The organism is Streptosporangium amethystogenes (assembly GCF_000721075.1).
In the GTDB taxonomy this organism is placed as follows: Bacteria; Actinomycetota; Actinomycetes; order Streptosporangiales; family Streptosporangiaceae; genus Streptosporangium; species Streptosporangium amethystogenes.
The window spans coordinates 57,136-112,685 of the sequence record NZ_JOEQ01000015.1; the positions used below are offsets into that span (position 1 = coordinate 57,136).

The 55,550-nt window shown below is 70.2% G+C and carries 52 protein-coding genes and 1 pseudogene (2 of these 53 only partly in view); 30 read left to right on the plus strand and 23 right to left on the minus strand.

Annotated features, from left to right (window positions below; translation table 11 throughout):
- A protein-coding gene (locus tag IG98_RS0121975; protein WP_030915100.1) for a sulfotransferase family protein crosses the window boundary here: on the minus strand, window positions 1–602 show its 5' portion. 385 nt of this gene lie to the left of the window's left edge; the window shows 602 of its 987 coding nt (coding positions 1–602); the start codon lies at window positions 600–602; the stop codon falls past the left edge of the window.
- Between the two features lie 247 nt (window positions 603–849).
- On the opposite strand from IG98_RS0121975, the gene IG98_RS0121980 reads away from it, so the two are divergent.
- Window positions 850–1,479, plus strand: coding sequence for a YigZ family protein (locus tag IG98_RS0121980; protein ID WP_030915104.1), 630 nt, complete (start codon window positions 850–852; stop codon window positions 1,477–1,479).
- 348 nt (window positions 1,480–1,827) lie between these two features.
- Window positions 1,828–2,463 (plus strand): DedA family protein, encoded by a 636-nt coding sequence (locus tag IG98_RS0121985; RefSeq protein ID WP_030915108.1) that lies wholly within the window; start codon window positions 1,828–1,830, stop codon window positions 2,461–2,463.
- Window positions 2,464–2,662: 199 nt separating this feature from the next.
- Here the strand turns inward: IG98_RS0121985 and IG98_RS0121995 are convergent, their stop codons facing one another.
- Together IG98_RS0121995 and IG98_RS0122000 are read right to left on the minus strand one after the other, a co-directional pair.
- Window positions 2,663–3,217 carry a GNAT family N-acetyltransferase gene (locus tag IG98_RS0121995; RefSeq protein WP_030915111.1) on the minus strand — a complete coding sequence of 185 codons (555 nt, stop codon included), beginning with the start codon at window positions 3,215–3,217 and terminating at the stop codon, window positions 2,663–2,665.
- A gap of 177 nt (window positions 3,218–3,394) precedes the next feature.
- A complete protein-coding gene (locus tag IG98_RS0122000) occupies window positions 3,395–4,624 on the minus strand; it encodes an isochorismate synthase (RefSeq protein ID WP_030915114.1) in 1,230 nt (409 codons plus the stop codon).
- Window positions 4,625–4,803: 179 nt separating this feature from the next.
- Between IG98_RS0122000 and IG98_RS0122005 the strand changes: the two genes are divergently transcribed.
- Complete coding sequence (locus tag IG98_RS0122005; RefSeq protein ID WP_245651660.1) at window positions 4,804–5,658, plus strand: SGNH/GDSL hydrolase family protein; 855 nt, start codon at window positions 4,804–4,806, stop codon at window positions 5,656–5,658.
- Window positions 5,659–5,678: 20 nt separating this feature from the next.
- Here IG98_RS0122005 and IG98_RS0122010 read toward each other — a convergent pair whose 3' ends face one another.
- From IG98_RS0122010 to IG98_RS0122030, 5 genes are all read right to left on the minus strand, one after another.
- Window positions 5,679–6,284 carry a response regulator transcription factor gene (locus IG98_RS0122010; RefSeq protein WP_030915119.1) on the minus strand — a complete coding sequence of 202 codons (606 nt, stop codon included), beginning with the start codon at window positions 6,282–6,284 and terminating at the stop codon, window positions 5,679–5,681.
- 90 nt (window positions 6,285–6,374) lie between these two features.
- Entirely contained in the window at window positions 6,375–7,424 is a 1,050-nt protein-coding gene (locus tag IG98_RS0122015) for a sensor histidine kinase (protein ID WP_051752602.1), read from the minus strand.
- Between the two features lie 118 nt (window positions 7,425–7,542).
- On the minus strand, window positions 7,543–8,268 hold the full coding sequence (locus IG98_RS0122020) for an ABC transporter permease (RefSeq protein ID WP_030915123.1): 726 nt from the start codon (window positions 8,266–8,268) through the stop codon (window positions 7,543–7,545).
- Window positions 8,268–9,155, minus strand: a complete 888-nt coding sequence (locus IG98_RS0122025; RefSeq protein WP_051752604.1) for an ABC transporter ATP-binding protein — start codon at window positions 9,153–9,155, stop codon at window positions 8,268–8,270. Before IG98_RS0122025 ends, IG98_RS0122020 begins: the two co-directional genes overlap by 1 nt.
- Before the next feature lie 255 nt (window positions 9,156–9,410).
- Window positions 9,411–10,157, minus strand: a complete 747-nt coding sequence (locus IG98_RS0122030; protein WP_030915127.1) for an alpha/beta hydrolase — start codon at window positions 10,155–10,157, stop codon at window positions 9,411–9,413.
- Window positions 10,158–10,240: 83 nt separating this feature from the next.
- Here IG98_RS0122030 and IG98_RS0122035 point away from each other — a divergent pair, with 83 nt between their 5' ends.
- The 9 genes from IG98_RS0122035 to IG98_RS0122075 all read left to right on the plus strand — a co-directional run bounded on the left by IG98_RS0122035 (window position 10,241) and on the right by IG98_RS0122075 (window position 18,594).
- Window positions 10,241–11,197 carry a helix-turn-helix transcriptional regulator gene (locus IG98_RS0122035; protein WP_030915129.1) on the plus strand — a complete coding sequence of 319 codons (957 nt, stop codon included), beginning with the start codon at window positions 10,241–10,243 and terminating at the stop codon, window positions 11,195–11,197.
- Between the two features lie 418 nt (window positions 11,198–11,615).
- Window positions 11,616–12,824 carry a low temperature requirement protein A gene (locus tag IG98_RS0122040; RefSeq protein WP_030915131.1) on the plus strand — a complete coding sequence of 403 codons (1,209 nt, stop codon included), beginning with the start codon at window positions 11,616–11,618 and terminating at the stop codon, window positions 12,822–12,824.
- Window positions 12,825–13,022: 198 nt separating this feature from the next.
- Window positions 13,023–13,787: an SDR family oxidoreductase gene (locus IG98_RS0122045; protein WP_030915133.1), complete on the plus strand. Its 765-nt coding sequence runs from the start codon at window positions 13,023–13,025 to the stop codon at window positions 13,785–13,787.
- Window positions 13,788–13,991: 204 nt separating this feature from the next.
- Entirely contained in the window at window positions 13,992–14,228 is a 237-nt protein-coding gene (locus IG98_RS0122050; RefSeq protein WP_030915135.1) for a hypothetical protein, read from the plus strand.
- Entirely contained in the window at window positions 14,218–15,945 is a 1,728-nt protein-coding gene (locus IG98_RS48925) for a ferritin-like domain-containing protein (RefSeq protein ID WP_084195553.1), read from the plus strand. Before IG98_RS0122050 ends, IG98_RS48925 begins: the two co-directional genes overlap by 11 nt.
- Window positions 15,942–16,373, plus strand: coding sequence for an alpha/beta hydrolase (locus tag IG98_RS0122060; RefSeq protein ID WP_051752609.1), 432 nt, complete (start codon window positions 15,942–15,944; stop codon window positions 16,371–16,373). The genes IG98_RS48925 and IG98_RS0122060 overlap by 4 nt, the downstream gene beginning before the upstream one ends.
- A 14-nt stretch (window positions 16,374–16,387) precedes the next feature.
- Window positions 16,388–17,278, plus strand: a complete 891-nt coding sequence (locus tag IG98_RS0122065) for an RNA polymerase sigma-70 factor (RefSeq protein ID WP_030915145.1) — start codon at window positions 16,388–16,390, stop codon at window positions 17,276–17,278.
- Complete coding sequence (locus IG98_RS50705) at window positions 17,275–17,931, plus strand: sigma-70 family RNA polymerase sigma factor family protein (protein WP_157594451.1); 657 nt, start codon at window positions 17,275–17,277, stop codon at window positions 17,929–17,931. The genes IG98_RS0122065 and IG98_RS50705 overlap by 4 nt, the downstream gene beginning before the upstream one ends.
- 267 nt (window positions 17,932–18,198) lie before the next feature.
- The gene (locus IG98_RS0122075; RefSeq protein WP_030915150.1) at window positions 18,199–18,594 is read left to right on the plus strand and encodes a VOC family protein; all 396 of its coding nucleotides are present in this window, start codon (window positions 18,199–18,201) and stop codon (window positions 18,592–18,594) included.
- A 61-nt stretch (window positions 18,595–18,655) separates the two neighbouring features.
- Here the strand turns inward: IG98_RS0122075 and IG98_RS0122080 are convergent, their stop codons facing one another.
- Both IG98_RS0122080 and IG98_RS50710 read right to left on the minus strand, forming a co-directional pair.
- Complete coding sequence (locus IG98_RS0122080; protein WP_030915153.1) at window positions 18,656–21,874, minus strand: S41 family peptidase; 3,219 nt, start codon at window positions 21,872–21,874, stop codon at window positions 18,656–18,658.
- A gap of 69 nt (window positions 21,875–21,943) precedes the next feature.
- Window positions 21,944–22,123 carry a hypothetical protein gene (locus tag IG98_RS50710; RefSeq protein ID WP_157594452.1) on the minus strand — a complete coding sequence of 60 codons (180 nt, stop codon included), beginning with the start codon at window positions 22,121–22,123 and terminating at the stop codon, window positions 21,944–21,946.
- Between the two features lie 587 nt (window positions 22,124–22,710).
- On the opposite strand from IG98_RS50710, the gene IG98_RS0122090 reads away from it, so the two are divergent.
- Complete coding sequence (locus IG98_RS0122090) at window positions 22,711–23,001, plus strand: DUF3040 domain-containing protein (RefSeq protein ID WP_030915156.1); 291 nt, start codon at window positions 22,711–22,713, stop codon at window positions 22,999–23,001.
- 31 nt (window positions 23,002–23,032) lie between these two features.
- Here the strand turns inward: IG98_RS0122090 and IG98_RS0122095 are convergent, their stop codons facing one another.
- The 4 genes from IG98_RS0122095 to IG98_RS0122110 all read right to left on the minus strand — a co-directional run bounded on the left by IG98_RS0122095 (window position 23,033) and on the right by IG98_RS0122110 (window position 28,353).
- Window positions 23,033–24,664: a penicillin-binding transpeptidase domain-containing protein gene (locus IG98_RS0122095; RefSeq protein ID WP_030915158.1), complete on the minus strand. Its 1,632-nt coding sequence runs from the start codon at window positions 24,662–24,664 to the stop codon at window positions 23,033–23,035.
- 72 nt (window positions 24,665–24,736) lie between these two features.
- Window positions 24,737–25,387 (minus strand): lysophospholipid acyltransferase family protein, encoded by a 651-nt coding sequence (locus IG98_RS0122100; protein WP_030915161.1) that lies wholly within the window; start codon window positions 25,385–25,387, stop codon window positions 24,737–24,739.
- 489 nt (window positions 25,388–25,876) lie between these two features.
- Window positions 25,877–27,295: a rhamnulokinase gene (locus IG98_RS0122105; RefSeq protein WP_030915164.1), complete on the minus strand. Its 1,419-nt coding sequence runs from the start codon at window positions 27,293–27,295 to the stop codon at window positions 25,877–25,879.
- A 50-nt stretch (window positions 27,296–27,345) separates the two neighbouring features.
- On the minus strand, window positions 27,346–28,353 hold the full coding sequence (locus IG98_RS0122110) for a LacI family DNA-binding transcriptional regulator (RefSeq protein WP_157594453.1): 1,008 nt from the start codon (window positions 28,351–28,353) through the stop codon (window positions 27,346–27,348).
- A gap of 220 nt (window positions 28,354–28,573) precedes the next feature.
- Between IG98_RS0122110 and IG98_RS0122115 the strand changes: the two genes are divergently transcribed.
- The 6 genes from IG98_RS0122115 to IG98_RS0122140 all read left to right on the plus strand — a co-directional run bounded on the left by IG98_RS0122115 (window position 28,574) and on the right by IG98_RS0122140 (window position 36,760).
- The gene (locus tag IG98_RS0122115; RefSeq protein WP_037970996.1) at window positions 28,574–30,115 is read left to right on the plus strand and encodes a sugar ABC transporter ATP-binding protein; all 1,542 of its coding nucleotides are present in this window, start codon (window positions 28,574–28,576) and stop codon (window positions 30,113–30,115) included.
- A 64-nt stretch (window positions 30,116–30,179) separates the two neighbouring features.
- Complete coding sequence (locus IG98_RS0122120; protein ID WP_030915171.1) at window positions 30,180–31,202, plus strand: ABC transporter permease; 1,023 nt, start codon at window positions 30,180–30,182, stop codon at window positions 31,200–31,202.
- Window positions 31,192–32,259 carry an ABC transporter permease gene (locus IG98_RS0122125; protein ID WP_084195554.1) on the plus strand — a complete coding sequence of 356 codons (1,068 nt, stop codon included), beginning with the start codon at window positions 31,192–31,194 and terminating at the stop codon, window positions 32,257–32,259. The genes IG98_RS0122120 and IG98_RS0122125 overlap by 11 nt, the downstream gene beginning before the upstream one ends.
- Window positions 32,260–32,269: 10 nt before the next feature.
- On the plus strand, window positions 32,270–33,358 hold the full coding sequence (gene rhaS / locus IG98_RS0122130; protein WP_030915177.1) for a rhamnose ABC transporter substrate-binding protein: 1,089 nt from the start codon (window positions 32,270–32,272) through the stop codon (window positions 33,356–33,358).
- A gap of 156 nt (window positions 33,359–33,514) precedes the next feature.
- On the plus strand, window positions 33,515–34,666 hold the full coding sequence (rhaI, locus tag IG98_RS0122135) for an L-rhamnose isomerase (RefSeq protein ID WP_030915180.1): 1,152 nt from the start codon (window positions 33,515–33,517) through the stop codon (window positions 34,664–34,666).
- A 51-nt stretch (window positions 34,667–34,717) separates the two neighbouring features.
- Window positions 34,718–36,760: a bifunctional rhamnulose-1-phosphate aldolase/short-chain dehydrogenase gene (locus IG98_RS0122140; RefSeq protein WP_030915183.1), complete on the plus strand. Its 2,043-nt coding sequence runs from the start codon at window positions 34,718–34,720 to the stop codon at window positions 36,758–36,760.
- Window positions 36,761–36,840: 80 nt separating this feature from the next.
- On the opposite strand, the gene IG98_RS0122145 is transcribed toward IG98_RS0122140, so the two are convergent.
- Complete coding sequence (locus IG98_RS0122145; RefSeq protein ID WP_063766258.1) at window positions 36,841–37,389, minus strand: hypothetical protein; 549 nt, start codon at window positions 37,387–37,389, stop codon at window positions 36,841–36,843.
- Window positions 37,390–37,521: 132 nt separating this feature from the next.
- Window positions 37,522–38,520 (minus strand): tyrosine-type recombinase/integrase, encoded by a 999-nt coding sequence (locus IG98_RS0122150; RefSeq protein ID WP_063766259.1) that lies wholly within the window; start codon window positions 38,518–38,520, stop codon window positions 37,522–37,524.
- A gap of 66 nt (window positions 38,521–38,586) precedes the next feature.
- Between IG98_RS0122150 and IG98_RS0122155 the strand changes: the two genes are divergently transcribed.
- The 4 genes from IG98_RS0122155 to IG98_RS0122170 all read left to right on the plus strand — a co-directional run bounded on the left by IG98_RS0122155 (window position 38,587) and on the right by IG98_RS0122170 (window position 42,214).
- On the plus strand, window positions 38,587–39,201 hold the full coding sequence (locus tag IG98_RS0122155; RefSeq protein WP_245651663.1) for an MOSC domain-containing protein: 615 nt from the start codon (window positions 38,587–38,589) through the stop codon (window positions 39,199–39,201).
- A 49-nt stretch (window positions 39,202–39,250) separates the two neighbouring features.
- Entirely contained in the window at window positions 39,251–40,048 is a 798-nt protein-coding gene (locus IG98_RS0122160) for a GNAT family N-acetyltransferase (RefSeq protein WP_030915194.1), read from the plus strand.
- 126 nt (window positions 40,049–40,174) lie between these two features.
- Window positions 40,175–41,278: a winged helix DNA-binding domain-containing protein gene (locus IG98_RS0122165; protein WP_030915196.1), complete on the plus strand. Its 1,104-nt coding sequence runs from the start codon at window positions 40,175–40,177 to the stop codon at window positions 41,276–41,278.
- A gap of 291 nt (window positions 41,279–41,569) precedes the next feature.
- Entirely contained in the window at window positions 41,570–42,214 is a 645-nt protein-coding gene (locus IG98_RS0122170; RefSeq protein ID WP_030915200.1) for a LysE family translocator, read from the plus strand.
- 208 nt (window positions 42,215–42,422) lie between these two features.
- Here the strand turns inward: IG98_RS0122170 and IG98_RS0122175 are convergent, their stop codons facing one another.
- Window positions 42,423–42,794: a VOC family protein gene (locus IG98_RS0122175; RefSeq protein WP_030915203.1), complete on the minus strand. Its 372-nt coding sequence runs from the start codon at window positions 42,792–42,794 to the stop codon at window positions 42,423–42,425.
- A gap of 323 nt (window positions 42,795–43,117) precedes the next feature.
- Between IG98_RS0122175 and IG98_RS0122180 the strand changes: the two genes are divergently transcribed.
- From IG98_RS0122180 to IG98_RS0122190, 3 genes are all read left to right on the plus strand, one after another.
- Window positions 43,118–44,674 carry an FAD-dependent monooxygenase gene (locus tag IG98_RS0122180; protein ID WP_030915205.1) on the plus strand — a complete coding sequence of 519 codons (1,557 nt, stop codon included), beginning with the start codon at window positions 43,118–43,120 and terminating at the stop codon, window positions 44,672–44,674.
- A 413-nt stretch (window positions 44,675–45,087) separates the two neighbouring features.
- Entirely contained in the window at window positions 45,088–45,564 is a 477-nt protein-coding gene (locus IG98_RS0122185) for a hypothetical protein (protein ID WP_030915208.1), read from the plus strand.
- Window positions 45,565–45,611: 47 nt separating this feature from the next.
- Entirely contained in the window at window positions 45,612–45,890 is a 279-nt protein-coding gene (locus tag IG98_RS0122190; RefSeq protein ID WP_030915211.1) for a hypothetical protein, read from the plus strand.
- A 56-nt stretch (window positions 45,891–45,946) separates the two neighbouring features.
- On the opposite strand, the gene IG98_RS0122195 is transcribed toward IG98_RS0122190, so the two are convergent.
- Window positions 45,947–47,158 (minus strand): leucine-rich repeat domain-containing protein, encoded by a 1,212-nt coding sequence (locus tag IG98_RS0122195; RefSeq protein WP_030915214.1) that lies wholly within the window; start codon window positions 47,156–47,158, stop codon window positions 45,947–45,949.
- 214 nt (window positions 47,159–47,372) lie between these two features.
- On the opposite strand from IG98_RS0122195, the gene IG98_RS0122200 reads away from it, so the two are divergent.
- The 4 genes from IG98_RS0122200 to IG98_RS0122215 all read left to right on the plus strand — a co-directional run bounded on the left by IG98_RS0122200 (window position 47,373) and on the right by IG98_RS0122215 (window position 52,135).
- Complete coding sequence (locus IG98_RS0122200; protein WP_030915218.1) at window positions 47,373–48,545, plus strand: UDP-N-acetylglucosamine--N-acetylmuramyl-(pentapeptide) pyrophosphoryl-undecaprenol N-acetylglucosamine transferase; 1,173 nt, start codon at window positions 47,373–47,375, stop codon at window positions 48,543–48,545.
- Window positions 48,546–48,962: 417 nt separating this feature from the next.
- On the plus strand, window positions 48,963–49,994 hold the full coding sequence (locus IG98_RS0122205; protein ID WP_030915221.1) for a LacI family DNA-binding transcriptional regulator: 1,032 nt from the start codon (window positions 48,963–48,965) through the stop codon (window positions 49,992–49,994).
- Between the two features lie 12 nt (window positions 49,995–50,006).
- Window positions 50,007–51,002 carry an ABC transporter substrate-binding protein gene (locus IG98_RS0122210; RefSeq protein ID WP_030915224.1) on the plus strand — a complete coding sequence of 332 codons (996 nt, stop codon included), beginning with the start codon at window positions 50,007–50,009 and terminating at the stop codon, window positions 51,000–51,002.
- 293 nt (window positions 51,003–51,295) lie between these two features.
- Window positions 51,296–52,135 (plus strand): NAD(P)H-binding protein, encoded by an 840-nt coding sequence (locus IG98_RS0122215; RefSeq protein WP_030915227.1) that lies wholly within the window; start codon window positions 51,296–51,298, stop codon window positions 52,133–52,135.
- A 14-nt stretch (window positions 52,136–52,149) separates the two neighbouring features.
- Here the strand turns inward: IG98_RS0122215 and IG98_RS0122220 are convergent.
- The 5 genes and pseudogenes from IG98_RS0122220 to IG98_RS0122240 all read right to left on the minus strand — a co-directional run.
- Window positions 52,150–53,103: pseudogene (locus tag IG98_RS0122220) on the minus strand (RNA polymerase sigma factor); the annotation flags it as partial.
- Window positions 53,104–53,438: 335 nt separating this feature from the next.
- The gene (locus tag IG98_RS47130; RefSeq protein WP_157594454.1) at window positions 53,439–53,951 is read right to left on the minus strand and encodes a hypothetical protein; all 513 of its coding nucleotides are present in this window, start codon (window positions 53,949–53,951) and stop codon (window positions 53,439–53,441) included.
- Window positions 53,930–54,601 (minus strand): serine/threonine-protein kinase, encoded by a 672-nt coding sequence (locus IG98_RS0122230; RefSeq protein ID WP_157594455.1) that lies wholly within the window; start codon window positions 54,599–54,601, stop codon window positions 53,930–53,932. Before IG98_RS0122230 ends, IG98_RS47130 begins: the two co-directional genes overlap by 22 nt.
- A 155-nt stretch (window positions 54,602–54,756) precedes the next feature.
- Window positions 54,757–55,386, minus strand: a complete 630-nt coding sequence (locus tag IG98_RS0122235; protein ID WP_051752610.1) for a TetR/AcrR family transcriptional regulator — start codon at window positions 55,384–55,386, stop codon at window positions 54,757–54,759.
- A 45-nt stretch (window positions 55,387–55,431) separates the two neighbouring features.
- Window positions 55,432–55,550, minus strand: partial view of a zinc-binding alcohol dehydrogenase family protein gene (locus IG98_RS0122240; protein ID WP_030915242.1) — the 3' end only. Its footprint extends 889 nt past the window's final position; the window shows 119 of its 1,008 coding nt (coding positions 890–1,008); its start codon lies off the right edge, out of view; its stop codon occupies window positions 55,432–55,434.

Consider the following 55,550-nt stretch of genomic DNA (forward strand, 5'->3'; position numbering starts at 1 on the left):
AAGCGGCAGATCCGGTCCAGGGTGTCGGCGGGCCGGTCGACCAGGTCGCGGTAGCGGTAGACGAGCACCTGCTCGCGGGGGAACAGGGTGAACAGGTGTTCCAGCTGTCTGCCGTACTTGCCGAGCCCCAGGTAGTGCCAGAACGGCGCCCAGCCGGCCGTGATCCTTCGCTCCTCCTCGGCGCAGGCCTCCAGCACGTCGCCGATCGGCTCCAGTCCGGCCGACCACAGATGTGTCCAGTTGGAGTGGGCGCGCTCCACCGGGTCGCGCAGCACCACGATGAGCCTGGCGTCGGGGATGGTCTTCCTGATGCGCCGCTGGGCCGCCAGGTCGTAGAGGTAGAACGGAGTGGACTCGCCGGTGAGCGTTCCCGGCGGTGCCGCGTCGAACAGGGCTTCGTAGTCCTCGCGCCGCCAGACGTGTTCGCGGTAGGTCTGGGCGTCGCCCGGGCCTCCCCTGGTGGGAGGAGGACCGTCACTGAGGAAGAACTTCGGCTCCTTCACCGGGGACATGAACAGCTCCGGGTGCCGGGCCAGTGCGGCGTGCAGGGCGGTGGTCCCGGTTTTAGGGGCACCGATCGTGAGGAACTTCGGCAGGGGCATCGTTATTACCCTCAATTCCTACTATTATTATTGGTAATAATAACCCCTTTCCCGGCGAAGGCAAGCGTCCCAGTGCGGGGTTGTCGCGCCCCAAAGGCCTGCCCCGCGGCGGGAGTTCCAGTCGCCGACGTTTATCCCCAGCTCATGGGGACGAGTCACGCTGTTTCGTTCGATGAACGTCAGGTGCCTCTCACCTGTTTCCACGCGCGGAGGCGCGAGTCGGGAACCCCGCCGATACCCTTGCCGAATGCCCGACCCGTACCTGACTCCGCGGAACACGACAGAGCACGAGATCGACATAAAGCGCTCCCGTTTCCTGTGCGCCATCGGTCAGGTCACCTCGGAGGAAGAGGCCAGGGAGTTCATCGCCGGCCGCAAACGGCTGTACGGTGACGCCACGCACAACTGCTCGGCCTACGTGATCGGTGGCGACCGCCACATCCAGCGGGCCGACGACGACGGCGAGCCCGGTGGCACCGCGGGTACCCCGATGCTGGAGACCCTGCTGCGCAGGGGCGTCGCCGACGTGGTGGCGGTGGTCACCCGGTACTTCGGCGGGGTGAAGCTCGGCGCGGGAGGTCTGGTCCGCGCGTACGGCTCGTCGGTCGGCAAGACGCTGGATCTCACGCCGCTGGTCGAGATGGTGCCCGCCAGGGTCGTGACCGTGACCGTGGACCACGTCCAGGCCGGGCGGCTGGAGAACGACCTGCGCATCTCGCCGTACGAGGTCAGGGAGGTCCGCTACGGCGCGGAGGTCGGTTTCCGCGTCGCGGTGCGCGAGCGTGACCTGGCCGGCTTCCCCGGGTGGGTCGCCACACTGACCTCGGGCCGCGCCGGGATCGAGCAGGGCGAGACGGTCCATCTCAGAAACAGCTGAAACGGTGTCGGGTCGTATGAGAGTAAAGATATCTGGACGTCCTCCGGGCGGGCCCAAACCGTTTTTTGGCGGCGGTCAATGTGGGATAGGTCACAGTTGGGTGTGGAGGGCCCGGCCGCAGGGCGGGTGCGCCCGCCCTTTCCCGGGCCGCGACGGCCTCTGTCCGCCGCACTCGCCTGACCGGCCGATACCCACCCTGACGTGCGAGAACCCCGGAGATTTCGTGATCGTCGCGATGGGCTTCCAGGCACCTGTGGTTTTCCACAGCCGAACCCTGTGGCGTATACGAGGCAGGAGCGGGTGCATTCCTCATCCACGCCCTACCCAACTCTCCGTAGCCTTGTCCCCATGAGTTCACCGAATCTCGACGGAGTCGCCGGATGGGCGATCAACCTTATGGAAACCCTGGGTGCGCCAGGGGCGGGGCTGGCGATCGCACTTGAGAACCTGTTCCCGCCGCTGCCCAGCGAGGTGATCCTGCCGCTGGCCGGGTTCACCGCGAGCAAGGGGAACATGGGGTTGTTCGACGCCGTGCTCTGGACGACCCTGGGATCGGTGATCGGCGCGCTGGCGCTGTACGCGGTCGGGGCCCTGCTGGGCCGTGAACGTGTGGTGTTCATCGCCTCCAAGCTGCCGCTGGTCAGCGTCTCCGACATTGAGAAGACCGAGGCGTGGTTCGCCAAGCACGGAAGGAAGACCGTCTTCTTCGGCCGGATGATCCCCATCTTCCGGAGCCTCATCTCGATCCCGGCGGGGGTCGAGCGCATGCCGATCCTCGTCTTCACCCTCCTCACCACCCTGGGCAGCCTCATCTGGAACACGGCGTTCGTGATGGCGGGGTTCCTGCTGGGAGAGAACTGGTCGCTGGTCGAGGACTACATGGGGATCGTCTCGAAGGTCGTGCTGGGCATCGTGATCCTCGCCGTGGTGCTCTTCGTGGTCGTCAGGCTGTCCGACAGGCGCAAGGGTAAGCACCACGCCTGACCGTCAAACCGCTGAACAGGGCCTGCCGGGTGCCGGCCGGTCTCGCGCTCGGGGCTCTCTCGGCCCCGGCCGGTCTGGTCTTCCTCCTCCTGGCGGGCCCGCTCCTGTCCTGGCCGTGATGCGCTGTCTCGGCTCCTGAGGTCGGATCCCGGCCGGTTGGAGATCGCGGACACGGCGGCCGCCCCGGTGCACCCGCCGGTCAGAGCCGGAGCTCGTCCTCCCGGGCCGTGGTGAGGTCGCTGGGCCAGAGCCGGTAGACGTTGAGGCGCGTCTCGTAGTACTTGTCCGTCTCGCCGACCCACTGCATGCCGATGCGCTTGGCCGTGCCGGCACCGCGCTTGTTGTTCACCCGCACGACCGCGACGAGCTCGTGGGCACCGATGGAGAAGGCCCATCCGGCCAGGGCTCGGCCGGCCTCGGTGGCGTAGCCGTGACCCCAGAAGTCGGGGGCGAGCTGCCAGCCGATCTCGATGTCCTCCTCGTCGGGCGGCAGGTACCTCAGGGAGAGGCCACCGATGATCCGCTGGTCGGAGTTGCGGACGATCGCCCAGCGGCCGAGCGGGGGCGTCAGGGTCGCACGGTTGCGTTCCCACGCCTCCAGTGTGGCCCGCATGGCCCCCTCACCGTCGAGCTGGTTCATCGCCGGGGACAGCCATCGGGTGACCTCCGGTGTGCCATAGATGGCCAGAGCATCGCGGGCGTCCTCGGGACTCCAGTCGCGTACCGTGAGGCGGTCGGTGGTCAGTAACGCCATGGTCTTCCTCTCCCCGGCGGGCGAGCCGGCCGTGCGGCGACGAGAGAACAGCGAGCAGAAGAAAGGTGTTGTTTTCTTGCCGGAAATGTCCGATGTGTTGCCCTTGTGAGGGTACGCCCATCTGGCTGCCGTCGACCAGCCGGGTGGGAATTACCTGTTCAGGGGTGATCGCCCGCCTCAGCCCTCCAGGGCGTACTGCATCACCCGGAGCTTGGCCTGGGCCTCGGCGAGTTCGGAGGCGGGATCGGAGTCGCCCATGATGCCGCACCCGGCGAACAGCCGGGCCCGGGGGCCCTCGATCTGGGCGCAGCGCAGCGCGATCCCCCACTCGCCGTCCCCCCGCGCGTCGATCCAGCCGACAGGACCGGCGTATCCGGCGCGGTCCATGCCCTCAAGCTCGCGGATGACACCGAGCGCGACCCCGGTCGGGGTGCCGCCGACGGCGGCGGTCGGGTGCATGGCCGCCACCACGTCCAGGACCGAGATCCCCGCCGACAGCCGACCGGTCACCGGGCTGGCCAGGTGCTGGACGTTGGGGAGCACCAGGAGTTCGGGCTCCTCGGGGATCTTCAGCTCGGCGCAGAGCGGGTCGAGCGCCTCCCGTACCGACGCGACCGCGCAGGCATGCTCGTAGCGGTCCTTCTCCGAGGAGAACAGGGCGGCGCCGCGTGCCATGTCGTCCGCCCGGTCGCCGCCTCGTGCGATCGTGCCGGCCAGCACCAGGGACTCGACGGTCTCCCCGGTACGCCGGACCAGCAGTTCGGGGGTGGCGCCGACCAGCCCCGCGCAGGAGAAGGTGTAGCACTCCGGGTAGCGGTCGGCCAGGCGGGCCAGCAGCAGGCGGACGTCGATCGCCCGCTCCGCGACGGCGGTCAGGTCGCGGGCGAGCACCGTCTTCTCCAACCGGCCCGACCTGATCCGCCGGACGGCGCGGGCCACGGCGTGCTCCCACTCCGGCGCGCTCAGGCTGCCGTCGCCGTACCGGATCCTGCCCGGGTCGCGGAGCGGGGTGACGGCGTTGAGCCGCTGCTCACCGACGGTGGTCAGCCAGGCGCGGCCGTCGCGGCGGGCGAGGATGGTCCGGGGGACGAGGAGAACCGACCCGGATGACTCCGGGTCGAAGGTGAACGAGCCGAAGGCGACGGGGCCCGAACCGGGGGTTGTCACGTCGTCGTCGACATCCGCCTCACCGAAGAGGTCCGACAGCCGGTCGCGAGCCCAGTCGAAACGCCGGGGGCCGGGCGGCACCTCCAGGCGCAGGGCCTCGCCCCAGGCCACGAGGCCCTCCCCGCGCCTGACCCAGGCATAGGGTGCGGTCTCCGGCAGTCGTGCGAACAGGTCACCGGGGTCGTCGACAGAGGTGGTTCTCACCACGAGAGGACGGGTTGATCCGAGCGCTACACTCACCCCCGCCACTCTATGCCGGAAACTGAACATGTTCGACGGGGGTGCTCCCGCCAGCACGGCCGCCACGCGGTGTCAAGAAAAGCAAGGCACTCGGTCAATGGAACCTGCGGCCCTGGCCTGCGGTGATACATCCGAAGCAGACGCGATCTCTTAGCGGAGGTGTCATGCTTCGCAGGACTGTGACAGCACTCACAGGGCTGGCCGCCCTGACGGCCGCCCAGGCGGCTCCGGCCGGGGCGACACCGGTGGAGCGATCCTGGCGGCCGGTGGTCATGGCCGCGCTCGGAGACTCCATCAGCGCGGGGTTCAACGCCTGCGGGTGGTACGTCACCTGCGCCTCACGTTCCTGGTCGACCGGCGAGCACCGCGATGTCAGGAGCCACTACCTGAGGCTACGCGCCCTGGACGTGGCGCTCGCCGGGCACAATGTGAACCTCGCCGTCCCGGGTTCCACCAGTGCCGACCTGGCCGGGCAGGTGACGCAGGCGATCGACCACCGCGCCGACTACGTGACGCTCCTGATCGGTGCCCAGGACGTCTGCGTGTCCGAGGAGCGGCTGATGACCCCCGTGGCCGTCTACGAGAGCCGGGTGGCCGGGGCGCTGGGCCTGTTGCGGGCGGGCAGGCCCGATGCCCGGGTGTTCGTGGCGAGCATCCCCGACCTCAGGCGACTCTGGCAGACCGGCAGGGACAACCTGGTGGCACGCGGGTTCTGGGAGGTGGGCCGGATCTGTCCCACCATGCTGGCGCGCCCCACCTCGACGTCGGCGGCCGACCAGGCCCGCCGCGACCGGGTGCGCGACCGGGTGATCGGTTTCAACGCCGCACTCGCCAGGGTCTGCGCGGCGTACGGCCCGAACTGCCGGTTCGACGGCAACGAGGTGTTCAGGCAGGCGTTCACGCTGAGCCACATCAGCAAGTGGGACTTCTTCCACCCCAACGCCGCGGGCCAGCGGCTGATCGCGGAGAAGACCTACGGTGCGATGCGCGACTGGCTCGCGGAAGAGGAACCGGTGCCCGTCCTCGCCCCCTGAGCCGGCGAGCCCGGGGGCCTTCAAAGCCAGCCGTGGTGCCGGGCGGTGCGGGCGGCCTCGATGCGGTTGCGGGTGCCGGTCTTACCGATCGCGGCGGACAGGTAGTTGCGGACGGTGCTCTCCGACAGGTGCAGCAGTCGCGAGATGTCGGTGATCGTCGCGCCGTCCGCCCCGGCGGCCAGTACGTCCCGCTCACGATCGGTCAGCGGGCTGGCACCGCTGCTCAGCGCGGCGGCGGCCAGCGCGGGGTCGATCACCTTCTCGCCCGCCAGGACCCGGCGGATCGCCGCGGCGAGATCCTCGACGGGACCGTCCTTGACGAGGAATCCGGCGGCGCCCGCCTCCATCGCCCGGCGCAGGTAGCCGGGCCTGCCGAAGGTGGTCAGGATCAGCACCCGGCAGCCGGGCAGGCGGTCCCGGAGGCCTGCCGCGGCCTCCAGACCGCTGATCCCCGGCATCTCGACGTCCAGCAGGGCGATGTCGGGACGTGTGTCCAGCGCGGCGGCCACGACCTCGTCGCCCCCGGCGACCGTGGCGACGACCTCGATGTCGTCCTCCAGACCGAGAAGCAGGGCCAGCGCGCTGCGCATCATGCCCTGGTCCTCGGCCAGCAGCACCCTGATCATGAAAGCGTTCCTCCTCGGCGGAAAACCAGCGATCTTGCGGGTGGAGAGCAAACGATCATGAAAGGCTCCTCCCTGGTGGAAGAGCGCCGATCATGGGAGCGTCACCCTCAGCACGAAGCCGTCGCCTCCGCCGGCCTCCAGTGTTCCGCCGAGCGCGACGACCCGCTCGGTCAGGCCGCGCAGGCCATTGCCCAGGGTGCCCGATCCGGCTCCCCGGCCGTCGTCGCGGATCTCCAGCACCGTGCCCTCCAGGGTGATCTCGCAGGTGCGGGCGGCGCTGTGGCGGACGACATTGGTCACGCCCTCCCGTACGGCCCAGCCCAGCAGGGCGTCTGCCTCCGGTGCGGGGCGGTCCTCGGAGACGGTGACCGTGGCGGCGATGCCCGCGTCGGCCAGTACCGTGCGCGCCGAGGCCAGCTCGGAGGCCAGCCCGCGCCCCCGGTAGCCGCTGACCGCGGCCCGCACCTCGGTCAGCGCCGTCCGGCCGACCGCCTCGATGTCGGCCGCCTGCCGAGCCGCCGCCTCCGCGTCGCGAGGGGCGAGCCGCCGTACCGCCTCCGCCTTGACCACCATCACCGACAGGGTGTGCCCGAGCAGGTCGTGCAGGTCGCGGGAGAACCGCAGCCGCTCCTCGGCCACCGCGACCCGGGCCAGCTCCTGGCGGGTCTGCTGGAGCTCAGTGATCACGGAGAAGAGCTTCAGGACGACGCTGACCACCAGGCCGCCGGTGGCCGTTCCCCAGGTGGCCTGGGAGATGCTCGCCCAGCCGGCGCCCGCGCGCCACATCACCGCGGTCAGCGCGAGCGTCAGCACGGTCAGGAAGAGGTAGACGGACCTGCCGCGCAGCACGACCCCGCAGGCGATCGTCATCAGCGGTGCGAGGTAGAACCAGTTGTGCGCGAACACCGCCAGCAGCAGGAAGATCACCGCCAGCAGCCCGGCCAGGGCCACGATCGCCGCCCGTCGCCGGCCGTGGAAGGCCAGCCGGATGCAGAGCACGTAAAGGATGGCGAAGGCGAGGATGCCCAGCGCGGCCGGCGCCGCCGGCCGCACGTGCCCTCCCGCGAGGTCGCTGACCGGGGGATAGGCGATCAGCAGCCACGGATAGAAGGCGAGCTCCCCGGGCCCCTGCCTTCTCACCCTCCCCGACCATCTCGGTCTCGCCTTCTCCGGACCTTGCGGCCTCTCCGGCTCCGTCACCCCCGCTCCCTCCGGCTCTCGGTTCATCCGGCCACTCCTATCACGCGACCCGTGCGATTCACGCCAGACGCCCGGCCCGGCGATAGCCGTACAACGCCAGGAGCCCGAAGACGACCAGCCAGCAGGTCAGGATCAGTGCCACACCCGTTCCGGGTGTCTGGCCGAAGGCGATCTTCCGCGCCAGGTCGGCGTAGGCGAAGCTCGGCGTCCACTCCGCGAGCGCCTTCAGCCAGGAGGGGAAGACCTCGGCGGGCAGCCACAGCCCTCCGACGATCGCCAGCACCAAATTGGCCGCGATGTTGAGCACGGCGGCGGTCTGGCCGCTGAACCGGTAGCCGATGGCCAGGCCCAGCAGGGTGAAGGGCAGGGAACCCGCCCAGAGCAGGAGCACGATCGAGGCCCACTGCCAGATCGCCAGCCGTACCCCGTTGAGCAGCGCCGCAGACAGGCACACGCCGGCGATCGCGGGCAGCACCACGAGCATGCCGGTGCCCGCCTTGCCGGCGATCACCTGTACCGGCGCCAGGGGAGTGATCCGCAGCTGCCGCAGCCAGCCCGCGGTCCTGTCCTCGGCGATGCCGGTGCCGTTGTTGAAAGCCGAGCCGATCGCGCCGAAGGCGGCCATGCTGACCATCACGTGCAGGGCGGCCCAGCCGTGGTCGTCGCCCGCCACGCCGAGGTTGGTGAAGAGCAGGTACATCACCACGGGCATGGTGAAACCCATGATCACGTATCCCGGGTCGCGGCGGGCCCTGGCGATCTCCAGGCGGATGTAGCCGAGCATCAGGCGTCCACTCCCGTCAGTGCGATGAAGGCGTCCTCCAGCGCGGCGGGGACCACCTCAAGGTCGCGTACGGCTCCCGCCTCGGCCAGCGCCAGCACGGTGGTGTCGGCGTCGCGGGTGCGCAGGTGGGCGCGGTCCCCGCGGATCTCGACGGAGGTGACCCCGGGAAGGAGTTCCAGCCAGGCCGTCTCTGGAGCGGGGACGGTGACGCGGACCGTGGTCAGCGAGACCAGGCGCTTGATCTCCCGGCTGGTGCCGTCGGCCACGATCCGGCCCCTGTCGATCACCACCACCCGGTCGGCGTACTCGTCGGCCTCCTCCAGGTAGTGGGTGGAGAACAGCACGGTCCTGCCGCGCGCGGCGAAGGCCCGCATGCTCTCCCAGAACTCCCGCCTGGCCCGGACGTCCAGCGCCGCGGTCGGCTCGTCCAGCAGGATCAGCTCCGGATCCCCGGCCAGCGCCAGCGCGAAGCGGAGGCGCTGCGCCTGGCCGCCGGAGAGCCGCTCCACCCTACGGCCGGCCAGCTCCTCCAGCCCTGCGACGGCCATCACCTCCCGCAGTGGGAGCGGCGCCCGGTAGGTCCCGGAGACGAAGCCGAGCAGTTCGCCGACCGTGGTCCGGGAGACCAGGCCGCCCTCCTGGGGCATCGCCGCCAGCCGCCCGCTCCGGATCGCGGCCTCCGGGGCGCCCCCGAACACGCGCACTGTCCCGGAGTCGGCGGCCAGCAGCCCGAGCAGCAACCGGATGCCGGTCGACTTGCCCGCGCCGTTGGGACCGAGCAGGGCGACGGTCTGCCCGGCGGGGATGTCGAGGCTGAGGTCGTCCACGGCGCGTACCGCCCCGAAACGTTTGGTCACGTTCTTGAGTGACACCACGTCATTCGTCATGCGAAAGACGCTACGGAGGGCACGGGATCCCAGGTAGATCCATCGATCCAGGGCTGCCCGGGACAAATGTCACCCCTCGGTGCTCGCGGAGTTCCTGGTCCGTCATCGGAAACCGCAGCGTGGAGGTCCCCGGTGTGCACGGTGGGCCTCCACGAGCACTGTCAGGACCGGTGCTGTTGTGGAGGGGAAATCGGGGCGGAGCGTGCCGGCCGGGCTCAGCCTCGCCACCTGTTTCCGCCCCGCCAGGCTTTCGTCTCAGACCGCCAGTGCGGCGAGTGCCGCCGCGGTCTCCTCCGGCTTGGAGAACATCGGCCAGTGGCCGGTGGGCACCGAGGCGAAGCTCCACTCGGGCCCGGAGAGCGCCGCGAAGAACGGGTGACCGGCCGCGATCATGGTGTGCACCTGCTCCAGCGAGAACGAGCACGTGATGAGCGTTTTGGACAGCGCCTCCGCGCCACCCTTGAGCATCAGGGGCTGGGTCAACGTCCCATACGGCTGGGGGGTCGCGCGGGAGACGAACCACTCGCGTTCGGCCTCGCCCAGCCCCTCCAGGCTGGCTCCGGCCTGCTCCTGCTCCTCCCAGGAGATAAGCGGGTAACTCACCCCGTCCCCCCGCTCGGCGACCCGCTTCTCGATGAACGCCCGCCACCCGGGCTCGGTGGTGTCCAACTGGGTCATACCATCGACCAGCGGACCGCTGTCGAGGTAGACGACCCGGGCTATGCGCTCGGGAATCCGCTCGGCCGCGCCGGTGACCGGCGCGCCGGCCCCGCTGTGGGCGACGAGGATCACCTCGTTCAGGTCCGCGAAGACCACCGTGTTCACGATGTCCTGGATGTGGGTCTCCAGATCGACCCCGGGGCCGGCCAGGTGCGCCCTGTCGCCGAGCCCGGTGAGCGTGACCGGGTGGACCTCGTGCCCGGCCTCGCGCAGCGGCCGGGTGACCTTCTCCCAGGCCCACGCGCCCAGCCAGAAACCGGGGACCAGCAGGTAGGTGCTCATATCTCAACTCTCCTTCGTTCGCCTGGTCTCACCCTAGAATCGAATCCGGACAGTATCGGTCCTGATTCTTGAGGAGATCTCACATGACCGCCGCGAGGATCCTCGCGCTGCTGGAGTTGCTGCAGGCCGCTCCGGGCCTGACCGGTCCCGATCTCGCCGCCAGGCTGGAGGTGGACGAGCGCACGGTGCGCCGCTACGCGGTGCGGCTGTCGGAGCTCGGCGTGCCGGTCTCGGCCGAGCGGGGCCGCTACGGCGGCTACCGGCTGCTGCCCGGCTACAAGCTGCCGCCGCTGATGCTCACCGACGACGAGGCCACCGCAGTGGTGCTGGGGCTGCTGGCCGGGCGGCGGACCGGGCTGGCGGTGGGGGAGACGGCCACCGAGAGCGCCCTGGCCAAGATCCAGCGAGTGCTCCCGGGGCCGTTGCGCGAGCGTGTCGACGCGATCTCGGAGACGCTGGGCCACACCGGCGCCGCGACGCGGGCACCCGCCCCGAAGGCGGGCCCGCTGCTCGCCCTCGCCGACGCCGCCCGCCGCCGGGTCACCGTCCGGCTGGCCTACCGCTCCTGGCGCGGCGACGCCTCGACGCGCGACCTGGACCCGTACGGCATCGTCTTCCACTCCGGCCGCTGGTACGTCGCGGGCCTTGACCACGACAGCGGGGAGATCAGGACCTTCCGGGTGGACCGGGTGGCGAGCGCCGAGCGCACCGAGCGGAGGTTTCCGGCCCCGGACGACTTCGACCCGGTAGCGCACGTGGTCGGATCGCTGTCGGCGGTGCCCTACCGCCACGAGGTCAGGGTGTTGCTGGAGACCACCCTGACCGAGGCCGCCGCCCGGATCCCCGCCGCCACGGCGACCCTGGCCGAGACCTCCGCCGGGGTGTTGCTGACCACCAGGGCCGAGCGGTTGGACGGGATGGCCCAGATGCTCGCCGGCCTCGGCTGGCCGTTCACCGTCATCGCCCCCGCCGAACTACGCGACGAGATCAGAGCCCTCGCCGCCCGCCTCCTCGCCTCCGCGGCCGTCACCCCGCCCTGACCTCGGCGCTTCGCGGTATCCCGCCGAGGAGAGCACCTGGCCGCTGGGATGGTTGTTTTTGGAATTCTCCACCTGCGGGCGGCGGAGGATGCCAGGGACGGCGAAAGGCGATCGTGATGACTCCGTACGACGCCGAGTGTCCCGACTCGGGAGCTCATCCCGCTGACGTCTCGACGGGAACTGGAGCTTGGACTTCTCATCGCAGGCCGTACGCGGTGAGGGTGAGCGATCGGCGGGTGGCGGTCGGCAGGGGGCCGAGTGAACGCCTGCGCTGATACCGGGCCTAGAGTCCTCCATCAAGGGATGGTCGGCCCGCGACAGCGTGTGTGACGCGATCTCGTTGCCCCGTTGTCACAGATCGCAGCGCTGCCCTGTCTTCCAGACGGACCAGACGTTGCGGAGCGACAGGAGCATGACCTTGCCACCAGCCAGTACCCTCATCCGGATCCGGGTCCGGATGAGCTCGCGCCCCATCGACGAGCCGCATCGAGTCTCCAGCCCGCTGGAGCTCCTGTTCGACCTCACGTTCGTGGTGGCGGTCGCGACCGTTACCGCGCAGTTCGGGCACGCCGTCGCCGGTGGTCATGTAATGGCCGAATTGATCCCGTTTCTCCAGGTGTTCTTCGCGATCTGGTGGGCGTGGATGAACTTCACCTGGTTCGCCTCCTCATACGACACCGACGACGTCCCCTACCGGCTGCTGACCATGGTGCAGATGGCCGGCGTGCTCGTGCTCGCCGCGGGGGTGCCCGCCGCGGTCGGTGCGTCCGACCTCGGGATCATCACGCTGGGATACCTCATCATGCGAGTCGGGCTCGTAGCCCAGTGGCTGCGGGTCGCGCTGGAGGATCCAGACGGTCGCCGCACCGGGTTGCGTTATGCCGCCGGGATCGGTCTCGTCCAGGTGGGCTGGCTGCTACGGCTCGCGCTCGCGGAGAGCGGCGTCCTGCCGGCATCGTGGCAGCTGCCTGTTTTTGTCCTCCTGGCCGCCTTGGAGCTGGCGGTGCCACCGTGGGCGGAGCGGGCCAGACCGACCGCCTGGCACCCACATCACATTGCCGAGCGCTACGGGCTGTTCACGATCATCCTGTTCGGGGAGAGCGTGCTGGCCGCCAGCCGGGGAGTCGAGGGGGCGCTCGAAGCAGGCCGGATCAGCGGGCACTTCGTTGTCATCGCCTGCTCCGGGCTCGTACTGCTGTTCGCGCTGTGGTGGCTGTACTTCCTCGGCCCAGCCGGAGAGGGGCTCAGCGATCGCCGTCACCTGTCGTATTGGTGGGGGTATGGGCATTACGGCATCTTCGCCGCGCTGGCGGCGCTCGGCGCGGGGCTGGAGGTCGCGGTCGAGCAGAGCAGGCATCAGGTGGCGACCATCGGGTTCGCGGTCGCCGTTCCGGTCGGGGTGTATCTCGCGCTGCTCGCGGCGCTCCACGCGCTCGTCTCCGCGAAGCCGGTCATCTCTCCTGTCGCGGTCGTGGGCGCCGTCGTGGTCATCGTGCTGCTGCCGCTGGCCACACCGTGGATCGAGGTGGCCGCCGTGATCGCGGGCGTCGCGGTCGTCTGCGTCGCCCTCGTCGCCGGCACGCTCACGAGGGCAGCCGTCACAAACCGGGCCGCTGTCCGATCTTGATTTCCGACCGCCGTCGCCGGCGCGCCCGTACGGCTCGGTCGCCAGGCGGTCCTGCACCACACCAGCTGCCTCGTGGTGATCATCCGGATCCCTCGCCAGGGAATTTCGCGGGGGCTGTCACACCTGCGGGGGCTGTCTTGTCTTAGCTGGCGACCGGGTCGAGCATAGGCCGTCCCGGGCCGACACAGGGGATTTGTCATGAAGATCGTGGTCATCGGCGGGACGGGTCTGATCGGGTCGAAGCTCGTGACCAAGCTGACCGAGCACGGTCACGAGACGGTGGCGGCCTCGCCGAACACCGGCGTGAACACGCTCACCGGCGAAGGGCTTGCCGAGGCGCTGAAGGGCGCGCAGGTCGTGGTCGACGTGTCGAACTCGCCGTCGTTCGAGCCCGCCGCGGTAATGGAGTTCTTCCAGACCTCCACGCGGAACCTGCTGGCCGCGGAGGCGGCGGCAGGGGTCGGCCACCACGTCGCGGTGTCGGTGGTGGGCACGGAGCGGATGCCGGAGAACGGCTACTTCGCGGCGAAGATCGCCCAGGAGAAGCTTATCGAGAAGTCGGGCATTCCGTACTCGCTGGTCCACGCGACGCAGTTCTTCGAGTTCGTGCGGAGCATCGCCGACGAGGCCACCGACGACGGCAAGGTACGGATCGCGCCCGTGCGGTTCCAGCCCATCGCGGGTGACGAGGTCGCGCAGGCGGTCGGCCGGACCGCGGTGGGCACGCCGCTGAACGGCCGGACCCAGGTCGCCGGGCCCCAGCAGTACCAAATGGATGAGTTCTTCCGCAAGGCCCTGGCGGCCTGGGGTGACTCACGCGAGGTGGTCACCGACCCGCTGGCACGCTACTTCGGCAGCGTGCCGGGCGAGCGCACGCTCGTGCCAGGGGACGGTGCCACGCTCGGCAAGATCAACTATCGCGAGTGGCTCGACCGGAACACTCCCGGCAAGCAGGTGCCGTGACCGCATCGGCGATGGCCGGCGAGTCCGGCGATGTCGCAGGCTGGACCGCCGACGCCGCCGAGCAACTCGGGGTGCGGCATGCCGTGCCGGCGGCCCGTCAGAGCGAGCGCTTCGCCGGTCCGTTCGCCGCCCGGCACATCGCCGTGCGACTGATCCACGCGGTCAGCCGGCCGGACATCCACGTAAACCACATATGGAGAAGACATGAGCGGCGAGCACGAGTTCCTGCGTGAGCTCAAGGTCGAGGTCGAGATCGAACTGACCGAGGTCCAGGCGAGTCACGCGGAGGAGACGATGCGACTACCGGTCACCGACTGGCTGTTCGATCCGACGGAGGCCGAGCGTGAGGAGATCGGCCTGCGCGGCCTGCGCGACGCGGTCGAGGTGCTGGAGGTCGAGGTCCACGAAGACGACTCCCGGCGCGGCGACCATGTCGCCTGAGCCGCGGATCGGCACGCTCGACAGCCTTCGCGAGCACCTGCAGTGGGCGATCGAACTGGAGCACGCGACGCTTCCGCCGTACCTGACCGCGCTGTACTCGCTGGACCCGGAGCGCAATCCCGAGGCCGTCCAGGTGGTGGGCAGCGTCTTCGTCGAGGAGATGCTGCACCTGGCGCTGGCCGCGAACCTGCTCAACGCAGTCGGCGGCCGGCCGCGCCTGGACACGCCGGAGATGCTGCCCGCCCATCCCCGGACCCTGCCCCATGGCGACCGTTCGCTGGAGCTGTCGCTGGTCCCGTTCGGGGACGAGGCGCTGGAGATGTTCCTGCGGCTCGAACAGCCCGCGCCACCCGGAGCCCCGGCGGAGGACGAGGGCTACGAGACGATCGGGCAGTTCTACGCCGCGATCGAAGAGGGGCTGCGCCACCTGTGCGACCAGCTCGGCGAGCAGGCGGTCTTCAGTGGCGATCCCGCCCGCCAGGTGAGCGACGCTCACTTCCGGCACACCGCCGGACGGCTGATCGCCGTGGACGGCCTGGCCTCCGCGCTGACCGCGCTGGAGGAGATCGTCGAGCAGGGCGAGGGTACGGCACGCGGCTCGGTCTGGGACGGTGACCGGGACATCTTCCATCCGGAGCGGGACGAGGTCGCCCACTACTATCGTTTCCAGGAGCTCAAGCTCGGCCACAGATACCAGCGCGGCGACACCCCGGAGTCCGGGCCCACCGGGGAGAAGATCTCCGTGAACCTCGCCGATGTCCTCCCGATGCGGCCCAACCCACGACCCGCCGGCCCAGGCTCCGCCGCACGCGCCGCGCAGGAGGAATTCAACCTCACCTACTGCGGCGTACTGCACCTGCTGGAGCAGGCGTTCGACGGTAGCCCTAAGCTGCTCGCGGTCGCCACCGGCGCCATGTACGCGCTCAAGGCCCAGGCCGAAGCCCTGATGCGGATGCCCGACGGGGCCGGCCCCACCTTCGAGTACGTCCCGCCCGAGCGGCGCCGATGGAACGTCGGCGAGAACCAGCGGATCGTCGTCCTGAGCGACGGCCCGTACGTCGTGTACGGTGGCGTCCCGCTCCGGCGCAAACGCAAGATCGTCTCCGCGGGCAACGACGCGCTGGCCTGGAAGACCGGGGAGCGGCTGGAGACCGAGGACACCTACGCGCTGTGCCGCTGCGGGCACTCGGGCTCCAAGCCGTTCTGCGACGGCACCCACGCGCTGATCGGGTTCGACGGCACGGAGAGCACGCCGATGCGGCCTTACCAGGAGCTGCAGCATGTGCATGACGGCGTGGGCATCTCGGCCCAGCGGGTGGGCGAGCTGTGCATCCACGCAGCCTTCTGCATCGGGCGGACCCGGCCGATCGCCGCGATGCTCGCCGACACCGCCGACAGCGACGTGCGCGCCACGATCATGGGCCGCATCGACCACTGCCCCTCCGGCTCCTACGGCTACGCCCTCGAACACGGCGGCGAGACGATCGAGGCCGACCTTCCCCGGGCCATCGCGGTGTTGGAGGAAGAGGACGGGCTGGCCAGCGCGCTGTGGGTCACCGGCGGAGTGCCGGTCATGCGCTCGGACGGCCGTCCGCTGGAGACACGTAACCGGGTGACGCTGTGCCGCTGCGGCCACTCCGGCAACAAACCGCTGTGCGACGGCACCCATCGACAGATCGGCTTCCGCGAGGCGGCCCCAGAAGAGGAACACCCGTGAGTGAGCAGCCCGTCATCGTCCTGGTCCACGGCGCCTTCGCCGAATCGGCCAGCTGGAACCGCGTCACCCAGCGCCTGCACAGCAACCAGTTCACCGCGGCCGCCTCCGGCGGCGACGAGTTCCGCATCGACGGCGCGCAGTTCCACCACCAGTCCCGCGCCGATCTCGACGCCGACGAGGCCGCACTGATGACCGCAACCCGGTGGCCGGTGATCGAGCGGGCGCTGACCGACGGGCCGACGACCGGCGCGGTGCCCTGGCACACCACGCCCTCCTGGTCCGTCCACGGCGACCGCGACCTCGGCATCCCGGCCGAAGCGCTGCGGTTTATGGCCGAGCGGGCCGGCTCACGCGAAACCCGCGAGGTCGCGGGCGCCTCGCAGCCCGGCGCCGTGACCACCGTTATCATGGATGCCACCGACCACTGATGACGCAGGTGGACATGCATGCACTCGAGCGGGCCGCGACCGCGTTCACCGAACTGCGGCCGCGGCTGTTCGGCATCGCCTACCGGATGCTCGGCAGCGCGACCGAAGCCGAGGACATCGTGCAGGAGGTCTGGCTGCGCTGGCAGGACACCGACCGCGCGGCCATCGAGAACCCGTCGGCCTTCCTGGCGCTGATCACGACCCGGCTGTCCATCAACGTCGCCCAGTCGGCCCGCGTGCGACGAGAGTCCTACATCGGGCCGTGGCTGCCGGAGCCCGTCGACACCAGCCTCGATCCAGCGGTGGGCGCCGAACGCAGTGAAGCGCTCGAGTTCGCCTTCCTGCTCCTGCTCGAAAGACTCACCCCCACCGAGCGCGCCGCGTACGTCCTGCGCGAGGCCTTCGACTACCCCTATCCGCAGATAGCGGAGATCCTCCAGCTCAGCACCGTCAACGTACGGCAGCTCGTGAGCCGGGCCCGCAAGCACTTGACCGCCGTGCGTCGCGAGCCCGTCGACAGGACCGAGCACCGGCGGATCCTGGCGGCGTTCGTCGACGCCGCCCAGACAGGGAACATCGGCGCCCTGGAAGGCCTCCTCGCCGCCGACGTCGTCAGCACCTCCGACGGCAATGGCCTCAAGGGAGCGGCGCGGTTCCCCATGCTGGGCTGCAACCGGGTGGCGAGGTTCGTGGCGGCGTTCGCGCCCCGGTTCTGGCCGGGCGCCGAGATCACGTGGGTGGAGATGAACGGCCGCGCCGGCGTGCTCGTCCCGCGCGGACGCAGGGGTATCACGCTGCTCACGATCGACGCCTCGCCGAGCGGCATCCATCACCTCATGTGGATCGTCAACCCGGCCAAGATCGAGGCCTTCGAACGCTCACGCGCACGGGGCGGACACCCATGACCGAGGCTGGAGCCGAGTCGCTGGCCGAGATGCTCGACGAGCGGAAGTACCTGCTCGATATCGCCCTGTGGATGTTCGGCTCGGAGCTCGCGGCCGACCACGTCGTCCAGGAGACCTACCGCCGCTGGTACACCCTCGACGACGAGGAACGAGCCGGCATCGCGACACCGCGCGCCTGGCTGACGCGGACCGCGGGAAGCATCTGCCTGGAGTTCCTGACCGCTCCCTTCCACGTCCCCGAGGTCGAAGTGCCCGAGCCGGCCCCGCCCTCGGTGAGGGCCAGCGGGGACATGCTGGCCAGGCACGACCGTGTCGCCCGGCGGTTCGCCGCCGCCTGCCGTACAGGAGACGCGGCGGCGCTACGAGCGGTGCTGGCCGCCGACGCGATCGTCGTGAGCGACGGCGGCGGCAAGGTGCGTGCCCCCGTTCAACCGGCCTACGGCACGGACGCGGTCGCCCGGATGGTCACGGCGCTGCTGATCGGCCAGCCCGGCACCACGCTGTCGGTCGGTTCCGTGAACGGCAGAACGGGCCTGGTGCTGCGCCGGGCGGATCGGGCCGTGGCGGTGGCCAGCGTGAGCGTCGCCGAAGCCGAGGTCACCGCCGTGTGGATCGTCCTGAATCCCGACAAACTTCAACGCTGGCACCGCTGAACCGCCTGGACTTCACCCCGAACAAGGTGAATTCGCCGAACGCATCGGCGGGGCGTGCCGGTCGGTTCCGAGTTTCGTCACCTGCCCATCTCCGTGTGGCGGTCCCGCCACTATATAGAAGTTGACTTATATAAGGTGAAGCTGAAATAGTTTTCGAGCGCGCATGTCGACGTTCCCGGCGACCCGGTCCGGGGCCGCTGACGAGCAGGCCGTTCCCATTGCCAGGAACATCACCACCTTTAACGCACCTCACTAGGAGCCCACCCGATGTCACAAAAAATCACTACTTTCTTGATGTTCGAGGGTGCAGCAGAAGAAGCGATGACGTTCTACACGTCGCTGTTCGACGACGCGGAGATCCTGGCCATCACTCGCTACGGCCCCGAGGGGCCCGGTGCGGAGGGCAGCGTGCAGCACGCCACGTTCACGCTGGCGGGCCAGGAGTACATGGCCATCGACAGCAACGTGTCGCACGCGTTCACCTTCACCCCGTCGGTCTCGCTGTACGTGCAGTGCGAGTCGGAGGCGGAGATCGAGCGCCTGTACGCGGCGCTGTTGGAGAACGGCGAGCCGCTGATGCCGCTCGGCTCCTACGGCTTCAGCAAGCGCTTCGGCTGGACCAACGACCGCTTCGGAGTCTCCTGGCAGCTGAACCTCGCCTGATTCCTCCCCCCCGGCCCGCCGTGGCGGATCCCGTACGCCCGTGACGCGGGCCGGCTCGCGGTCAGCGGGAACGCCGGCGGGGTGGCAGATGTGGCACCACGAGCCGAGGGCGGGCCGCCGGGTTCGGGGTGTGCGGCGGCTGCAGGACCAGGCGTTCCAGGGCGACCTCGATCGCCCGCTCCAGCTGGGTGTCCACGCCCGCCGCGTAGTCCTGCGGCGTGATGTCGACCTCGATGTCGGGGTCGGTGCCGTAGTTCTCCACCCGCCAGCCCACGTCGTCGAAGGCGAAGGAGAACTCCGGCTGGGTGGTGACCGTCCCGTCGGCCAGGTGATGCCGGGGCCAGATACCGATCACCCCGCCCCAGGTGCGCTTGCCGATCAGCGGGCCCAGGCCGAGCAGCTTGAAGGTGTGGCTGAAGATGTCGCCGTCGGAACCCGCCCACTCGTTGGTGATCGCCACCATCGGGCCGCGCGGTGACTCATCGGGATAGGGCTCGGGCACGCCCCAGCGGGGGAAGTTGTAACCCAGTCGGCGCCGGGCCAGCTTCTCCAGCAGCAGCGCCGACACGTGGCCGCCGCCGTTGAAGCGGACGTCCACCACGAGCGCCTCTCGGTTGTACTCGGTCAGGAAGCCGCGGTGGAACTCGGCGTAGCCCTCCGGGCCCATGTCGGGAATGTGCAGGTAACCGATCCGGCCGCCGCCGAGCTCGTGGCAACGGGCCCGGTTGTCCTCCACCCAGTCGCGGTAGCGGCCCGGCTGCTCGTCGTCGATGGCCTTGACGGTGACGGTCCGCCGCTCGTCCCCGCGCCGGATGGTGAGCTGGACCTCCTGGTCGGCCTGGTTGACCAGCAACTCGTCGGGGCTGACCTCGGCGCCGACGGGCTGGCCGTTGACGGCCAGCACCACGTCACCCGGCTGTACGTCCACCCCGAGGCGGTTGAGCGGCGAGGTCGCCTCGGGGTCCCACCGGTCACCACCGACGATCCTCGCGATCCGGTGGACGCCGTCCTCGAAGGTCCAGTCGACGCCCAGCTTGCCCTGCCGGTAGTGCGGCCGGGGCCGGTAGGCGCCGCCGCTCTCGTAGGCGTGCGAGGTGCCCAGCTCACCGAGGAGCTCCCACAGCAGGTCGGAGAACTCCCCCCGGGTGGTGACCCGGTCGACCAGCGGCAGGTAGCGCAGGTAGACGCCGTCCCAGTCGAGCCCGGCCATGTCCTCGGTCCAGAAGTTCTCCCGCTGCAGCCGCCAGGCCTCCCTGAACATCTGCCGCCACTCGGCCTCGGGGCGGATGGACACCTTGACCCGGGACAGGTCCACCCATCCGCTCGTCCGGCCCGGCGTCTCGTCGCTCTCGGGCTCCTCGCCCGCCTTGACCACCCGCAGCCGCCTGCCCGCCTGGTAGAGCAACGTGTTCTGGTCACGGCCGAGCCGGAACTCCGACACGTCCCCGACCATGGTCTCCTGCTTCTGCTTGGCGAAGTCGTAGACGTGCAAGGTGCCTTCGGAGGAGTCGGCGTAGTCGTCACCGAGGCTGCCCTCGACGGGGAAGGTCAGGTAGACGGCCTTGCCCTTGATACCGGCGATGCCCTCGTAGCGGCCCTCGGGGACGGGGAAGCCGACGATCCGGTTCTCGATGCCGTCGAGATCGATGACCACCTCGGGCACCTCGTCGTCCTCGTTCTCGTCATCGTCGCCGTCGTCGTCGTCCGTGAGAGGCCGGGGCTTGGGGACGAAGGGAGAGGTGACGTCGGTGCGGAGCGCGATCGCGTAGGGGCGGGAGCCCAGCGGGAAGCCCAGATCGAAGTGGAGCTCGTCGTAGACGGGATTGAAGACGCGTTTGCCGATGAAATAGAGGTAGTCGCCGCCCGGGTCGAAGGCGGGCAGGACGTCCGCCAGTACCGGCCGGGTGGCGAAGAACGTCTCGCCCGTTTCGACCCGGCACAGTTTCACCGCCGTCGTCTGCGCGGTGTCCCGGCAGGCGTACGCGAGCCAGCGGCCGTCGGGGGACCAGGCCAGGTCATCGATCGCGCCGAACCGGCTGGAGTCGACGGTCCTGCCCTGTGCCAGGCCCCTGTTCTTCTTGGAGGTTCTGGGGGACTTCTTCGGTGCGAGGTCGACCAGGATCAGTTCGTTGCGGTGGTTGGCCACCGCGACCAGGTCGGCCGTGGGGGAGACCTCCAGCGCGGTGGCGCGGCCGACCTCGAGGTGGTCGAGCCTGACGGGGTCGGCGGAGCCGTCGGCGGTGAGCACCACCAGCACCTCGCGGTCGCTCTCGTCGCTGGCCGCCGCCACGAGCCGTTCACCGTCGTTGAGCCAGTTCAGCAGCCGGTAGCGCACCCCGTACAGCGCCCCGTGCTGGCGTACCGGCCCCTCCCAGGCGGCGAAGGAGAACGCCTTGCCCCGGGTGGTGATGGCCAGGCCACTGCCGTCGGGGCTGAGCGTGGCACTGTCCAGGAAGTTCTCGGCCGAGGCGAAGCGGCGGTTGAGCTGGGTGCGCGAGCTGCGCAGTCGTACCTCGATGGGGCGCGACTCGCCGTCCTCCACCAGGTAGAGCTCGGCCCCGGCATGGTAGACCAGCCGGTGGCCGTCGCCGGACAGGTTGCGGGCGTAGTAGTCGGCGTGGTCGGAGTGCCTGCGCAGGTCGTCGCCGGTCACGTCGCAGGAGTAGACGTTGCCCACACCCTCGTGGTCGGAGATGAAGTAGACCCGGTCCCCGACCCAGCAGGGCGAGGCGAGATTGCCGGGAAGCGCGGTGAGCCGACGGAACCGCCCGTCGTCGCCGGTCTCGATCCACAGATCACCCACGGTGCCGCCTCGGTAGCGTTTCCACCGGGCGGGGTCGGCGGTGTTGCGGCCGAGTACGATCCGCAGGCCGTAGGAGATGGTGTTGGCCGGGCCGTACGGCAGGAGCTCGGGCATCCCATCCGGTTCCACCCGGTGCAGCCGGTTGCGGCCGTCGAAGGGCTGGCCCTGGTCGCTGGCGTAGACGATTCCGCCGTCGGGATCCCAGCCGGTGACGCTGGACCGGGCACCGTGGTAGGTCACCCGCCGGGCCGCGCCACCGTCGGCGGGCATCACGTAGACCTCCTCGGGCCCCTCCTCGCGACCGACGAAGGCGAGCCGGTCGCCACCGGGGGAGAAGCGCGGGTATCCCGCCTCGGCCACCCCGGCTGTCAGTCGGAAGGCACGTCCGCCACCGGCGGTGACCATCCACAGGTCGTCCTCGGCGGCGAAGACCACCATATTGCCGAAGATCGTCGGAAAACGAAGGTAGGCGGACATCGTGTCACTCCATGATCGGGCGACCGGGTTTCATGCCGGTCGCCCGATCATGATTTCACGCCTCGGTGGCTAGGAGGCTCGTCCCCCCGGATGGGCGGGCCCCGCCTCGGGCAATCTGGCCTCGGGCTGTCCGGCCTGTTTCTTCGCCTGTTTGGCGGAGCGTGTCGCTTTTATGGCGGCCTTCTTGCTCTTACCCGAGCTCTTCGCCGCCTTGTTCTTACTGTCCTTGGTGTTCTTGGTGTCCGTCACCGTTTCCCCCGTTGTGCTTGATGGACGACGCCCTTGATTAGGCACTCAGGGGGGTTTAATACCCTTTACGGGCATCAACCACCCACAATATGTGTGGTTACGGATACGTTGTGTGGTCGATATCGGTGCCGGTCGGCACGTCGAATCAGGTGCGGTCCTCGCGTCCGGGGGCTTCGGTGAGAGCTCCCGCCGTCACGCTCACTCATGCCCCGGTAACCGCTGTGCCGGTGTCGCGGACAGCGGTGGCCAGGAGCGCGAGGTCGCCTTCGAGTCCGGCCGAGACGATCCGTTGATGTCGTGCGGGAGGCGTTGTTCCGGGGGGCGCTCATCCAGAAGAACGCCTTCGGACGAGCCGGCGGAGCGGCCGATGGCGGCGGTCGGGGCTGTAGGAATGTCGAGATCGCGGAGAAGGCTGGGAATCGCCCGACACCTGAGTCGCGACCTTTCCGGCCCCGCGGGAGGGCATGATCGCGTGCTTGGATTGCGTCCGCGAAAAGAAGAGGTAAATCGCAGCCCTCGGAACGGATAATGATCTTCACGATTGGGCAGAACGTCGGCACATGGCTTGCGTTCCGGGGAGGTGATGCATGGCCTGGTCACAAGACGAGGAGCGCATGCTGCTGCAGATCGAGCGCCATCTCGTCGATGAGGATCCGCGGCTCGCCGCGCGACTGGAGTCGTTCAACGAGCGTGTCCAGCGCAAGGAGGGCGGCGGTGGCCGCAAACGCGGCGCCAAGAAGGGGCGGGGGCGTGCCGCCCGGCGCCTGCGCCGTTCGACGGTCATCATCATGTTCAGCTGGTTGCTGATCGCGACCCTGATCGCCACGCTTCTCATCATGGTTCTGCGCCACGAGGCGGCCGCGGCGTTCCCGTTGTGACAACAGCCGTCGCCACGATCGCGGCCGTTCGTCAGCCGAGGGCGCGCAGGAAGTCGGCGGCCACCGGGGCGGCGACCGCCCCGCCGCCGGAGCCCTCCTCGACGATCACCGCGAAGGCCAGGTCGCCGCGGAAGCCGATGAACCAGGCGTGGGTTTTCAGGTCGTCCTGCGAGCCGTACTCGGCGGTCCCGGTCTTGCCCCGGGTGCCCCGGGGCAGGCCCGCGTCCTTCGCCGTTCCCTTGGTGACCACCGCGGACATCATCTGGTGCATGCCAGGCATGACGGCCTCGGGGAGCACCTGAGGCTCGACCTTCTGCTTGACCGAGGGGACCAGGGTCGGCGGGCGCCAGGTGCCGTCGGCCAGCGCGGCGGCCACCGAGGCCATCATCAGCGGGCTGGCGGTGATCCGGCCCTGCCCGAAGGACTCCGCGGCCAGCTCCGCGTCGCTCTGGGCTCTGGGGAAGCTGCCCTTGGCGGCCGGGACGCCGATGCTGAGCTGCTTGTTGAAACCGAACAGCTCCGCGGTGCTCAGCAGCTTGTCGGCGCCCAGCCGCTCCTTGGCGAGGGGCGCGAAGGTGGTGTTGCAGGAGTGGGCGAAGGAGTCGGACAGCGACACCGAACCGTAGGCGGCGTGGTGGGAGTTACGGATCGGCAGGCCGCCGACCTTGACGTCCTTGGGGCAGGTGACCCGATCGCCTGGGTTCATCCCCTCGGCCAGCAGCCCCACGGCGGTGACCGCCTTGAAGGTCGAGCCGGGGGGATAGTTGCCGTCCAGCGCCCGGTTGAAGCCGCCCTTGTTGTTCACCACCGAGAGGATCTCGCCTGTCGAGGGTTTGATCGCGACCAGCGCGGTGGTCTGCTTCAGGTCGCGGACCGCCTCGACCGCGGCTCGCTGGACCCGCATGTCCAAGCTGGTCTCCAGGTTCTCGCCGGCCTCGCCCTCGATCTTGCCGAGCGTCTTGACGGTCTTCTTGTCCGCGCCGACGAGTTCGACCTCGGTGTCGGGGGTGCCGGCCAGGCGCTTTTGGAAGGTGCTCTGCAACCCGCTCGCGCCGACCGCGTCGCCGACCTTGTAGGGGACCCCCAGTTTCGCGGCGCTCTTCGCCGTGGCCTTCTCCAGGTAGCCGACGAGCTGCTGCACCGAGCCGCCCACGTCGGCGCCGTCGATGCGGGCGCCGTCGGCGGAGGTGATCGCGGCACGCTCCGGCCACTTCGTTCTCAGCGCGAAGGCGGTGGTCGTGGTCAGGTCGGGGTGGACGGCACTGGGCGACCACCTGACCCGCCAGTGCCGGTCGACGACCGCCAGGTCGACGCTGCCGGAGTAACTCCACTCACCGACGTCCTTCAGCTTCAGCGTCGCGGTGTAGGAGGCCTGGCCGGTGCCGTCCCCGGTCTCACGCACCCCGTCGAGCCGTACCACGGTGTTCTCCACGGCCAGGGCCTTGCGCATGTTGTCGTACGTCGTGGTGAGCGCCGGATCCGGCGCCCCCAGCTCGGCGCGCATACCCGCCAGGTCGCCGCTCTGCCAGGCGCTGACGAATCGCTGTGCGGTCTCCTGGGGTGTGCCCCTGGTGTGCAGGTACCACCAGGCGCCGCCGCCGGCGGCCCCCGCCACCAGCACGACGGCCGCCGATGTGATCGCGATCGTTCTGCCCCGTGCCACGTGATCCCCCCAGCTCTCGGTGCCCCAGGGCCGCAGCCTAGCGTGACCTACGCGAGATATTCCGATAAATGATCATTTGCCCTGTGTACGGCTGGGTGCGTAGCTCGTCGCGTACTCCTGACCGGACAGCTCCTGGATCGCGGCCATGATCTCGTCGGTCACCCTGCGCCGGTCGCGCGCGCTCGTCTCGGAGCCGGTGAAGGTCATCGGCTTGCCGATGCGGACGCTCACCCGGCCCGGCCTGGGCCTCGCGGCACCGATCGGCAGCACCCTGTCGGTGCCCTCCATCGCCACCGGGACCACCGGCGCGCCGGTGGCCAGGGCCAGCCAGGAGACGCCGACCTTGCCCCGGTAGAGGCGGCCGTCGGGAGAGCGGGTGCCCTCGGGGTAGATGCCGAACAGCTCGCCGTCGCCGAGCACCTTCGCCGCCGCGTCGAGCATGTCCTGGGCCGAGGTGGGGCTCTGCCGGTCGATGCTGATCTGGCCGGTGGCGCGCATCCACATCGCGGTGACGGGGTTACCCGTGAAGTACTCGGCCTTGGCGACGAAGCGTACCTGGCGCTTGAGCACCAGCGGCAGGAAGGTCGAGTCGAGGATCGACAGATGGTTGGAGGCCATGATGGCCGGGCCCGTGGCGGGAACGTGCTCATGCCCGATGACCGTGGTCGGCCAGAGCAGATGCAGGATCGGAGCGCTGACGGTCTTGGTCAGGCGATAGAGCACGGACTCTCCTCATGAGACGGGTTCACCACACTAGGTGGTGGCCCGACGGCCGACGGTTGTACGCAACCGCACAAGCGGAGCCGCCGGATTTGTAGTCCTCCTCCAACAGCGTGGCTCTTTTCCGGGGCGAGACCGATGAAATCCTCCGGTCGGGTCCGGTGAAAAAGAAACGTCCCGCGAGCCCTGGGGGCTCGCGGGACGCGACGTTTTGGTGCCGATGTGGCGGTCGCCTCCTCGGCGAGAGGCACAACACGGCTCCAGCCGAACGGTATTCCGTGAAGGCGGTAATTTGCGGCCCGGGGGACACAAACCACATCGGCACGATCACTCTAACGGACGTCCGCCGGTGGTTATTCCGCTTCTCCCGTCACCGGCGTGTCAGATATGGCGGGCGGCCTCCGGCCACCCCCAGCTCACGGCGGGAATCGGACTCCGCCGCCCCCGCCGCGCGATGTCCCGGAGCGTGGCACGATCTCGCGGCGTGCGGCCTCATCCGCCGGCCAGCCGGGCCTCCGCACGGGCCCATGGCTCGTCGCCCCCTTCGGGGAGGTAGGTGACCAACTGCTCGCTCTGCCGCACCAGGGCGCGGATATCGGAGACCACCCCTTGGGCGCGGGCCTGGACCAGGGCGTTGCCGAGGGCGGCGGCCTCCACCGGCCCGGCGACCACGGGCAGGCCGGTCGCATTGGCGGTCATCCGGCAGAGCAGCGCGTTGCGGGCACCGCCGCCGACCACGTGCACGACCTCCACGTCCTGGCCGCTGAGGCGTACGGCGTCGCGGAGCGTACGCCGGTAGGCCAGGGCCAGGCTCTCCAGCACGCACCGTACGGTTTGCGCCTGTCCCCGCGGGGGCCGCTGGCCGGTCCGCTCGCAGTAGGTCGCGATCCGGGCCGGCATGTCGCCGGGGGGCATGAAGACCGGGTCGTCCGGGTCGATCACCGCCTGGAACGGGCCGGCCTGCGCGGCGGCGTCGAGCAGGCCGGCCACGTCGGTCTCGCCCCAGGTGCGCATGCACTCCTGCAGAATCCACAGACCCATCACGTTGCGCAGGTATCGGACGGTGCCGTCGAGGCCGCCCTCGTTGGTGAAGTTGGCCAGCCGGCTCTCCCCGGTCAGGACGGGCCCGGGGAGTTCGAGCCCGACCAGCGACCAGGTACCGGAGGAGATGTAGGCGAACCGTTCGGTGCTCGCGGGCACCGCCGCCACCGCGGAGGCGGTGTCGTGCGAGGCGACCGTGGTGATCGGGATGGAGTCCGGCAGCCCGGTCTCCGCGGCCACCTCGGCCAGGAGCGTCCCGGCGGGCGCTCCGGGGTGCCGCAGCTCCGGTAGGAGCGCGGTCGGCAGCCCCAGTCGCTCTGCCAGCCCCCGGGCCCAGTCGCCGGTCCGCACGTCGTACAGGCCGGTGGTGGAGGCGTTGGTGACCTCCGCGCCGACGGAACCCGTCAGCCAGCGGGTCAGCAGGTCCGGGATCATCAGCAGCGTCTCGGCGCGGTCGAGATCCGGTTCGGCGAGCAGCTGGTAGACGGTGTTGAACGGCAGGAACTGCAAGCCGCCGACCTGGTAGAGGGTGTCGGCTCCCAGGTCGGCGACGACTCGCTCCATGATTCCGTTGGTCCGCCCGTCGCGGTAGTGCACCGGGTTGCCGATGAGCCGGCCCGCGCCGTCGAGCAGCCCGTAGTCGACGGCCCAGGAGTCGATGCCGATCGAGTCGACCGGCCCGGCCTCGCGAAGCCCGTCGAGCACCCCTCGATAGAGGGCGAGGATGTCCCAGTGCAGGGTGCCGTCGACCCGGACCGGGCGGTTGGCGAAGCGGTGCGCCTCGGTCAGGCTGATCCGCCCGCCCTCGATCCGCGCCGTCATCACCCGGCCGCTGGAGGCTCCCAGGTCGACCGCCGCGTAAACGCTCATCTGTCATTCACCACTCGTGGTCAGGTGGCCGCCGCCGTCCCGTCCGCCTCTCAGCCGGTGGACTCGCGGGCGACCAGTTCGGGCTGGAACATGATCTGCCGGTGGGCGTGCTCGCCGGGGTTGCCGCATTCGTCCAGCAGCAGTTCGGTGGCGATCCGCCCGAGTTCGTAGGTGGGCTGACGGATCGAGCTCAGCGACACCGCCGAGGCCACCGCGAAGTCGATGTCGTCGTAGCCGATCAGGGCCACCTCGCCGGGCACGCCGACCCCGGCCTGGTGCAGGCCGCGCAGTACGCCGAGGGCGAGCATGTCGTTGGCGCAGAAGATCGCCTCGGGCAGCCGCCCGGAGCGGACCAGCCGCTCCGCCGCCTCCTGGCCCGCCCGCGCGGTCATCGCGGGCATCTGCACCGTCTCCAGCGCGGTCGCCGGGGCGAGGCCCGCGGCGGTGAGAGCCAGCTCCACGCCCCGTCTGCGGTCCGCGCACTGCCGGATGGTCAGCGGGCCGGTGATGTGGTGGATGTTCCGCGCGCCGCGCTCCAGCAGGTGGCGGGTGGCCAGCCGGCCGCCCGCCACGTCGTCGACGCTCACCGAGCACAGGTCGGGCCGGTACGCCGGATGGTCGACCAGCACCACGCTGATGCCGTGCTCGCGCAACCCGTCGAGCCGCCGTGGATCGTCGTCCGACGGCGTGATCAGCACGCCGCGTACCCGATGTTCGGCGAACACACGCAGGTTGTGCTCCTCCTTGGTGCGGGAACCTCCCGAGTTGCCGAGGATCACCGCGTAGCCGAGTTCGCTGGCGACCTCCTCGGCGCCCGCGGCGACGTCGGTGAAGAACGGATTGCCGATGTCCATGAGCGACAGCCCGATGGTCCGGCTGTGCCCGGCGCGCAGGGTCGAGGCGGAGCCGTGCCGGACGAAGCCGAGCTCGCGGATCGCGCGCCTGACGCGTTCCCGGGTCTCGGGGGCGACCCGCTCCGGCCGGTTGAGCACATTGGACACCGTGCCGGGGGAGACCCGGGCGATCCGAGCGACCTCCTTGATGCCGACGCCGCTCACCCGTTGCCCCCCTTGACCCGGCATAGATTAAAACGTGTTACACGATGTCGACAAGACCTTACTCAAAGATGGCGGTAGGCCTACCATCCCCCTGCCTGCGTAGTTGTCGTAACGCGTTGGAAACGAGACCTTCACCACCCATTGACAATGCCGGACGCTGCGGTTTAGCGTCCGGTCAGTCTTCTAAAACGTTTTTAGAGCAGGGAAGGGGTGTGGCGTGGTGACCGCACCGGGCGAAGGGGAGGCGCCACTCGGGCCGCCCCCCGACGGGGCCCCTCCGGTCCTGGCACTGGCCGGGGTCAGCAAGGCGTTCGGCGCCGTGCAGGCGTTGCGCGAGGTCTCTCTGAACCTTTACGCCGGAGAGGCGCACGCGCTCGCTGGGGAGAACGGCGCGGGGAAGTCCACTCTGGTGAAGACCCTGGCCGGGGTGTACCGTCCGGACACCGGGCGGGTCCTGCTGGACGGGGAGCCGGTGGAGTTCGGCAGTCCGGCCGACGCCCAGCAGGCGGGCGTGGCCGTGATCTACCAGGAACCCACGATGTTCCCCGACCTGTCGGTCGCCGAGAACATCTTCATCGGCCGGCAGCCCAAGGCCGCGCTCCGCCGCATCGACCGCAGGGCCATGCACGACCGGGCCGCCGAGCTGTTCGAACGGCTCGGCGTGGCGCTCGACCCCGAGCAGCCGGCCCGCGGCCTGTCCATCGCCGACCAGCAGCTCGTGGAGATCGCCAAGGCACTCTCCCGGGACGCCCGGGTGCTGATCATGGACGAACCCACCGCGGCGCTGTCCGGCAACGAGGTGACCCGGCTGTTCAACGTGGTCAAGGCGCTGCGCGAGCAGGGGTGCGCGGTGCTGTTCATCTCGCACCGCCTGGACGAGATCTTCGAGCTCTGCCAGCGGGTCACCACGCTGCGTGACGGCGGCTGGATCGCCAGCGAACCCGTCGCGGGCCTGACCCACGACGACCTGATCCGCCGGATGGTCGGCCGCGACCTCGACAACCTCTATCCCAAGCAGGAGACCGAGGTCGGCGAGGTCGCCCTCAAGGTCGGCCGGCTCACCCGTGAGGGCGTGTTCACCGACGTCTCCTTCGAGGTGCGGCGAGGCGAGATCGTGGCACTGGCGGGGCTGGTCGGCGCCGGGCGCAGCGAGGTCGCCCGGGCCGTCTTCGGAGTGGACCGCTGGGACGCCGGGACCGTGGAGGTCAACGGAGAGCGGCTGCCGCCCGCGTCCCCGACCGCCGCGATGTCCGCGGGCCTGGCCCTGGTCCCCGAGGACAGGCGTCAGCAGGGACTGGTGATGGACCACTCGATCGAGCGCAACATCGGCATCACCGGCCTGAAGGCGCTGCGCCGTGGCCCGGTGATATCCCGGGCCGCCGAGCGGGACCGTGCCCGTGACTGGGCCATCCGGCTCCAGCTCAAGTTCAACCGGCTGTCGGACGCGGTGAATGTGCTCTCCGGCGGCAACCAGCAGAAGGTCGTGCTGGGCAAGTGGTTGTCCACCAAGCCCGACGTGCTCATCATCGACGAGCCCACCCGGGGCATCGACGTGGGCACCAAGGCCGAGGTGCACCGCCTGCTGTCCCAGCTGGCCGCCGACGGGCTCGCCGTGCTGATGATCTCCTCCGATCTGCCCGAGGTGCTGGGCATGGCCGACCGGGTGCTCGTCATGCAGGAGGGGCGGCTCGTCGCCGAGATCCCGCGGGAGCGGGCCACCGAGGAGAGCGTGATGACCGCGGCGACCGGAGGGACCTCGTGATCGGCAGGAACGAGGGCGCCGGAAAGCACGGTGCCCGGATCACGCGGCGGACGGAGGAAGCCTCATGAGCACCGTCACCGCCGGGCGGAGCACCCGGAATCTGGTGGACCTGGTCTTCCGGGCCCGCGAGCTGAGCATCGTGGCGGCACTGGCCGTCCTGGTCATCGTGACCGTGGGCGTCAACGGCAACTTCCTGTCCGAGCAGGGCGTCAAGGACATCTTCCTCAACGCCTCCATCCTGGTGCTGCTCGCCGTGGGCCAGTCCGTCGTGGTCATCACCCGCAACATCGACCTGTCCGTCGGCTCGGTCGTCGGCCTGGTGGCCTTCACCGTCGGAGACTTCCTCGCCGCCGACCACGGCAGGGGCATCGTCTTCGCGGTGGTCCTGGGGGTCGCGATCGGTGCGCTCTGCGGACTGGTCAACGGCCTGCTGGTCAGTTTCGGCCGAGTCCCGGCCCTGGTGGTGACGCTCGGCACGCTGTACGTGATCCAGGGCGTCGACCACTACATCGCCCACGGCAGGCAGATCAACGCCGTCGATCTCCCTCCGGCACTGCTGTCGCTGGGCAACGGCACGCTGTTCGGCATCCCGTACCTGCCGATGATCGCCGTCCTGGTGATGCTGGCCGTCGGCTACTACCTGCGCTCCTACGCCTCTGGACGGGACTTCTACGCCATCGGCTCCAGCCCGGAGGCGGCGGCGCTGGCCGGGGTGTCCGTGCGGCGCCGCGTCATGGCGGCCTATCTCTTCAGCGGTGCGCTCGCCGGCCTGGCCGGGGTGCTCTGGCTCTCCCGGTTCGGCACCGTCGTCGCCGACGCCGCGAACGGCTGGGAACTTCAGGTGGTCAGCGCCGTCGTGGTCGGCGGCGTGGCGATCACCGGCGGTGTCGGCACCGTGTACGGCGCGGCCCTCGGCGCGCTGCTGCTCACCACGATCACCAGCGCGCTGGTCGTGCTCAAGGTCAGCCCGTTCTGGCAGCAGGCCATCACCGGCGCGTTGCTGCTTCTGGCGATCAGTGTCGACCGGCTGCTCGCCCTGCGGGTCGCGAGGGTACTGCGGAGGAGGAACTCCCGACATGGCTCCTGACGTGAAGTCCGCCGGCGGCGCCGCGGACACGGCCGCTCCGCTCCTCGCCGGGCTGCCGGACCGTGGCGCGCCAGGCCGCCTCCTCCGCTGGGACCTGCTGGTCGGCCTGCTCCTGGTGCTCGTCTTCATCGGCGGCTCGGTGGGATCGCCCGGCTTCGCCAGCGTCGACAACCTGTCCTTCGCCCTCGGCGACCTCGGTGAGATCGCGTTGATCGCACTGGCGATGACCATGCTGGTCGTCGCCGCAGAGGTGGACCTGTCGGTGGCCTCCGTGCTCGGCCTGTCGAGCGCGCTGGTCGGCACCCTGTGGGACGCCGGCTGGGCGATCGAGACGATCATCCCGCTGGTGGTCGTGGTCGGTGCGGTGTGCGGCCTTGTCAACGGTCTGCTGGTGACCAGGCTGGGACTGCCCTCACTGGCGGTGACGATCGGCACGCTGGCGCTCTACCGGGGCCTGGCCTACGTGGTGCTCGGGGACAGGGCCATCGCCGAGTTCCCGCAGCAGTACGCCTCCCTCGCCGTGGAGGATGTCCCCGGCACCCCGATCCCTTATCCGGTGGCGCTGTTCGTGCTGCTGGCGATCATCACCGGTGTCGTGCTGCACGCCACCGGATTCGGCCGCTCGCTGTTCGCGATCGGCGCCCAGGAGGAGGCCGCGCTGTTCGCCGGCATCCGGGTCAAGCGCATCAAGCTCATCCTGTTCGTGCTCTCCAGCACGGTCGCCGCCTTCGCCGGAGTGGTCTTCACCCTCCGCTACGGAAGCGCCCGCGCCGACAACGGCATGGGCCTGGAGCTGGCCGTCATCGCGGCCGTCCTGCTGGGCGGCGTCGACTTCGACGGCGGCAAGGGCACCCTCGGCGGGGTGATCGCCGGAGTGCTGCTCATCGGCCTCCTCCGCAACCTGCTCATGCTCAACGACGTGTCGACGGAGATCCAGTCGATCGTCACCGGACTCCTCCTGATCATCTCGGTGATCACCCCGCGTCTCGTTGCCGTCATCGGGCAACGCCGGCGCCGTCCGTCACCTGTCCCATCGCCCACACCCCCCGCATCCTGAGGAAGCGCTTATGTTCACTGTTTCGCGAAGGTCCGCCTCGACCGCGGTCATGGCCGGTCTGCTCTCGCTCGGGCTGGTGGCCTGCGGCGGCGGCACCACCAAGGACTCGGCGAGTTCGGCCGCCCCCGCCGCCCCCGCGTCGTCGGCCCCGGCGAAGGCCGATCCGAACGCGCCGATCAAGGAAGGACTGAAACTCGCCTTCCTGCCCAAGCAGATCAACAACCCCTACGAGACGATCGTCGACAAGGCGGGCATCGAGGCGGCGGCGGAGTTCAAGGGGCAGGCCAAGGAGGTCGGCCCCTCCGACGCCTCGGCCTCCTCGCAGGTGTCCTACATCAACACGCTGACCCAGCAGGGCCACGACGCGATCCTGATCGCGGCCAACGACGCCAACGCGGTGTGCGGCCCGCTCCAGCAGGCCCGCGCCAAGGGCGTGAAGATCATCTCCTATGACTCCGACGCCTCCAAGGACTGCCGCGACATCTTCATCAACCAGGCCAACTCCGAGGAGATCGGACGTAGCCAGGTGAAACTGCTGTCGGAGATGATCGGCGGCAAGGGCGAGGTGGCGATCTTGTCGGCGACGGCGAACGCGACCAACCAGAACACCTGGATCGAGTTCATGAAGGACGAGCTGGGCAAGCCCGAGTACGCGGGGCTGAAGCTGGTCAAGGTCGCCTACGGCGACGACGACGACCAGAAGTCCTTCCAGGAGACCCAGGGGCTGCTGCAGGCCTACCCGGACCTGAAGGGCATCATCTCCCCGACCACGGTCGGCATCTCCGCCGCCGCCCGCTACATCTCCGGCTCCAAGTACAAGGGCGAGGTCGTGCTGACCGGGTTGGGCACCCCGAACCAGATGCGCCAGTTCGTCAAGGACGGCACGGTGGCGAAGTTCGCGCTGTGGAACCCCAAGGACCTGGGCTACCTGGCCTCCTACGCCGCCGCGGCGCTGGCCTCGGGACAGATCACCGGCGCCGAGGGCGAGGTGCTCAAGGCGGGCAGGCTCGGCGAGCGGACCATCGGCAAGGACGGGGAGATCATCCTGGGCCCGCCCTTCGTCTTCGACAAGGCCAACATCGACCAGTTCGACTTCTGACCGACACCACCGGCACGGCCCGCCCGACCCGCGCGCCGTGCCCGGGTGGACCGGCCGGCGTGCGCGCCGGAACGGTCGGACCGCGTACCCCCACTGGATCAGGAAGATAGGAGGAGGGACTGCAACGGCCGTGGCCGGGGCAGCCCCGGAGCTTCGATGAGCGACATCAAGGCCGCCCTGCTGGCGCAGGCCATCGAGACCCCGTCATGGGCGTACGGCAACAGCGGTACCCGGTTCAAGGTGTTCGCCCAGCGCGGGGTGCCCCGGGATCCGTACGAGAAGCTCGCGGACGCCGCCCAGGTGCACGCCTTCACGGGCGTCGCGCCGAGCGTGGCGCTGCACATCCCCTGGGACAGGGTCGACGACTACGCCGACCTCGCGGCGCACGCGTCGAACCTGGGAGTGCGGATCGGCGCGATCAACTCCAACGTCTTCCAGGACGACGACTACATGCTGGGCAGCGTGACGAGCCCGGACGCGCGGGTGCGGCGCAAGGCGACCGACCACCTGCTGGAGTGCGTCGACGTCATGGACGCCACCGGTTCGGACACGCTGAAGCTGTGGTTCTCCGACGGCACCAACTACCCCGGCCAGGACGACATCCGTTCCAGGCAGGACCGGCTGGCCGAGTCGCTGGCCGAGGTCTACGACCGGCTGGGCGAGCACCAGCGCTTCCTGCTGGAGTACAAGCTGTTCGAGCCGGCCTTCTACACCACCGACGTGCCCGACTGGGGCACCGCCTACGCCCACTGCGTCAAGCTTGGCCCCAAGGCGCAGGTGGTGGTCGACACCGGGCACCACGCGCCGGGCACCAACATCGAGTTCATCGTGGCGTTCCTGCTGCGCGAGGGCAAGCTGGGCGGGTTCGACTTCAACTCCCGCTTCTACGCCGACGATGACCTGATGGCGGGGGCCGCCGACCCGTTCCAGCTCTTCCGTATCATGTTCGAGGTGGTTCGCGGTGGCGGATACACCGAGGACGTGGCGTTCATGCTGGACCAGTGCCACAACATCGAGCCGAAGATCGCCGGGCAGATCCGGTCGGTGATGAACGTGCAGGAGGCCACGGCCAAGGCGTTGCTGGTGGACCGGGCGGCGCTGGCGGCGGCGCAGTCCGCCGGTGACGTACTGGGGGCCAACGGGGTGTTCATGGACGCCTACAACACCGACGTGCGCCCGCTCCTGGCGGAGGTGCGCGCCGAGCGGGGGCTGGACCCCGACCCGATGGCCGCCTACGCGCGCTCGGGGTACTTCGAGAAGATCGTCGCCGAGCGCGTCGGCGGTGCCCAGGCCGGCTGGGGTGCCTGAGACCCGCGCCTCGCATGCTGAGAACACGGTTCATTCATTGGGGGATATTTCATGAGAACGCCGGTTGAGAAACTGCTGCAGCGGTCACGCGCACTCGGCGCGGACCCGCGCAACACCAACTTCGCGGGCGGCAACACCTCGGCCAAGGGCGTGGCCCTCGACCCGGTGACCGGCTCCGACGTGGAGCTGATGTGGGTCAAGGGGTCCGGAGGAGACCTCGGCACGCTGGCCGAGGCGGGCCTGGCCGTACTGCGGCTGGACCGGCTACGCGCCCTGAGCGGCGTCTATCCGGGCGTCGAACGCGAGGACGAGATGGTCACCGCGTTCGACTTCTGTGCCTTCGGCAAGGGCGGCGCGGCGCCGTCGATCGACACCGCGATGCACGGCCTGGTGGACGCGGCACACGTGGACCACCTGCACCCGGACGCGGGCATCGCGATCGCCACCGCCGCCGACGGCGAGGCGCTGACGGCACGGATCTTCGGCGACCGGGTGGTCTGGGTGCCGTGGCGGCGCCCCGGCTTCCAACTCGGCCTTGACATCGCCGCGATCAAGAAGGACAACCCGCAGGCCGTGGGCTGCGTCCTCGGCGGCCACGGCATCACCGCCTGGGGCGACACCTCCGAGGAGTGCGAGGCCAACTCGCTGTGGATCATCCGGACCGCTGAGGCCCATATCGCCGAACACGGCGCGGCCGAGCCGTTCGGCCCGGTCAGGCCCGGCTACCAGCCGCTTCCCGAGGAGGCCCGGCGCGAGCGGGCCGCCGCGCTCTTCCCGGTGATCCGCGGCCTGGCCTCCACCGACGTGGCACAGGTCGGCCACTACACCGCCACCGACGAGGTGCTGGACTTCCTGTCCCGCGAGCGTCATCCCGAACTGGCCGCGCTGGGCACCTCCTGCCCCGACCACTTCCTGCGCACCAAGGTGGCCCCGCTGGTGCTCGACCTGCCCGCCGAGGCTCCGCTCGACGACGCCGTCGCCCGGCTGCGTGAGCTGCACGCCGTCTACCGGGAGGAGTACGCGGCCTACTACGACCGGCACGCCACCGCCGACTCGCCCGCCATGCGCGGCGCGGATCCGGCGATCGTGCTGGTGCCGGGGGTGGGCATGTTCTCCTTCGGCCGGGACAAGCAGACCGCCCGGGTGGCCGGGGAGTTCTACGTCAACGCGATCAACGTGATGCGCGGCGCCGAGGCGCTGTCGCGCTACGCCCCGATCGAGGAGAGCGAGAAGTTCCGGATCGAGTACTGGGAGCTGGAGGAGGCCAAGCTGCGCCGGATGCCGGCACCGAAGCCGCTGGCCACCAGGGTCGCGCTGGTCACCGGGGGCGGCTCGGGCATCGGCGCGGCCACCGCCCGCAGGCTGGCCGCCGAGGGCGCGTGCGTGGTGGTGGCCGATCGCGACCTGGGCGCCGCGGAGAAGGTCGCCGCCGAGCTCGGCGCCAGGGCCTACCGGGTCGAGGACGTGGCGACCGCCGTGCGGGTGGACGTCACGGACGAGGCACAGGTGATCACCGCGCTCCAGGCGGCGGTGCTGGCGTTCGGCGGGGTGGACCTGGTGGTCAACAACGCCGGCCTGTCGCTGTCGCGCTCGCTGCTGGAGACCAGTGTCGCCGACTGGGACCTGCAGCATGACGTCATGGCCCGCGGCTCGTTCCTGGTCTCGCGGGAGAGCACCCGGGTGATGGTCGGCCAGGGCATGGGCGGGGAGATCGTCTACATCTCCTCCAAGAACGGGGTGTTCGCCGGGCCGAACAACGTGGCCTACGGGGCGGCCAAGGCCGACCAGGCGCACCAGGTGCGGCTGCTGGCGGCCGAGCTGGGCCAGTACGGGATCAGGGTCAACGGCATCAACCCCGACGGGGTGGTGCGCGGCTCCGGCATCTTCGCCTCGGGGTGGGGGGCCAACCGGGCGGCGGTGTACGGGGTGCAGGAGGAGAAGCTGGGCGAGTACTACGCGCAGCGCACCCTGCTCAAGCGCGAGGTGCTGCCCGAGCACATCGCCGCCGCGGTCTTCCAGCTGACCCAGCTCACCCAGACCACCGGCCTGCACATCCCGGTGGACGCCGGCGTCGCCGCCGCCTTCCTGCGCTGACCCCGCTTCCCGTGGCAATCCCCATGGAGATCCACGAGCGGCGGCGCCGTCCGGGTCCGCACGACGCACATCGCGACGGTCTACGCCGTCGGCTCCGGGACCTGGGCCTTCCGGGCCGTCGCCAAGGGCTGCCCCTCCACCTGCCCGGATCCCTCCGCCCGGGACCACACGCCCCGGGCGGAGAGATCCGCGGTTCTGGGGAGCGTCTCCGCGGGGCCGACGGAGATGGCCGAGGAGGGGGTGCGCTCGCGCACGTCCTCACTGCGGATCGCCATCACGGCGGGCGGGCTGCCCAGGTCGCCGTACCTGGCGGCGACGGCGGCGGTGATCGCCCGGCAGGCGTCGGCGACCGTCTCCTTCGAGGAGCCCGGCGGCTGACCGGCCGACAGATGACCCAGCAGCGCCGCGAACCGCAGCTCCTCGGCCGCCGCGCGGGGAATCCCGTCGTCGGACGGCGGCAGGGGCCGGTCCAGCCAGAACACCCCGCCGCGCAGGAACGCGGGATATGTCACCTCGTCCCGCTGGAGCGTGCGCACCGAGTCAACCAGTAACCGCCCGAACTCCGTCAGGTCGGTATCCGGTGGCAGGTCGGTCGTGACCAGCAGCGAAACCCTCAGTGCGTTCACCATGAGCGGTTATCCCTCCTTGAGGTGGCTCATAGTAGGGGGCGCCACCGACAGTTACGGCGCTGCTGGTGAATCGCGGCGAGTTCGGGTTTCGACCATGGGGGCCGCAGGCGCCGGTGGGATCACAGCCGGAGGTCAGAGCGGCCTGGGGGCGGGCAGGGTGATCCTGTCGACGGCCTCGCGGCGGCGGCGTTCGGGACGGCGGTCGTAGCGGGCCGTGGTGGCGGGGGAGGAGTGGCCGACGAGGGCCTGCGCGGTGGCCAGATCCACCCCGGCGTCGAGCAACTCGCCGATGAAGGTGCGTCTGAAGTCGTGCGGGGTGCGTGCCCCGGCCCCGGCCTCGGCCAGGCGTCTGGCCAGGATGTCGGCGACCGCCTGTCCGGTCATGGGCGCGGGCCCGCGGTCCCTGGTCCGCAGCCGGCCGAGCCTGCTGATGGGGCAGAACATGGCCCCGGCGGAGCGACCCCGTACGGCCAGCCAGCGTTCCATCCTGACCACGGCCTCGGTGGTGAGGTAGACCATCCGCTCCTTGTCCCGCTTGCCGCGTACCCGCAGCGAGCGGGAGCCGGGGTCGTAGTCGCCCAGCGAGAGCCCGGAGATCTCGGCGCGACGGCAGCCGGTGGAGTAGAGCGTCGCCAGCAGGGCGGCGTCGCGGACCCCCGCGGCGGAGTCGTCGCGGTCGCAGGCGGCCAGCGCGGCGCCCACCACCTCAGGCGGGACGTGCTGGCCCGCTGGCAGGCGGGTGTGCTCGACCGTCGGCAGGTCGGCGGCGCGCTGGTACTCCTCGGCGCTCATCAGGCCGAGCCGCCAGGCCTCGCGCAGCACCCTGCGCAGCGCGACCAGGTGCTTGTTGACGTACGAGGGGGACCAGTCGCGCTCGGTCATCAGGGCGCGGATGCGCACCGTGTGCTCGTAGCGCAGCAGGTGCCAGGGCTGGCCCGCACCGCTGGAGACCTCGTCGCCGGAGACGAGCGCCGCGAGCCTGTCGAGACAGCCGCGCATGGTGCGGCGGGACTCGGCGCTGGTCAGGGAGTCGAGATACACCCGGTAGGGGTCTCGCGCGGGCTCGATGGAGGGGCCGGGCGAGACGGGGACGGCAGGCACGCTCACCGTGCCGACCCTATCGGGTGTCATGAATCCACGTTGTGCAGGCGCGGGCGCGAGATTCCATCCCCGCCGAAAAGGAGGAAGGATCACGGTATGACTGACGGGTCAGGACACGCTCGGGCCTTGGCGGCCCTCCCGCTCCCGATTCCTCCCCGGCCTGAAGGCCGGGGCATCCTGGTGACGGCGGTCAGCCGCAGCGCCACCCACACCTTCGGCAAGACCACGGAACCCGCCATCCGGCTGCTGGCCGGGCTGGGCGTGGAGGGGGACGCGCACCTCGGGGTGACCGTGAAACACCGGTCGCGGGTGGCGCAGGACCCCACCCAGCCCAACCTGCGCCAGGTCCATCTGATCCAGGCCGAGCTCCACGACGAACTACGGGCCGCGGGCTTCTCGGTGGCCGCCGGAGAGCTGGGGGAGAACGTCACCACCCGGGGCGTCGACCTGCTCGGACTTCCGGTGGGGACGCTGCTCAGACTGGGGCGGGACGCGGTGGTGGAGGTGACCGGGCTGCGTAATCCCTGCGGGCAGATCGAGGGTTTCCAGAAGGGCCTGCTCAAGCAGGTGGCGGGCAGGGACGAGAACGGCGAGGTGGTCCGCAGGGCCGGGGTGATGGGCGTGGTGGTGGCGGGCGGTGAGGTGCGGCCCGGCGATCCGATCGAGGTGGAGCGGCCACCGCTCCCGCACCGGCGCCTGGACCGTGTCTAGGTCCACAACGCCATGTCGGAGCCGATAAGTGTGTGGTTGGCTGTCCCCAATGGACATCTCATCGCGGGCTTCCGCCTACCTTCGGGCATATGACGAGCAGCTCCGGGCCCGGCCGATGCCGGGCCGCACGGCCGAAAGGATCGGGCCGCTGCTGAGGGTCGTGTCGAACGGCCACGGCCAAGGTTTCCTGACGTATCGCGACCTTGGTGGTTTGGAGGGTGTCGAGCTGGACGCCTTCATCGCGCGCCAGCGGGACTTCTTCACCCGGGTCGGGCGCGAGGTCGAGTGGAAGTACCACGGTTATGACCTGCCCGCCGACCTGCCCGAGCGGCTCGCGGTGGCCGGGTTCGAGGCGGGGGAGCGGGAGACGGTGCTCGTCGGAGAGGCCGGTGAGCTGGCCGGTGCCCACGTGCCACCCGCCGGGGTGCGGCTGCGCGAGGTGGCGGGGCGGGATGACCTGGAGCGCATTCGCGAACTGGAGGAGGCGGTCTGGGATGCCGACCACGGCTGGCTGCCCGGCGTGCTGGAGCGCGAGCTCGCCGGCCCTGGAGATCCGTGCACGGTGGTGATCGCCGAGGAGGGCGGCCGGGTGGTGTGCGCGGCATGGGTCCGTTTCCACGAGGGCACCGACTTCGTCTCACTGTGGGGTGGCTCGACCCTGAAGGAGTGGCGGGGCAGGGGTATCTACCGGGCGATGGTGTCGTACCGGGCGAAGCTGGCAGTGACGCGAGGTTTCCGCCTGGTGCAGGTGGACGCCTCCGATGCCAGCCGCCCGATCCTGGCCAGGCTCGGCCTGGAGGCGATCACGACGACGACGCCGTACGTGTGGGTGCCACCGGCCCTCTGACCTGGCACTGCCTGCCGGAAGCAATATGGGATGAATTATTCCGTTCTGGTAGCTTGGCGCGGATCAAGTGGATCAAGTGGATCAAGGCGAGGCCGCGCCACCGCGACTCGCGATGAGAGGACACGCATGCCCGAGGTGCTCAGCCGACGCGCGCTCAACCGGGCCACCCTGGAGCGGCAGCTGCTGCTGGCCCGCGTCGAGCTGTCCGCGCTGGAGGCGGTCCGGCACCTGTACGGCATGCAGGCCCAGGCCCCCAACCCTCCCTACGTCGGACTTTGGGCACGCCTGGCCGGGTTCACCCACGACGACCTCGCCCGGTTGATCAACGAGCGCCAGGTGGTGAGGCTGGCGCTGATGCGTTCCACCATCCATCTGGTCACCGCCGACGACTGCCTGGCGCTTCGCCCGCTGCTGGGGCCGATGCTGGCGCGGGGCCTGCGGGGGGGCACGCACGGCAAGGGCCTGGCCGGGGTGGACCTGGACGAGCTTGCCGTCGCCGGGCGCAAGCTGGTGGAGGAACGTCCTTTGACGTTCCGTGAACTCGGGGTGCTGCTGCAGGAGCAGTGGCCGGATGCCCCGGCCGCCGTCCTGGTCGCCGGGGTGCGCAACACGCTGGCGCTGGTGCAGGTCCCGCCGAGAGGCATCTGGGGGGTGGGCGGCCAGGCCACCCACACCACCGCGGAGGCATGGCTGGGCCGGTCCCAGGACGAGCGGCCCTCCGCCGAGGAGGCGATCCGCCGCTACCTCGCCGCCTACGGACCCGCCACGGTGATGGACGTTCAGCAGTGGTCGGGCATGACCCGCCTGGGGGAGATCGTCCGCGGCATGGGCCTGCGGACCTTCGCGACCGAGGACGGCGCGGAGCTGTTCGACCTGCCCGAGGCGCCGCGCCCCGCCCCCGAGACTCCTGCCCCGGTGCGCTACCTGTCGGAGTTCGACAACATGCTGCTGTCGTTCGCCACGCGGACCAGGACCCGGATCACGGAGGAGGAGTATCGGGCGCGGGTCTTCACGATCAACGGCATCATCAAGGCGACGGTGCTGGTCGACGGCTTCGTGCGGGGCATGTGGAAGGTGACGGCCAAACGGGGCGAGGCGATCCTGGAGGTGGAGCTGTTCGCGCCGGTGAGCGCGAGGGAGCGGGCGGACCTGGAGGTGGAGGGAGCACACCTGCTCGACTTCGTCGCCCCTGGGGCGGGATCTCGCGACATCCGCTTCCGGGAGGCCTGACCGCGCCGCTTCCGCGAGGTCGCGCCGCCCCGCCGCCGGCCGATGGGCCAGGTGGGCGGGGCGGCGGCTTGGGGAGTGCGGGGTGCCGGAGATGGCCTTTCCGTGGTGAACGGCGTGCTGTCTTTTCCGATGTCATATCGGGTGTCCTCAACCCGGCTCGGGTCTTCACCGCCGGGGTGAGGGCCTCCCCGGGCCATGGTCCGATCGGCCGGCGGCCGGGGTTGATAGCAACCAGGCCAATTCCGGAAATTGGCCGTTCTCTCGGCGGGAGGGATGCTCGATGATGTGCTCATGATCTCTATCAGTGCCCTCGCGGGCATTGCCGCGGTAGCCCTCGGCCTGGTGCTCACCCCCGGCCCCAACATGATCTACCTGGTGTCGCGGTCCGTGACGCAGGGGCGCTGGGCCGGGCTGATCTCACTGGCGGGCGTCGCGGCGGGCTTTCTGGTCTACCTGCTGGCGGCGGCGGCCGGGATCGCCGCGATCTTCGCGATGGTGCCCGCCGTCTACGTCGCGGTCAAGCTCGCGGGCGCCGGGTATCTGCTCTGGCTGGCCTGGAAGACGGTCCGGCCCGGCGGCGGGCCGATCTTCGCTCCCGGGACCCTCCCGGTGGACCCGCCGCGTCGGCTGTTCTCCATGGGGTTGATCACCAACCTGCTCAACCCCAAGATCGCCATTCTGTACGTGTCGGTGCTGCCTCAGCTCGTCGATCCGGCCCGGGGCGACGTCGGCACGCAGAGCCTCCTGCTGGGAGCCATCCAGATCGTCATCGCCCTGTCGGTCAACGCGATGATCGTGCTGACCGCGGGCTCGGTCGCGACCTTCCTCGGGCGGCGGCCCATCTGGATGCGCGTGCAGCGCTACCTGATGGGCGCCGTGCTCGTGGGCTTCGCCATCCGCATCGCCGGCGACCGCTCGCCCGCCGTGGCGGCCTAGGGGCCGTTTCGCCGGTGCCGGCCCGTCGCGATCTCGTCCAGGCGCGCCTTGAGGTCCGGCCCGGGGTCACCTCTCCGGCACGTGGCACCCGGGCCGCCACGCGTTCACGTGTGAGTCCCGTGTCGTAGTCGGCCGCGCGGTGTGCCCGGCGGGAAACCGCCCGGATGCGGGGTGAGACGGGTCCGGCAGGGTGGCCGCGCCCCGGTTCTCAGCCGTGACTGAGGTCGACGACGCAGAAGACGTTGCCCTCGGGGTCGGCGAGGACCACGAAGTCGGGGTCGTCCGGGTAGAGGTCCCAGTCGACGCGTTCGGCCCCCAGTGACACCAGCCGCTCCACCTCGGACGCCTGCCCGGCGGCGTCGGGGACGAACAGGTCGAGGTGCGTCCGGGGATGCCGGCGCACCGGCGTCCTGCTGATGTCCAGTGCCAGCGGGACGCCGTCACCCTCCATCGGAGCGATCACAGTCCAGTCGTCCCCGGTCTCGCCCTCGCGCGGCGCGTAGTCCAGCGCCCGCGTCCAGAACCCGACGGCACGTCGCATGTCGGTGACGCCCAGCACCACCTGTCCGATCCTCACCATGTGCCGATCCTGGCAGGAATTCCCGGCAGGGGGAACTCGGAGGATCCCGGCCGCGGCCGCGGCCGTTGACGCGGACACGGCCACCGGGCACGGTCGCGGCCGTGCCCCCAGAGGTGTTCCCCGGTGTTCGAGGGAAGGCACAGGTCTCTCGTCAACCAGGGTTGACGGAGGATTGGTGTCAACCTATATTGACATCACGGGCGGTGTGCGGACACCGAGACGGTTTCAACGCATGGCCGTATGCGGGCCATGGCTGTTCCGCCGACCTCCGGCGGGCGGTGTGCCATCGCGCCCGCTCCCTCATCCGACCAAGGAGGTTTGCGATGTCCGTTGACGTTGTGATCACCGGTGGCGGCCCGAACGGGCTGATGCTGGCCTGTGAGCTGAGCCTGGCGGGCGTCCGCCCGGTGCTGCTGGAGCGGCTGCCGGAGCCGGGCGAGGAGCCCAGGGCCAACGGCCTGGTCGGGCAGGTGGTCCAGGTTCTCGACAGCCGGGGCCTGTACCGGCGGTTCACCGGTGCCTCACACCCCCCGGTTCCCGCGCCGTTCTTCATGTTCGGCGGCATGCACCTGGACCTGAGCACGCTGGACCCCGGCCCGCTGCACATCCTCCCGCTCCCACAGCGCCGCCTGGAGCAGCTGTTACAGGAGCGGGCGCTGGAACTCGGGGTGGAGATCCGGCGCGGCCACGAACTGGTGGACCTGGCGCAGGACGGGGACGGTGTCACGGTCGCCGTCCATGCCCCCGGCGGAGACTACGAGCTGCGCACCCGCTATCTGGTCGGCTGCGACGGAGCCCACAGCGTCGTACGGAAGCGGGCGGGTATCGGCTTTCCCGGCGTCACCGCCGAGGACATCGTGTCGCGCAGCGCCCACGCGGTCCTGCCCACCTCCGTGCTCGACCCCGCGACCGGCGAGCTGCTGCTGGCCGGGGCACGCTGGAGGCCGTTCATGATGCACCGAACCGCGCACGGGGTGTTCGCCCTCGCGTCGTTCGAGCCGGGCGTGCACCTCGTGACCACCATGGAGTGGGGACGGCGGGAGCAGATCGACGAGCGGGTGCCGATGACCCTGGAGGAGTTGCGTGACAGCGTGCACAGGGTGCTCGGGGCCGACCTGCCGATGACCCCGCCCGCGGGTCGAGGACCCCATGTGCTCCGCCGCCTCACCAGCGGCAACACCCGCCTGGCCGACCGCTACCGCGCCGGTCGCGTGCTGGTGGCCGGGGACGCCGCGCACGTGCACTCCGCGGTCGGCGGTCCCGGGCTCAACCTCGGCCTGCAGGATGCCGTGAACCTCGGCTGGAAACTCGCCGCCGAGGTTCACGGCTGGGCGCCGCCGGGACTGCTCGACACCTACCACGACGAACGGCACCCCGTGGGCCGGCGGGTCGTCATGCACATCCGGGCGCAGACCGCCCTGCTCGCCCCCGGCGAGGAGGTCACCGCGCTGCGCGAACTCTTCGCCGAGCTGCTCGAACACCAGGAGAACCGGCGGCACATCGCCGAGCTCATGGCGGGTTCGGACATCCGCTATGACATGGGGAGTGCCCGTCCGGTGCCGCACCCCCTCCTCGGCCGTTCGGTACCGGATCTCTCCCTCGTCACGGACGCGGGCACCGTGCGGCTCGCGGACCTGACGCACGGCGCCCGGCCGCTCCTCCTCGACCTCGGCGGGGGCGACGAGTTGGATGAGACGGTGACGGGCTGGAAGGACCGGGTGGACGTCGTCACCGCCACTTCCAGTCGGCGGGTCCCCGCCGGGCTGCTGATCCGCCCGGACGGCTACGTCGCCTGGACGGCCCCTGACGAGGAAACGGGCGACCCTGTGAGCTTCGGCCTGCGGGAGGCGCTGGCCACCTGGTTCGGCGTTCCCGCATAGGTCTTCTCGTAGGCGCTCGACCCGTCCGGCCGCGCCGGGATGCGGATCTCGACCAGCATCTCGTCGTCCGCGACCGCCGTCGTCGCGACCCGCTCCGTCTCGTGCTCGGCAGCTCGGTGCACTCCGGCCCCGCGAAGCCGTCAACGGCCACCTGAGCACTCCCCTGATTCGCGAAGGAGGCGTCGGCCGGGGTCCCGGGTGACGGTCCGGCCGCCGCGTACTTCGAGTACGGGAGCCCGCGAGGTGACCGTCGGCGCCGGCTTCCCGGGAGCGTCCGGGGTTTCGGTGAACCGGCCTCGGCCACGGCCGGATCGCCGGCTCTCTCCGGAAGGCGCCCGCGCCGGTCGCCGGGCGGGGGCAACTTCCGCCGTTCGGTCACCCTGGACAAGCTCTACTGGAACGCCGACGGCACCATGCAGAAGGTCGTGCAGACCTCCGGCGGAGGGGGAGGCGGCCAGCCGCCCTCCGGTACCAACCACGCCCTCACCGCCGCCTCCACCTTGTACGTCTCTCCGTGGGAGACCCTCGGAGCGATCAACGACGGCTACGTCCCGACGAGCTCCGCCGACCACGGCCACGGCGCGTACGGCAACTGGAACCACCAGGGGACCGAGTGGATCGAGTACCGGTGGTCCACCGCCAAGAGCGTCGGCAAGGTGGCGACCTACTGGTTCGACGACGACCAGGGCATCGACCTGCCCGCCTCCTGCAAGGTGCAGTACTGGAACGGCAGCGCCTACGTCGACGTGCCCGGCCAGTCGGCCTGCGGCGTCACGGCGAACACCTACAACGTCACCACGTTCACCCCGGTCTCGACCACCCGGCTGAGACTGAGCATCACCTCCAGAACCGGCTACTCGACCGGTGTCCTGGAATGGATGGCTCTCTAGGAACACGCAGGCCCCCGCGTCAACCCCCCTCCGAGAGATGTGAAGCGATGCCCGTCCTCTCCCGCGCCCGGCGGTCGCTGACCGCCGCCGTCACCCTGCTTCTCACCGCGACCTCGCTCACGCTCTACACCCCCGCCTCGGCGGTGCAGAGCATCGGACTGCCCACCTTCGGCGGGCCCGCGACCCCGGCCCCGCCCGTCTCGTACACGCCCGGCGGCGTCGGAGGCTTCCTCATGAAGGTGGGAAGCACCGCTCAGATCACCGAGTTCGACAAGTGGATGTTCCGTGACTGGCGGCGCCATCTCAAGAGCCGTTACGGCCTGTGAGAGCTCTTCGGCCGGTGCCCCTTTCGGGGGCCCGGCCGTCCTCCTTGTCTGCTCGCCTAGCCCCGCCCGATGATCCGGTCGCTGAGCCTGGCGACGAGCTGCGCGCGTACGTGCGCCGGAAGGGCGCAGCCGTGCGCGACGAGCGTGTCGAGCGAGGGCAGGTCGAGGAGCACGGCCCAGTCCTGGACGTCCTCGCAGTAGGAGACGTCGAGGTGACGGAGATCCTTCAGCGCCTGGAGCGGGGCCAGCGACCGCACGGGCGTGTTCCTGATCGACAGGTGCTCCAGCGTGTGCAGCCCCTCGATGCCGTCCAGGCCGGTCAGCGGTGTGTGCTCCAGGTCCAGCCGGGTCAGCGAGGTGAGGGCCGAGATGTCCTCGGGGACGCGGTGCAGGCGGCTGCCGGACAGGTCGAGCTCCGTCACCCCGGCCGGTGCGGCGAGGGCCGAGAGCAGGAGCGCCGGCGGCGGGAGTATCACCGGCCGGGGCTGGGCGAGCACCGGTGACCGCCCGGCGGCGGCCTCCTGCAGGACACGCCAGCGGTCCACCGGCTCGCCCAGCCCGCCGAGGCGGACGTAGCCCGAGGGCAGCCACGGCGCCAGCCGCTCGGCCACGATGTCGGCGCGGTCGCCGACACCGACGACACCGGCCCGCAGCAGGCCGTAGTGCTCGTACGCGTGCTCGGCGGGCACGAACAGGTCCGCCACGATGTCCCGGCCCGCGACGAGGGAGCCGTCGTTGCCGGAACAGAAGATCACTCCCGCGGCGACGGTGCCGAGCACCAGGTGGTCCGCCGCGCTGTGGATCGCGCGGGCCCGCAGGTCACCGGTCACCGCGAGATAGCTCTCCGAGACGTCGCCGTCGTCGAGGAGCCCCTCCACCACCAGCGAACCGATCACGATCAGCGGTGCCTTCACATCCAGCCAACCGGGAACGTAGGTGTCGCCGAGCCAGATGGTGGCCCGCTGCACGGTCCACCCGGACTCGGTCCGCTCCGCGCCGTGGGGGAAGACCGAGGGCGCCTCGCCGGGAAACGCCAGCGACCACGCCTGAGCGAACAGCAGGCCGTAGACAGGAGGCATGATGTGGTGCGGCCACTCCGCGGCCTGAGCCGGTCGCCGTAGCCAGGATCCGATCGGATGCAGCTCTTCGGCGATGTCACCGAAATAGTCCAGCGCCTCCGCGCCGGCCCCGGCTCGCTGCCGGAGCACCGCCAGCGCGTCACCAAGACGCTCCGACGCCCCGGCGAAATGCTCTTCCGTCAAATCCATGTCACATACGGTACTCACCGCAACGAATGCCGTGCGCCGTTCGAGCGACGCTCCCGGATGCCGGGCGTGTCGGAGAAACCACCGGGCGCGACCGCCCGGCGACGAAGGGCAAAGTGGATCTTCACTGGGACCTCGGGTACCGTGCCCGGGGCCCGGAGAACTCCGGTGCGCCCCGCGAACACGAATCATTGTGACATCGGAAGGATGGACAGACATGGACGCCGGCAATCACCGGACCCTGCGGTTGCTCGTCACCGGAGGCGGAACCGGTGGCCACACCTACCCCGCGCTGACCACGGTCGCGGCCCTGCGCGACCACGCCGGTGCGCGGGGGCTCAGCCTGGACGTGCTCTGGGTCGGTACGGCGACCGGCCTGGAGGCCCGCATCGCGGCGGAGCACGGCATCCCGTTCCGGGCCATCAAGGCCGGGAAGCTCAGGCGCTCGTCCAACCCGCGTGAGCTGGTCACCAACCTCGTGGACATGTTCCGGATCCCTGTCGGCGTGCTCCAGGCCTTCGGTATCGCCGCCCGCTACCGCCCCGACGTGGTGCTGTCGACCGGCGGGTACGTCTGCGTGCCGCTGGGCGTCGCCTCCCGGGTGCTGGGCCGCCCGCTGGTCATGCACGAGCAGATCACCTCGCTGGGTCTGGCCAACCGCATCCTGTCGCGCTTCGCCCGGCGGATCGCGCTGACCCACCCCTCCTCGATCGAGCACCTGCCCGCCGGGGTGCGCGACCGGGCCGTGGTCACCGGCAACCCGGTCCGTCCCCATCTGCTGCGCGGCAACGTCGACGCCGGACGGCGCCACTTCGGGCTCTCACCCGACCTGCCCGTGGTCTACGTGACCGGCGGCGCGCAGGGCAGCCGTCAGATCAACACCATGGTCGAGACGATCCTGCCCGAACTGCTGGCCAGGGCGCAGGTGCTCCACCAGTGCGGCCCCGACTGGATCGGTCAGCTCACCCGTACCGCCGAGGGGCTTCCCGAGCGGCTGCGCGATCGTTACCACCCTGTGCCGTACGTCGGCGCGGAGCTGGCCGACGTGTTCGCCGCGGCCGATGTCGTGGTCTCCCGAAGTGGCGCGGGCACCGTCGCCGAGCTGACCGCCGTGGGCAAGGCGTCCGTCCTCATCCCCCTGGTGCCCTCCGCCGCCGACGAGCAGCGTCAGAACGCCCGCTATCTCGCCGAGGCGGGTGCCGCCCGGGCACTGCTGGAGAACGGTCCGACCGCCGAGGCGCTCCTGGCCGAGTTGGACGCGCTCCTGCGGGATCCGGGCGCTCGGGCCGCCATGGCCGGCGCCGCGGGCTCCCTCGGCCGTGTCGACGCCGCCGACGCGCTGGCCCTGGTGCTCCTGGAGGAGGCGAGGGTGGACGGCAAGGCAGGCTGAACCGGTGGGCCCATCGGTGAAGAAGCTCGGAGCCCGTCCATGAGACGCGCCGAGAACGCGGGGTCGGAGAGGTGACCGGCCGTGGGGCGGTCGCCTTGGGGTGATGTGGGGCGGATCGGCGGCGGTACCGGATCGGCTGGTCGCCGAGTCGGCGCCGCCGCGGGACGGGTTCGCCGTCGTCGGGGATCCAGGCCCTTGGGCGTGGGGTGGGAGGGGGCGGTCATCGGGCTCTGATTGTTAGCGCTACCAGCTGGGGCGTCAAGAGTATCCGGTGTCACGATTCGGGAAGAACCTCCGGTTGGAAGGGGAAATCCAGCTAGCTGGGCAGAGCGGAGAAAAGGTGTCTTCCTCGGTATTGACAGGTTCGGTGTTATCGCAAACACTCTGGTAACCCCAGCGAAACATGGCGAGGAACCCATGACACCGAGCTCCGACGACGGCAGGGCACGGACCAGACCGGCGGTGCTCGACGACGTCGCCGAGCTCGCCGGGGTCTCCGCCATGACCGTGTCGCGAGCGCTGAACGCGCCCGACAGGGTGCGCCCCGAGACCCGGGCGCGCGTCATGGCGGCGGTGAACAAGCTCGGCTACCGGCCCAACCCGGCCGCGCGCCAGCTCGTCACGGGTCGCTCGGGCGTACTCGGCGTGGTCAGCTTCGACACCACCCTGTACGGGCCCGCCTCCACGCTCTACGCGATCGAGCAGGCGGCCAGGCAGAACGACTACGTGGTCAACATCGCCAGCCTCGGCGCGCTGAATCGCAGGTCGATCGGTGAGGGGGTCGAGCGGCTGCGCGCGCAGTCGGTCGACGGCATCGTCATCGTCGCCCCCCACGAGTCGGCCGCCGACGGCCTGCGCCACCTCTCGCCCGGTCTCCCGGTGGTGGCGGTGGACGCCGGGGAGGACATCCCGGTCCCCGTCGTCATGGTCGACCAGCGCGGTGGCGCCGTACGGGCGACGCGACACCTGCTGAGCCTCGGCCACGAGACGGTCTGGCACCTGTCCGGCCCTCCCAACTGGATTGATGCCAGGGGACGGGTCGAGGGGTGGCGATCCGTTCTGGAGGCCGAGGGGCGGTCGGTGCCCGAGGCGGCGGCCGGTGACTGGAGTGCCTACTCCGGCTACCGGCTCGGTAAGCGGCTGGCCGACGATCCGTCGGTCACGGCGGTCTTCGTGGCCAACGACCAGATGACCCTGGGGGTGCTGCGGGCCCTGCGCGAGGCCGGCCGGCGCGTCCCCGAGGACGTGAGTGTGGTGGGCTTCGACGACGTGCCCGAGGCCGCCTACTTCTGGCCGCCGCTGACGACGGTCAGGCAGAACTTCGGCGAGGTCGGCCGGCACGCTTTCCGGCTGCTACTCGACCGTATCCAGGGCACCGAGCAAGAAGGCCCGCGCATTGTGGAACCCGAACTGGTGGTCAGGGAGAGCAGCGGTCCCGCCCCCCACTGAAAGAGAGAAACCATGTTCAAGAAAGTGCCCGCGGCGCTGGCCGCAGGGCTTCTGACCCTCGTGCTCACCGCCTGCGGCGGTGGTGACGCCGGGACCGGTGGTGGTGACGCCGGGACCGGTGGTGGATCCGACCGGATCACGCTCGGCTTCTCGCAGGTCGGCGCGGAGAGCGGCTGGCGGAGCGCGAACACCAAGTCCGTCCAGGAGGCGGCCAAGGAGGCCGGTATCGATCTGAAGTTCTCCGACGCCCAGCAGAAGCAGGAGAACCAGATCAAGGCCATCCGCTCGTTCATCCAGCAGAAGGTCGACGCGATCGCCTTCTCGCCGGTGGTCGAGTCGGGCTGGGACACCGTGCTGAAGGAGGTCAAGGACGCCGGCATCCCGGTCATCCTGACCGACCGGGCCGTCGACTCCGCCGACACCTCGCTCTACCGGACCTTCATCGGCTCCGACTTCGTCATCGAGGGCCAGAAGTCCGGCGAGTGGCTGGTCAAGGAGTACGAGGGCGAGTCGGGCCCGGTCAACATCGTCGAACTTCAGGGCACCACGGGCTCCGCGCCCGCCAATGACAGGAAGAAGGGTTTCGGGGACGCCATCGCGGCCGACCCCAAGTTCAAGATCATCGCCTCGCAGACCGGTGACTTCACCCGCGCCAAGGGCAAGGAGGTCATGGAGGCCTTCCTCAAGGCGCACAAGGACATCGACGTCCTGTTCGCGCACAACGACGACATGGGTCTGGGGGCGATCGAGGCGATCGAGGGCGCGGGACTCAAGCCGGGCACCGACATTAAGATCATTACCATCGACGCGGTCAAGGACGGCATGCAGGCCCTGGCCGACGGGAAGATCAACTTCATCGCGGAGTGCAGCCCGCTGCTCGGCCCGCAACTGATGGACCTGGTCAAGAAGGCGGTCAAGGGCGAGCAGATCCCGCAGCGGGTCCTTACCGAGGAGACCACCTTCACCCCCGAGCAGGCCAAGGCGGCCCTGCCCGATCGCAAGTACTAGCCGTGCCGGCGGCGAGGTCCCCCGGGGCCTCGCCGGTGGCCGGGGGCCGCCGACGCCGGGGAGCCGGACGTCGGCGATCCGATCCGCCCGGGAGACGACGGTGCGGCGACACCGTCGCGTGCCCGGAGAGCCCGGTGGGCAACCCGGTCCTCACCGGACGGCGGTGACGGCCCGGAGCGATGGCGGGAGTTAAATCGGAGGCGGGCGAAGGCCCGTCGCCGATACGCTCCCTCGGCATCTCCATGCCGTCACCGACCAGGCCGCTCGCGGGGGCCGGAAAATAAGAGCCGTAGTTGACCAGGATCGCGGTAACCGGTGTAACCGGAAATCTAGGACGCCTCGTCGTCGAGGACCTGCTCGCCAAGGTCCCTCCCGGCGACCTCGTCGCCCTCGCCCGCACCCCGGAGAAGGCGGCCGACCTGCCGGGCCGCGGTGTCGAGGTGCGCCGGGGAGACCACGACGACGCCGTCTCCCTCGACGCCGCTCTCCAGGGGATCGAGGTCCTGCTCCTGGTGTCCGGCCCGGACCTGACGCCCGGGGTCCGTCTGCGGCAGCACCGCACCGTCATCGACCGCGCCGTCCGGGCGGGAGTGCGCCGGATCGTCTACACCGGTGCTGCCGGTGCGGAGAACGACCCTGTGGTCGGCGGCCCGGCCGCCGACCACAGGGCCACGGAAAAGGCGCTTCACGAGTCGGGGACGGCCTACACCGTGCTGCGCAACGCGTTCTACTCCGAGGCCTTCCTGGGGACCGCACTGGCCCAGGCGAGGCAGACCGGCGAGATCATCTCCTCCACCGGAGGCCGGCCGCTCAACACCGCGCGGCTCCGCGACCTGGCGCTGGCGGCGAGTGCAGCCCTGACCGGCGCAGGGCACGAGAACGCCACCTACGAGCTGTACGGCCCGCTCTGGACCTATCCGGAGCTTGCCGTGGTCCTCACGCGCGTCCTGGGCGGCCCCGTCGGCTATCGGGAGGTCACCGACGAGGAGGCCGGCTGGCTGGGAAGTCTGTTCCCCGCGGTGCGCGCGGGTGCCCTGGCGGCGACCGGCCCCGACCTCGCGCGCCTGCTCGGCCGGCCGCCCGCCGGCCTGGAGGAGACGGCCGCCGCCCTCGTCGCGCGCATGGGCGGCTGAGCTCCGGCGGCCGATCAGGTCAGATAGTCGCGCAGGGCCCGCGAGCGCGAGGGGTGGCGCAGCTTCGTCATGGTCTTGGACTCGATCTGCCGGATGCGCTCGCGGGTCACCCCGTAGGCGCGGCCGATCTCCTCCAGGGTCTTCGGCCGCCCGTCGCCAAGCCCGAACCGCATCGCCACCACCCCGGCCTCACGCTCCGACAACGCCTCCAGGATCGTGTGCAACTGCTCCTGAAGCAGCGCGGAGGCCACCGCGTCCTCGGGGGTGATCGCCTCGGAGTCCTCGATGAGGTCGCCGAACTCGCTGTCGCCCTCGGTGCCCAGCGGGCTGTGCAGGGAGATCGGCTCCCGACCGTACCCCTGGACCTCGACGACCCGTTCCGGGGTCATCTCCAGTTCCACGGCCAGTTCCTCGGGGGTGGGCTCGCGGCCCAGGTCCGTCGTCATCTGCCGGTGCACACGCGCCAGTTTGTTGATCACCTCGACCATGTGCACGGGGATGCGGATGGTGCGGGCCTGGTCGGCGAGCGCCCGGGTGATCGCCTGCTTGATCCACCAGGTGGCGTACGTGGAGAACTTGAACCCCTTGGTGTAGTCGAACTTCTCCACGGCGCGGATCAAGCCCAGGTTGCCCTCCTGGATCAGGTCCAGGAACAGCATGCCCCGGCCGGTGTGGCGCTTGGCCAGCGACACCACCAGGCGCAGGTTGGCCTCCAGTAGATGGTTCTTGGCCCGGTGGCCGTCCTCGGCGAGCCATTCGAGCTCCGCGCGCACGTCGGGCTGGAGTAGATCGCTGTCGTTGAGCCGCTCGGTGGCGAACAGGCCTGCCTCGATGCGTCTGGCGAGCTCGACCTCCTGCTCGGCGTTGAGCAGGGGAATCCTGCCGATCTGCTTGAGATAGTCCTTGACCGGATCGGTGCTCGCTCCGACACTCGCCTCCAGGGCGGCGGGCATCTCGTCGTCGTCGGTCAGGACGAGTTCGTCTTCCTCAACGGTGCCTTCCACGGTGGCGGCTTCCATGGTGTTCACACCTTCCCCGGGTCTGGTCAGATACAACAACCCGTGCAGTTCAAGGTACGTCCCGCGAAGGTGTGCTGCGGCGCCTGGCTCGCCGTCGTTTCCTTCGCTGGGAGCGGAGAGCTTCCGCCGCCGGGGCGTTCATGGTGGGGGGGCGGGTCGTCGGGTTCCGCCGCCGAGCGGGCGGCCGGGCCGCCTCCCCGGGCGGGGAGGCGGCCCGGCCGCCCTTCGGTGACGCTGCGGGCGTCGCGATGGCGGTCAGATGTACGGGACGGGATCTCGGGGGGTCAGGCTGGGAAGTCGCCCGGAGAGACGCCGCGGGTGCGGGCGTTGCCTCCCCTGATGGGAGTGAGGGTGAGGGTCCAGATGGTCGTACTGGTGGAGGTCGTGACGAACCTCAGCCGCTTGTCGAAACGCCGGTAGGAGGGATCGCGGGTGAACCTGCCTCTGGAGGTGCTGAACCTGTAGCCGGAGGTGTAGAAGATGGTGTAGGTGCCGTCCTTGACCACCCTGACGGTGGCGGTGGACCGTGCGCGGACGTAGACGCTGAGTGCCTTGGACCTGCCACGGACCAGGGTGACGACGGTGTCCGTCCGGTTGCCGTTCTTGATCTTCAGGGTGCCCTGCCCGCGGCTGTAGCGGGAGTAGAGGATCTTTCCGTTGCTCGGCCGTGCCGCCGCCTCCGTGATGGAGACCGTGACGGTCTCCGCGGTCGAGGCGGCCGCGGGGGTGACGGCAATGGAGCCGGTCAGCAGAACGGATGTGAGGATCACTCCCGCTAGGGGGCGTAGTTTGACCATTGCGCAAATATGACCAATCTTCGGTGGCAGGTCAAAGTCATTTGTGTCTGAACTGGTTTTTCAGTCGCTCTGCGAAGACATCGAAACCTTTGGCGAGCGGGAGACCGCTTGAGGTGACTGTCCCGCACGCCTTGGCGGCGATCGGGGGAGACGAAATCCCGGGTCGTTCCAGGCGGACGCCGCCCTCCATGATTCGCCGACTCCTGCGCCGCTTTCGCACCGGCCGGCGCGGAAGAGAAAACGGCCAGCGCGCCCGCGACCAGCGGCAGCGTGCGGGGGCGCCGCGCCGGACCGGTGGAGGGGGGCCGGGCGTGAGGGGGGCGGGGGGATATCAGGTCGGATGTCAGGAACTCGCCGACCAGCCGGAGCAGGGCGTCGCTCGCGCCCGGCCGCCGCGCGGGGTCCTTGGCGAGGCAGGCTGTGATCAGCCCGCGCAGATCGTCGGGGAGCGCGCCGAGAACGCCCTCGGAGGTCACCACCTCCTGAAGCGTCGGGCCGTCGACGTACTCGCTGACGATGTACGGCCTGTCGCCGTCCACCCCGCTGTCCAGAACCTGGGCGGTGCAGAAGGCGGACATCTCCCGTAGCGGCTCCATCGCCTCCCGGAACCGCTCGCGGTCCACGTCGGCGGGCAGCAGTCGCACGACCATCCGGTCTCCCGAGGGGGGCGTGGCAAGGTAGACGTCCTCTCCCAGTCGCCCCGTTACCCGGTACTCGTCCACACGCTCGGGATCCCCGCCTGGATGGGGCCGACGTCAGGTATGGTCTGGCTTCCTCTCCGGGGCATCTACCTTGAGATCACTAATTATGAGGATTCAATAGTACGAAGTGGAAAGCTCGTATCCCGTGCTCTCCCGGTGGCACGCCAGGGGGCGAGAACCGCGTCGAGTTCGCGGCGGAGCCAGGTCTCCAGCGGCGCCTCGCGATGGACCGCCCAGGTGACCAGTGCGCCGTTGTAGGTCGACTGCACGGAGCGGGCCAGCTGTGCGAGGTCGGTGGGCAGGAGTTCGCCGGCCTCCGTGGCCCTGACGAGCAGGTCGTGGATCTCCTCACGCATGGCGCGGGCGTGTGCCCGCGCCTGGGCGTGGAACTCGGGGTCGCTGAGATCCTGGTGGAGGACGGCGAGGTGGTTGGAGAAGGCCACGGGGTCGGAGACCGGCTCGGCCAGGGCCGCCAGGTTGTCCAGCAGCGTGTCAAGGATCCCGTTCCGGGAGCCCGCCACGCGCAGCCGCCGGCGGACGTACTCGGTGTCGCCCTGGTGAAGGCTCAGCAGCAGCGCGCGCTTGGAACCGAAGCGCTGCACCAGGGTGGCGGGCGAGAGTCCCGCCTTCTTGGCGACGGCCGCCAGGGTGAGCCTGGCGGGACCGACCTGGCTGACGACCTCCGAGACCGCGGCGAAGATCGCCTCGTCGCTGACGGTTCGCGGGCGTGGCATGGACCCGATGCTAGCAACGGGGTGGAGCGGCGATCACCTACCCGGTCAGGGGGAGGAGATCATCAGGACGGCGGCCCCTTCGACCCGGTCGGCGGCCAGGTCGGCCAGGGCCAGGTCGGCCTCGGCCAGGGGATAGAGCACCGTGGTCACCCGGGGCGGGTGGG

What these genes read in the sequence shown, in the direction of transcription:
- IG98_RS0121980 (WP_030915104.1), top strand. Translation starts at nt 850, where the DNA reads ATGCCCGACCCGTACCTGACTCCGCGGAACACGACAGAGCACGAGATC.
- IG98_RS0121985 (WP_030915108.1), top strand. Translation starts at nt 1,828, where the DNA reads ATGAGTTCACCGAATCTCGACGGAGTCGCCGGATGGGCGATCAACCTT.
- IG98_RS0121995 (WP_030915111.1), bottom strand. Translation starts at nt 3,217, where the DNA reads ATGGCGTTACTGACCACCGACCGCCTCACGGTACGCGACTGGAGTCCC.
- IG98_RS0122010 (WP_030915119.1), bottom strand. Translation starts at nt 6,284, where the DNA reads ATGATCAGGGTGCTGCTGGCCGAGGACCAGGGCATGATGCGCAGCGCG.
- IG98_RS0122020 (WP_030915123.1), bottom strand. Translation starts at nt 8,268, where the DNA reads ATGCTCGGCTACATCCGCCTGGAGATCGCCAGGGCCCGCCGCGACCCG.
- IG98_RS0122025 (WP_051752604.1), bottom strand. Translation starts at nt 9,155, where the DNA reads ATGACGAATGACGTGGTGTCACTCAAGAACGTGACCAAACGTTTCGGG.
- IG98_RS0122030 (WP_030915127.1), bottom strand. Translation starts at nt 10,157, where the DNA reads ATGAGCACCTACCTGCTGGTCCCCGGTTTCTGGCTGGGCGCGTGGGCC.
- IG98_RS0122035 (WP_030915129.1), top strand. Translation starts at nt 10,241, where the DNA reads ATGACCGCCGCGAGGATCCTCGCGCTGCTGGAGTTGCTGCAGGCCGCT.
- IG98_RS0122045 (WP_030915133.1), top strand. Translation starts at nt 13,023, where the DNA reads ATGAAGATCGTGGTCATCGGCGGGACGGGTCTGATCGGGTCGAAGCTC.
- IG98_RS0122050 (WP_030915135.1), top strand. Translation starts at nt 13,992, where the DNA reads ATGAGCGGCGAGCACGAGTTCCTGCGTGAGCTCAAGGTCGAGGTCGAG.
- IG98_RS48925 (WP_084195553.1), top strand. Translation starts at nt 14,218, where the DNA reads ATGTCGCCTGAGCCGCGGATCGGCACGCTCGACAGCCTTCGCGAGCAC.
- IG98_RS0122065 (WP_030915145.1), top strand. Translation starts at nt 16,388, where the DNA reads ATGCATGCACTCGAGCGGGCCGCGACCGCGTTCACCGAACTGCGGCCG.
- IG98_RS50705 (WP_157594451.1), top strand. Translation starts at nt 17,275, where the DNA reads ATGACCGAGGCTGGAGCCGAGTCGCTGGCCGAGATGCTCGACGAGCGG.
- IG98_RS0122075 (WP_030915150.1), top strand. Translation starts at nt 18,199, where the DNA reads ATGTCACAAAAAATCACTACTTTCTTGATGTTCGAGGGTGCAGCAGAA.
- IG98_RS0122080 (WP_030915153.1), bottom strand. Translation starts at nt 21,874, where the DNA reads ATGTCCGCCTACCTTCGTTTTCCGACGATCTTCGGCAATATGGTGGTC.
- IG98_RS0122090 (WP_030915156.1), top strand. Translation starts at nt 22,711, where the DNA reads ATGGCCTGGTCACAAGACGAGGAGCGCATGCTGCTGCAGATCGAGCGC.
- IG98_RS0122105 (WP_030915164.1), bottom strand. Translation starts at nt 27,295, where the DNA reads ATGAGCGTTTACGCGGCGGTCGACCTGGGAGCCTCCAGCGGCCGGGTG.
- IG98_RS0122120 (WP_030915171.1), top strand. Translation starts at nt 30,180, where the DNA reads ATGAGCACCGTCACCGCCGGGCGGAGCACCCGGAATCTGGTGGACCTG.
- IG98_RS0122125 (WP_084195554.1), top strand. Translation starts at nt 31,192, where the DNA reads ATGGCTCCTGACGTGAAGTCCGCCGGCGGCGCCGCGGACACGGCCGCT.
- rhaS (WP_030915177.1), top strand. Translation starts at nt 32,270, where the DNA reads ATGTTCACTGTTTCGCGAAGGTCCGCCTCGACCGCGGTCATGGCCGGT.
- rhaI (WP_030915180.1), top strand. Translation starts at nt 33,515, where the DNA reads ATGAGCGACATCAAGGCCGCCCTGCTGGCGCAGGCCATCGAGACCCCG.
- IG98_RS0122140 (WP_030915183.1), top strand. Translation starts at nt 34,718, where the DNA reads ATGAGAACGCCGGTTGAGAAACTGCTGCAGCGGTCACGCGCACTCGGC.
- IG98_RS0122145 (WP_063766258.1), bottom strand. Translation starts at nt 37,389, where the DNA reads ATGGTGAACGCACTGAGGGTTTCGCTGCTGGTCACGACCGACCTGCCA.
- IG98_RS0122150 (WP_063766259.1), bottom strand. Translation starts at nt 38,520, where the DNA reads ATGACACCCGATAGGGTCGGCACGGTGAGCGTGCCTGCCGTCCCCGTC.
- IG98_RS0122155 (WP_245651663.1), top strand. Translation starts at nt 38,587, where the DNA reads ATGACTGACGGGTCAGGACACGCTCGGGCCTTGGCGGCCCTCCCGCTC.
- IG98_RS0122160 (WP_030915194.1), top strand. Translation starts at nt 39,251, where the DNA reads ATGGACATCTCATCGCGGGCTTCCGCCTACCTTCGGGCATATGACGAG.
- IG98_RS0122165 (WP_030915196.1), top strand. Translation starts at nt 40,175, where the DNA reads ATGCCCGAGGTGCTCAGCCGACGCGCGCTCAACCGGGCCACCCTGGAG.
- IG98_RS0122170 (WP_030915200.1), top strand. Translation starts at nt 41,570, where the DNA reads ATGATCTCTATCAGTGCCCTCGCGGGCATTGCCGCGGTAGCCCTCGGC.
- IG98_RS0122175 (WP_030915203.1), bottom strand. Translation starts at nt 42,794, where the DNA reads ATGGTGAGGATCGGACAGGTGGTGCTGGGCGTCACCGACATGCGACGT.
- IG98_RS0122180 (WP_030915205.1), top strand. Translation starts at nt 43,118, where the DNA reads ATGTCCGTTGACGTTGTGATCACCGGTGGCGGCCCGAACGGGCTGATG.
- IG98_RS0122185 (WP_030915208.1), top strand. Translation starts at nt 45,088, where the DNA reads ATGCAGAAGGTCGTGCAGACCTCCGGCGGAGGGGGAGGCGGCCAGCCG.
- IG98_RS0122190 (WP_030915211.1), top strand. Translation starts at nt 45,612, where the DNA reads ATGCCCGTCCTCTCCCGCGCCCGGCGGTCGCTGACCGCCGCCGTCACC.
- IG98_RS0122195 (WP_030915214.1), bottom strand. Translation starts at nt 47,158, where the DNA reads ATGGATTTGACGGAAGAGCATTTCGCCGGGGCGTCGGAGCGTCTTGGT.
- IG98_RS0122200 (WP_030915218.1), top strand. Translation starts at nt 47,373, where the DNA reads ATGGACGCCGGCAATCACCGGACCCTGCGGTTGCTCGTCACCGGAGGC.
- IG98_RS0122205 (WP_030915221.1), top strand. Translation starts at nt 48,963, where the DNA reads ATGACACCGAGCTCCGACGACGGCAGGGCACGGACCAGACCGGCGGTG.
- IG98_RS0122210 (WP_030915224.1), top strand. Translation starts at nt 50,007, where the DNA reads ATGTTCAAGAAAGTGCCCGCGGCGCTGGCCGCAGGGCTTCTGACCCTC.
- IG98_RS47130 (WP_157594454.1), bottom strand. Translation starts at nt 53,951, where the DNA reads ATGGTCAAACTACGCCCCCTAGCGGGAGTGATCCTCACATCCGTTCTG.
- IG98_RS0122230 (WP_157594455.1), bottom strand. Translation starts at nt 54,601, where the DNA reads ATGGTCGTGCGACTGCTGCCCGCCGACGTGGACCGCGAGCGGTTCCGG.
- IG98_RS0122235 (WP_051752610.1), bottom strand. Translation starts at nt 55,386, where the DNA reads ATGCCACGCCCGCGAACCGTCAGCGACGAGGCGATCTTCGCCGCGGTC.